Source organism: Streptomyces sp. NPDC001450, assembly GCF_053597295.1.
The window spans coordinates 1-55,251 of sequence record NZ_JBSFHY010000018.1 but is presented as its reverse complement, the minus strand read 5'-3'; the positions used below and the strand labels follow the sequence as shown (position 1 = coordinate 55,251).

Sequence of the window (55,251 nt, the reverse complement as noted above, 5' to 3'; positions counted from 1 at the left end):
CGAGTCGATGAAGTACCACGGCCTGGAGGTCGTGGTGTACGACAAGGTCGAGTCGAACCCCAAGGACTACAACGTCATGGACGCCGTGGCGCTGTACCAGGAGAACAAGTGCGACTCGTTCGTGTCGATCGGCGGCGGCTCGTCGCACGACGCGTGCAAGGGTGCCCGCATCTCCGTCGCCCACGACGGCCGCAACGTCAACGACTTCGAGGGCTTCAACAAGTCCGAGAACCCCAAGAACCCGCCGCACATCGCCGTCTCCACCACGGCCGGCACCGGTTCGGAGACGTCGTGGGCCTATGTCATCACCGACACGACCACGGACCCGGACAACCCCCACAAGTACGTCGCGTTCGACGACGCCTCGGTGGCCACCCTCGCCATCGACGACCCGACGCTGTACTACGACTGCCCGCTGGACTACACGGCGCAGTGCGGCTTCGACGTCCTCGCGCACGCCTCCGAGCCGTACGTCTCCCGGCTCAACTTCCAGCCGTCGCTGGGCAACGCGCTGCACGCGATCCGGCTCACCGCCCGCCATCTGCGCCAGGCGGTGTGGAACGGCCAGGACCTGGCCGGGCGCGAGGGCATGATGTACGCCCAGTACATCGCGGCGCAGGCGTTCAACTCCGGCGGCCTGGGCATCATCCACTCCATCTCGCACGCGGTCAGCGCGTTCTACGACACCCACCACGGTCTCAACAACGCCGTCGCGCTGCCCCGCGTCTGGGCGTTCAACATGCCCTCCCACTACGAGCGGTTCGCGGACATCGCCGAGGCGATGGGTGTGGACACGCACGGGATGACAAAGGTGAAGGCCGCCGAGGCCGCCCTCGCCGCCGGCATCCGGCTGCTGCGCGACGTCGGCATCCCCGAGAAGTTCACGGACGTCCAGCAGGACACCTACTCCAAGAACCGCCTCGGCCAGGGCCCGACGAAGTTCTACGAACAGGCGAAGGTGATCAAGGGCGACGCCGCCGACGTCGACCGGATCACGAACCACGTCCTCGGGGACGCCTGCACGCCGGGCAACGCCAAGGAGTGCACGTTCGACACCGTCCGGCCCGTCGTCGAGCACTGCATGACGGGCGATCTGGACGACCTGCTCGGCTGAGCACCCTGAGCCCGGGAGCGGGGGGAAAGGACTGGGACGCCGCCCCCCGCTCCCGCCCCATCGGACGGAGGAACCGTGCCCGCCACACCCGCAATCCCCGCGTTCGGCTCGGTCGAGGACGTCACCGAGCGGTTCGCCGCCCACGGCTACATCGCCGACCGGCGCCTCGCCACGACGGTGTTCCTGCAGACCAGGCTCGACAAGCCGCTGCTCCTGGAGGGCCCCGCCGGCGTCGGCAAGACCGAGCTGGCCAAGACACTCGCCGCGGCCACCGGGCGCCGGCTGCTGCGCCTGCAGTGCTACGAGGGCCAGGACGAGAGCCGTGCTCTGTACGAATGGGACTACGGCAAGCAGCTGCTGTACACCCAGATGCTCCGGGACAAGATCGGCGACCTCACGGCCGACGCCCCCGACCTGGCCTCCGCGGTCCTCCGGATCGAGGAGCAGGACAGCGTCTTCTTCTCCGACCGCTTCCTCGCGCCCCGCCCGTTGCTGGACGCCGTGCGCGGCGAGCAGCCGGCGGTCCTGCTGATCGACGAGGTCGACCGGGCGGACGAGGCGCTGGAGGCGGTGCTCCTCGAATGCCTGGCCGAGTACCAGGTGTCGGTGCCGGAGATCGGCACTTACACCGCGAAGGTCCCGCCGTACGTCGTCCTGACCTCCAACAACACCCGTGACCTGTCGGCGGCGCTGAAACGCCGCTGCCTGCATCTCTTCCTCGACTACCCCGACGCCGAGCGTGAGCTGGAGATCGTTCGGGCCAAGGACACCGGGCTGCCGGAGGCCGCCGCCCGCCATCTCGTGGACGTGGTGCGGGGCCTGCGCGAGTTGCCGCTGCGCAAGAGCCCCAGTATCTCCGAGACCGTCGACTGGGCCCGCACCCTCGCCGTACTGGGGGTCGACGAACTCGACCCGGCGATCCTCGCCGACACGGCCAACGTGGTCCTCAAGTACGAGCGGGACCTGAACCGCGCGCTGGACGTGCTACCGCGCCTGGTCGACCCCAACCGCACACTGCCCGAACCCAGCCACCACCACCGGCACCACCACGACGGCCACCCTCACCACGGCGACCACCGTCACGGGCACCACCACAGTCCCGGCCATGGACAGCCGGACGAGGCGGACGAGCCCGACGGGCGCGCGGTACGGGCCGCCATGGACCGGCAGGGCCGGCACGACGAGGGCTACTACGGCGCTCCGGGCGCCGGTCCGGCGCACCGCACCACCCCTGGCGCCGGCCAGGGCGCCCGCTCCTTCGCCGCCATCGCGCGGCGCCGAACCGACTGACACGGGAGGCGTGCATGGAAGCCGGCGTGCACCGATTCGTCCGCGTGCTGCGCCTGTTCGGGTTGCGGGTCTCCGTGTCGGAGGCCATGGACGCCATGCGCGCGGCGGCGCAGCCCGGCGTGGTCGGCCACCGGGAGACGCTGCGCGAGGCCCTGCGCATGACGCTGGTGAAGGACCGGCGCGACCACGCGCTGTTCGACGAGTTGTTCACCGCGTTCTTCTCCCTGTGCCCGGTGGACGGCGACACGGACGGCCACGGCCACAGTCACGCGCACGACGACCTGACCGACACGGGCGAACTGGAGTCGTTCACCGTCTCCGACGAGCCCTCCGAGACCCCCCGGCAGGGGCACAGCCACGGCAAGCCGTCCGACATCCGCGACTTCTTCGACCAGCAGGACCTGGCGCAGCAGTACAACCTGCACCAGGAGGCCAACAAGATCGACCTGGCCTCGATGACGGACGAGATCGTCCTCTCCAGGGACGGTGCGGCCGGCGCGGGTGCCGACAGCCCGTCCGTTCAACTGGAGACCGAGCGGCTGCACGGCGCCGGCATCCCCGGCCGGCTCGCGCCGGCGTCCGGGCAGCCCCTCGACACGGCCCTGACCGTCGCCGGGCAGGACGCTCTCCCCGGCCGGCTCGCCGACGCGGACGGCGACCGCGACGATCCGGAACTCGGCAGGCTGCGGCAACGGTTGGCGGGCCTCATCGACAACCTGCCCGAGCTGCTGAAGCAGCATCTGGACCGGCTGGCCGAACTGCGGTCGGTGGCGGTCGAGTCCGCCCGGATCGCCGAACGCGCCCGCCTCGAAGCGGTCGACGAGGACGAACGCGGCCAACTGGAGGAGGCTCTGCGCCGGGTGGGCCGCTGCGTGCAGGGAGCCCTGACCAGCCGAAAGCGGGAGACGTCCGCCGGGCGCGTGCATCCGGGCCGCACCATGCGCCGCAACATGCGCTACGACGGCGTACCGTTCCGGCCGGTCACGGTCACCCGCGCCGAGGACCGGCCGCGCCTGGTGATCCTCGCGGACGTCTCGCTGTCGGTACGGGCCACGGCACGTTTCACCCTCCACCTGGCGCACGGCCTGCAGTCCCTGTTCGGTCAGGTCCGCAGTTACGCCTTCGTCGACGAACCCACCGAGATCACCGAGCTGTTCGCGGAACACCCGCTGGAGCGGGCGCTGGGGCTGGTGTTCGACGGGCTGCCGGCCGGCGGTCTGCTGGACGTGGACGCGACCTCCGACTACGGCCGGACCTTCGAGACGCTGCTGAGCGAGCACACCCAGGCGCTGGGCCGCCGCACCACACTCCTGGTGCTGGGCGACGGCCGCGGCAACGGCAACCCCCCGCGGACCGAGGCGTTCGCGGAGATCACCCGCCGGATACGCCAGACGATCTGGCTGACCCCCGAGCCGCGCTACTCCTGGGGCCTCGGCGCCTGTGACCTGCCCCGCTACGCCGAGTACTGCGACCGCGTACAGGTGGTCGCCGACCTCGCCGGGCTGGAGCGCACCGCCCTGCGCATGGCGGCGGAGGCGACCGGCCGGTGAACACCGCCGCCCACCGTCAGGGGGAGCCGTCGTCATGAGTGTCCCGAGTCTCCGCATCGCCGTCGCGGCGCGCCGGATCGATCCGCTGGCTCCGAGCCCGCCGGGTGTGTACGCCGATCACCTGGTCCGGGTGGTGCGCGCGAGCCCGTGCGGCGACGGCGGACCACCCCGGCCGGTCGTCCGCACCGAGCACTTCACCCTGCGCCGCCGAGGCCGCCGGGTCGAGCTGAGCCACTCGCTGCGCCCCGAGCAACTGGACAACGACCTGGCGGGGCTGCTGGCGGAGGAGCTGTTCGCTCCTGGCTGGCTGTGCGGCAGTGATGTCTTCGAACGCGTCTTCACGGGGGTGGTGCGCTCTTGTGTGGACGAGCCGCTGCCCGCCTGGAGCACGTTCTACGGCAACACGCTGGCACGCATCCGGGAGTCCTGGCAGGCCCCGGAACCGGCCGACCACTCGTCCATCGCCGGCTTCGCCCCCGTGTACCACCACGCCCTTGACCTGGTCACCCCGGGCACGGTACTGGACCTGGGCTCCTGCTTCGGCTTCCTGCCCCTGCTGTTCGCCGAGGAGCCGGGGTACACGGTGATCGCCTCGGATCTCGCCGGGGGCACCATGCGGCTGCTGGGCGCTGTGGCCCGCATGCGGGGTCTGCGGCTGGACACGCTGGTCTGCGACGCCGCACGGGTGCCGCTGCCAGACCGCTCGGTGGACACCGTCACGGTCATCCACGTGCTGGAGCACCTGGACCCCGGGCACGGCGAGGCCGTCGTACGGGAAGCGCTGCGGCTGGCCAGGCAACGGGTGGTGGTGGCGGTGCCGTACGAGGACGAGCCCACCGCCGCGTACGGACACGTGCGGTGCTTCGACGAGGACCAGCTCGCCGAAACGGGCCGCCGTGCCGGCCACCGGTTCTCCGTCGGTTCCCATCACGGCGGCTGGCTGGTCATCGACCCCGGCTGACAAGGGACACGGGCCCTGCCCCCAGGAGCTGAGCCGCGCCGAACAAGTAAGCACTGCGAAGCACAGGAACGTTTCATGTCCCTGCCGGAAAACGACGCGACGAGCACGCCCACCGGGCCGGCGCGCCGACCTCCCGGCCGAACACGGTCGTGTTGCTGACGCTGGGCACGCTGCGTCCGCCTGCGGCACCCGGGGCGGGCGCGATCGGTCCCGGGGCGCCTCGCCTTTCCCGGTGTCAGATCACGCCCATCTTGCTCGCCTCGTACACGACTTCCGCGCGGCTGCTCGCGTCCATCTTGCGCATGATGTTGCGAACGTGGAACTTCACCGTCGTCTCCGAGATGTACAGCTCGGTCCCGATGTCCCGGTTGCTCAGCCCCCGGGCGAGCAACTTCAGTACGCTCAGCTCGCGTTCGGTGAAGCGGGGCTGCTCGGGCTGCACGCGCATGGCACGGACCATCGCGGCGGCGGCGTGCGAGTCGAAGGCGCTCTCGTTGCGGGCCACGGCACGGATGGAGCGCAGCAGTTCGGTGGTGTCGACGTCCTTGACGACGTAGCCGCGGGCGCCGTGCTGAATCGCCTCCACCACCAGGGAGTCGTCGAGAAAGGTCGTGAGGACCAGCACCGCGAGCCCCGGATGCCGCTCGGTCAGCCGGGCGCACAGGTCCAGTCCCTCGGTGTCGGCCCCGGTGGACAGCTTCAGGTCCAGCAGCACGATCGACGGGTTCGTCCGTTCGACGACGGCGGCAGCCTCGGCGACCGTACTGGCCTCTCCGACCACCTCGAGGTCGTTCTCCCGCTCCAGGATGGAGCGTAGCCCGTGACGGACGATCGCGTGGTCGTCCACCAGGACGATCCGCTGGGCGGCCGTAGGGGCCACCGTCTGGCGCTCAGTCGTCATCGGCTCTCTCCTGGATGTTCCGGCAGCGGCAGCGGGATGTCGATGCGCAGCAGGACGCCTCCCATGCCCGAGCGGCGGATGGACAGTCTGCCGCCCAGTTCCTCCGTCGTGGCGACCATGTTGGCCAGCCCACGGTGACGCCCCGACAGATCTGCGGCCCGGGAGATCCGCAGGGCGCGGCGCAGTTGGGCCGGATCTCCGCCGCCGTCGTCCGACACGGTCAGCACGACGGAGTCGGGCAGATACCGCAGCCGTACCAGCGCACGGCCGGCCCGGCCGTGTGTGGCCGAGTTGAAGAGGGCCTCGCCGGTCAGCCGGAGGAGCGACTGCTCGGCCTCGCCCGGAAGCGGCAGCGGACTGCCGTCCACGCGCACCCGCACGTCGAGGTCCGTGGTCAGATGCACCGTGGACAGCCGTTGGAGCATCACGGGGAGCGGACCCGCCGGCTCCTGCGAGGTGCGGTGCAGCGCGTAGATGGCGGCGCGCAGACGTTCCACCGCCTGCCGGTTGAGGTCCTTGGCCCCGGCCAGCCGCTCGGCGATCTCCTTGGGCCGGCCGCCGAGCGCCTCCAGCTCCGCCCGGCACACCTCGACGGTCATGCCCGCGCTGAGCACGTACTGCGTGACACTGTCGTGCAGTTCTCGTGCGATGCGGCGCCGCTCGTCGTCCAGGGCCTGCCGTTGCAGCGCGTCGAGCAGCCGGGCCTGCGTCTCGGCCAGCTCGGCGTTGCGTGCCGCCAGGTCACGGGCCTGACGCTCGGCCGCCTCGGACAGCTCTTCCGTGCGCCCGCGCAGGGCGGCGGCCGCATGGAAGAGGTACGTGTTGTGCACGGCGACGGCGGCCTGGTTGGCCAGGACCCTGAGGATCGCCAGGTCGGTGTCCGCCACCTCGACGCCGACGCCGGGCTGCGCCGCGATCCCGCCGACCGGTTCGCCGTCCAGGGTCATCGGTGCCCGCACCCACTCCTGTCCGCCGTCCGGCGCTCCGGCCTCCCACGGCCGGGTGCGCAGCACGCGCAGATGTTCACGCACCTCTGCGGGCACGCGGGTCTCATCGTCGATCAGTACGTCGTCGGCGTACAGCAGGAAGCGCGGCCGGGCGGCGCGCAGGGCGCCGTCCGCCACCGCCAGCAGCAGCCAGCGCGCCTGCAGGTGCTCGGCCGCGGCCCGTACGACCGCCTCGACCAGGGCACGTGGCCCCTCCGCCGTCCGCACCAGCGCCCGGGAGATGCCGTCGAGCGCCTCCACGGTGCGCTCCAGCCGCTCGGTGGAGCGTACGTATGCCGGGTAGTAGGAGCGCTTGCCCGACCGCAGGCCCGTGAGCACCCCCAGGTCGGCGGCGCGCGGAGGCCGTTCGGGGAAGCTCACCGGTATCGCCTCACAGTGCCGCGCGGAACAGCGCCTCGACGTCCCGCACGTCGACGTCCCTGGGGTTGGTGGCCATGCAGGCGTCCTTCAGCGTGGTGCGGGCCAGCACGGGCACGTCGGCCTCCGCCACGCCGAGGCAGGCAAGGCCCTTCGGGACGCCGACATCGTCCGCGAGCGCGCGCACCCGGTCAGCGAGCTGTGCGGCGACCTCGTGGGGCGGCACGCCCTCGGTCGGGATCCCCGCAGCCGCGCCGAGCGCGACGAACCGCTGCGGCCATGCCTCGGCGTTGAACCGGATCACGTGCGGCAGCAGCACGCCGTTGACCACGCCGTGCGGGGCGTCCAGCAGGCCGCCGACCTGGTGGCTCATCGCGTGCGTCGCCCCGAGGATCGCGTTCGTGAAGGCCATCCCGGCTTCCAGCGCGGCCTGCGCCATGGCCAGCCGGGCGGCGAAGTCCTTCGGCCGCACCTGGGTGCGTACCAGGTTCCGGGTGATCAGCTCTACCGCGTGGAGTGCGTGGATGTCCGTCAGCGGGTTGTGCGCCCGGGACACGAAGGCCTCGATGGCGTGGGTCAGGGCGTCCAGGCCGGTCGCCGCGTTGAGCCAGTCGGGCATGGTGGTCAGCAGGCGCGGGTCGATCACCGAGATCTCCGGCACCAGGGTACGGCTCACGATGGTGATCTTGGTGTGCTCGGCGGTGTCGGTGATGACGGCGAACTGGGACACGTCCGCCCCGGTCCCCGACGTGGAGGGCACCATCACGGTGGGCGGGATGGGCCGGCCGACCCGGTCCACGCCCTCGTAGTCGAGAATGCGCCCGCCGTTGCTCGACAGGATCGCCACGCCCTTGGCCGCGTCGATGACGGAGCCGCCGCCCACCCCCACGATCACGTCGCAGCCGCTGGCCGCGTACCGCTGGAAGCCGGCGTCGACCTCATGGTCCTTGGGATTGGGCGTCACGTCATGCCACACGACGGGCCGCAGGCCGACCCTGCGCAGATGGCCCACCGCCTCGTCCACCCAGCCCGCCTCGATCAGCCCCGGGTCGGTGACGAGGAACGGCCGACGGCCGCCGAGCCTCAGCGCGCAGTGTCCGAGCTCGGTCAGCGAGCCGGGCCCGAAGACGACCTCGGGCACATGGAACTTGGCCATCCTGGCGGACTGCCGGACAGCCTCGGTGCTCGTCTCCTGCGGCCCCAGGAGCTCGCAGTGGTACTCGTCACGGCTCCAGTCGGCACTCGGATCATCGCCGCTGGTCACCATGGCGCCGGACGTGAGCGACATGTGACCTCCAGGAGGGCGTGAAGTCTGCAACCTGTGCGAAATCTTGATTTCACTGCTTCATTCGCCGATAACACTGTCGTCAAACCGCAGACCAAGCTAGGGGTGCGTAGGCGAAGGCGGCACCTGCCCGTTCGGGTAGGGAAGCCTGCCTGACCGGGCAGGTGCGTTCTGCGCGTTAAGGCGGGATAGTACTTGTTGGCCCCCTATCACGACAGGGAAGCACATGTCACAGCGCAGTGACCTTCGGCGGCGCAGGGCCGCGCTGGAAGGCGAGTGGTCTCGGGCGGTGTCGCTGGTGAAATCCACCGGCTCCGCGCCGGGCACCTGCGAGGCGCTGCGCCATGAGGTGGCCGAGTCCTGGGTGCGCTCCCTGACCAGCGTGGACCCGGACCGGGACAGCGCCCCGGTCACCGACGGCGGCGCGGTCCAGCACCGCTGGTCCGACTCGCTGCTGCGCCGGCCGGTCGACTCCCTCTCCGACGAACTGCGCAGCGTCGCCCACGACGCCGGCTTCGTGGCCGCGGTCACGGACGAGTCGGGAACGATCATGTGGACGTGCGCCGGACAGGACATGCGCCGGCGGGCCGAGCGGGTCAACTTCGCCCCCGGCGGTCGCTGGAACGAGCAGGCCATGGGCACCAACGCCCTGTCCCTGGCGTTGCGCACCGGCCGCCCCAGCACCGTCTTCTCGGCCGAACACCTGGTGGCCGCGCTGCACGGCTGGGTCTGTTACTGCGCGCCGATCCACGGACCCGACGGGAGCGTCCTCGGCGTCCTGGATCTGTCCACCACCTGGGACCGTTCGCACCCGCTGGCCATGTCCACGGTGCGCGGTCTGGCGTCCGCCATCGAGGCCCGGCTCCGCGCCGGCCTGCCCCCTCGGCCCGGGGAGGACGCACCCCAGGTGCGGCTGAGCTGCATGGGCGAGCAGAAGGCCGTACGCGAGGGAGCGCTCCTCGCCCTGCGCCCCCGGCAGCTGGAGATCCTGACCCTCCTCGCGCTGGAACCGGACGGCTTCACGTCGGAGCGGCTGCGCGACGCTCTGTACGGTGACCGGCCCGTGACAGCCTCCACGTTCAAGGCGGAGATCTCGCACCTGCGCCGGGCCCTCGGCGGCGGCATCGCCGCCCGCCGTTACGCGCTCACCGCACCCGTCTCCTGCGACGCCGTCGACGTGCTGCGCGCGCTGGAGCGCGGTGACACGGACACGGCCCTGCGCCTCTACCGGGGCCCGCTGCTCCCCCGCTCCGAGGCTCCCGGCATCGAGGAGTGGCGCACGCGTCTGGAGGTGGCCGTACGGGAGGCGGTCCTGGCGAGCGCCCGCCCGGAGCACGCCCTGCGCTACGGCGAGCGGGCACCGTACGACGCGGAGGTGCACGAGCACGCCCTGCGCCTGATCGGTCCCGGCGACGCCCGCCGGGCGATCGCGGCCGGCCGGTTGACCACGGCCCTGCGCTGACCCGACCGACCGCCCCCGGGCACCGGCACCGCCAACCTTGCGCCAACCTCGCGGGCCCACAGTGATGCGCACCACGACGGCGAGGGCCGTCGTAGCACGCACTCACCATCGCCCACCGAGGAGAGCCGCCATGGTGTACGCGCAGCCGGGAACGGACGGCAGCATCGTCAACTTCGCACCCCGATACGACAACTTCATCGGCGGGCAGTGGGTCGCCCCCGTCGAGGGACAGTACTTCGAGGACGTCTCGCCGGTGACCGGCAAGGCCTTCTGCGAGGTGGCCCGCTCCTCCGCGGCCGATATCGAGCTCGCCCTGGACGCCGCGCACGCCGCGGCCGATGCGTGGGGCCGCACCTCGCCCACGGAGCGCGCCAACATCCTGCTCAAGATCGCGGACCGGATCGAGGAGAACCTCGAGAAGATCGCCGTGGCCGAGACCTGGGACAACGGCAAGCCGGTCCGTGAGACCCTGAACGCGGACCTCCCGCTGGCCGTGGACCACTTCCGTTACTTCGCCGGTGTGCTGCGCTCCCAGGAGGGCAGCATCGCCGAGATCGACGAGGACACCGTCGCTTACCACTTCCACGAGCCGCTGGGTGTGGTCGGCCAGATCATCCCCTGGAACTTCCCCATCCTGATGGCCGCGTGGAAGCTCGCGCCGGCGCTGGCCGCCGGCAACTGCGTGGTGCTCAAGCCGGCGGAGCAGACGCCCGTCAGCATCCTGGTCGTGGTCGAGCTGATCGCGGACCTGCTGCCGCCGGGTGTGCTGAACGTCGTCAACGGGTTCGGCGTGGAGGCGGGCAAGCCGCTCGCGACCAGCCCGCGCATCGCGAAGATCGCGTTCACCGGTGAGACCACCACCGGCCGCCTGATCATGCAGTACGCCAGCGAGAACATCATCCCAGTCACGCTGGAGCTCGGCGGCAAGAGCCCCAACATCTTCCTGCCCGACGTGATGGCCGCCGACGACGACTTCCTGGACAAGGCCGTCGAGGGACTGGTGCTCTTCGCTCTCAACCAGGGCGAGGTGTGTACCTGCCCGTCGCGCGCGCTGATCCACTCCTCGATCTACGACGAGTTCATGGCCCGCTGCATCGAGCGAACCAAGGCCATCGTCAGCGGCGACCCGCTGGACCCGACGACCATGATCGGCGCCCAGGCCAGCAACGACCAGTTCGAGAAGATCCTCTCCTACATCGACATCGGCAAGAAGGAGGGTGCCGAGTTGCTCACCGGCGGCGGCTCGCGCACGGTGGCCGGTCTGGAGGGCGGCTACTACATCGAGCCGACGATCTTCCGCGGCACCAACGACATGCGGATCTTCCAGGAGGAGATCTTCGGTCCGGTCCTGTCGGTCACGACGTACGACTCGGTCGACGAGGCCCTGAAGATCGCCAACGACACGATGTTCGGCCTCGGCGCCGGTGTGTGGACCCGCGACATGCACAACGCCTACCGGCTCGGTCGGGAGATCAAGGCTGGTCGCGTCTGGACCAACTGCTACCACGCCTACCCGGCACACGCGGCCTTCGGCGGCTACAAGAAGTCGGGCATCGGCCGCGAGACCCACAAGATGATGCTCGACCACTACCAGCAGACCAAGAACCTCCTGGTCAGCTACTCGCAGAAGAAGCTCGGATTCTTCTGATGAGAACGCGGGTGCCACGAGTCGGACTGAGCGACGCCGCCGAGGAGCTGGTTCGGCAGCTGACGGCACGGCACGGGCCGGTGATGTTCCACCAGTCCGGCGGCTGTTGCGACGGCAGCGCTCCGATGTGCTACCCGCGCGGCGAATTCCGCGTCGGCGCCGCGGACGTCCTGCTCGGCCATGTCGCCGAGGACACGCCGTTCTGGATGAGCGCCGACCAGTACGCGTACTGGCGGCACACCCACCTCACCGTCGACGTGGTCCCGGGGCGGGGCAGCGGCTTCTCCCTGGAGGCCCCGGAGGGCGTGCGGTTCCTGCTCCGTTCCCGGCTGCTCACCGACGAGGAGTGGGAGCGTGTGGAGGCGGAACCGCCCCTGCCGACCGGGGCCGAGGTGACGGGATGACCTGACGTGCCGACGCGCCAGGCCGTCCGGCAGCCACCGCGACGGCGCAGGCGGTGGTGACGGCGGGGCCGGACATCAGGGCGTCCGGCCCCGCCCCTTCCATCACGGAACGCCATGGCACCCCGTGGCGTCACGACACACCAGAGGGCCGCCGAGCACCGCGTTCCTCCTCAAGTCCGGCTCTGGGAACGGCAATGAGCACCAAGGCTCTTCCCGGCACCACACAGCCGAGCACCGTCTGCGACACCCCCGCCCCGCCGCCGAGGGCGGCACGCCCCAGCCCTTGCTCCGACATCACCCGTGCCCGGACGGAGCCGGCCGCTTCACCAGGCGCTCGGACCCGCACAGCCCACCGCGCCGTCCTGGCACTGCCCGCCGAGGTCTGCTGGGTTCCGGTGGCACGCCGCAGAGCCAGAGCGGCCCTGGCTCTCCGGCGTCTGCCGCCCGCCGACCTGGCAGCCGCCGAACTCGTCATCGGTGAACTTGCCGCCAACGCCGCCGAGCACGGCCACCGCGACAGAGAACCCGGCGTACAGCCCGACTCGTCTGCCCCTTCCTCTTGTTCCTCTTGCGCGAGAGGCGAGGCGGGATGGAAGTCCTGGGCGTCGACGCCTGCGGCAGGCAGGGATGGACAGGGATCAGGCTCACGGACGGCGCGTTCGCGGGCAGCCTGGTGGACGTCCGGCTCGATGCGCTGATCGAGCGTGCCGCCGGGGTAGAGGCGATCGCGGTGGACATGCCGCTGGGCCTGATCGAGAAGGGCTGGCGCGCCGCGGATCTCGGGGCGAGGGCACTGCTGAGGGCACGGCGCAACAGCGTCTTCCTCGTGGCACCGCGACCGGCATGGCGGGAGCTGGACCACGTCGCGGCCGGCGACCGCTGCCATGAGCTCACCGGCCATCGACCGAGCCGGCAAGCGTGGGCGCTCGCTCCGAAACTTCTTGAGGCCCGGGCGTGCTGGCTCGCCGACGAACGCATCCACGAGGTCCACCCCGGGGTGTCCTTCTACGCCCTGGCCGGAGGGGTGCCGCCGGACCACGCCAAGAAGTCGTGGCGTGACCAGAACGCGCGTCGCCAACTGCTGGCCGCAGCCGGGCTCGTGCTGCCGGACGAGCTCGGCGAGGCGGATCGCGTTGGGGATCGCGGGCCGGATTCCCGAGGCGCCCGAACTGGACGCGGAAGGGCGCGCGGTCGAGATCTGGTACTGACCATCCCTTCCAGGGTGGCCGAGTTCGAGCCATGGGCGCGCGCTCAGGCAGGAGGAGCCAGCGGGCGCTCACGTACACCCTTCAGGTGTGCTTCGAAGACCTCCCGTGCGTCCGGGGCCAGCGTCCGCAACGCCACCAGCGCCGTGATCGCCACATCGCACAGTTCGGACTGGACGTCCTCCCACGTGTGGGTGACCCCCTTGCGTGGGTTCTGGCCGGTCGCGCCGATCACCGCCTCGGCCACCTCGCCCACCTCCTCCGACAACTTGAGGATGCGGAGCAGTACGCCCTCCGGGCCGGCGTGCCTTCGAGTCGCCTCCAGGCGGTCCCAGAGTTCGTCGATCGTCGGCCAGAGGGCGGGGGAGATGTCCTGATCGCTCATGTCCCTCAGCCTGGCATGCCCCTCAGCCGGGCATGCCCTGCACGGGCTAGTCCTCGAACAGCACCTCCTGCTCCCCCTCCACCTTCATCCGCACCCGCCGGTTCCGTGCCCCCACCACCACCGCCGTAGCCGCCGCCGTCACCCCCAGCGCCACCGGCACCATCCAACCCCGGTCGAACACGTGGCGGAGAGCGTGGTCCAGGGAGAGGCGGCCCGGGCCCGCGACGGCCAGGCCCGCTGCCGCCAGGCCCAGGGTCGCCGCGTACTCGTAGCCACCCTCCTGGGCGAAGAAGCCGTTGGGCTGGTGGACCGCCGCCGCCCCGGCCATCGCGCCGGCCGCTGCCGCGCCTGCCGCCGGGGTTGCCAGGCCCAACGCCAGCAGGGTGCCGCCGCCCGCCTCCGCCAGGCCCGCCGCCGTCGCGCTCGCCTTTCCGGGTGCGTAGCCGACGGACTCCATGAACTGGCCGGTGCCCTCCAGGCCGTGGCCGCCGAACCAGCCGAACAGCTTCTGTGCTCCGTGTGCGGCCAGCACCCCACCCGTCCCCAGCCGGAGCAGCAGCAGACCCAGATCATGTCGGTCGTAACAGGTCACGGTCGTCACTCCTGTCAGCGCCTGAGAAGTCCCTTGCCACCGTCGCATCCCGCGCACCGACGGGCCCGTCGTGGACGGCGTTCGGGTGGCGGGGCCGGGGGAGCGGTGTGAGTCTGGCGCCATGACGATTCAGCCAGCCAAACTCAGCGATCCGTCCGTCCGGGCCTTCGTCAATGCCGTGAACTCGCACGACCGCGAGGGCTTCATGTCCCTCCTCTCGCCCGGCGCGACGATGGCCGACGACGGCTCCGACCGCGACCTCGCCGAGTGGATCGACCGGGAGATCTTCACCTCCCACGGCCACATGGAGGTCGACAACGAGTCCCGGGGCGGCCGCGACCTCATCGCCCGCTACCGCAACGACACCTGGGGCGAGATGCGCACCAAGTGGCACTTCGAGATCGAGGACGACGGCAGGATCTCCCGGTTCGAGACCGGGGAGGCGTAGTCCCCGGTTCGGGACCGGGCAGGCGTAATCCCGCGTAACCCCCTGTGCAACCGCTTGCCCTCGTGTGCGCTCCAACTCCTAGCGTTCTGCGGCATGGAGACCGCCAGCAGGACACTGGGACGCAGCGGGATCGAAGTGAGTGCCCTCGGATTCGGGTGCTGGGCCATCGGTGGTGAGTGGCAGGCACCCGACGGGCAGCCCCTCGGGTGGGGGAAGGCCGACGACGAGGAGTCGGTGCGGGCCGTCCACCGCGCCCTCGATCTCGGCGTCACCTTCTTCGACACCGCCGATGTCTACGGCACCGGGCACAGTGAAGACATCCTCGGTCGTGCGCTGGGGAAGCGGAGGGACCAAGTCGTCGTTGCCACCAAGTGGGGCAACGTCTTCGACCCGGACACCCGCACCCTCACCGGCGCCGACGACTCCCCGGCCTACGCCCGCCGGGCCCTGACCGCTTCCCTGCGCCGCCTCGGCACCGACCACGTCGACCTCTACCAGTTGCACCTCTCCGACGCCGAGCCGGAGCGAGCCGCTCAACTGCGCGACGCCTGCGAGGAGTTCGTCAAGGAGGGGCTCGTCCGGGCCTATGCCTGGAGCACCGACGACCCCGCCCGCGCCGCCGTCTTCGCCGAAGGGCAGCACTGCGCGGCCGTACAGCACGCGCTCAACGTGCTGCAGGACGCGCCCGACATGCTGGCCCTGTGCGAGCGGCTGGACCTCGCCAGCGTCAACCGCAGCCCGCTCGCGATGGGGCTGCTGACCGGGAAGCGGCACACCTCCCTGGAAGCCGGGGACATCCGGAGCAGGCCGCCCGCCTGGCTCCAGGGGTTCGGTGGCGACGGGTCCGGTGCAGACCCCGAGTGGGTGAGTCGGGTCGACGCCCTGCGGGACATCCTCACCAGTGACGGCCGCACCCCCGCCCAGGGCGCCCTGGCCTGGCTGTGGGCGCGCAGCCCGCGCACCGTGCCGATCCCGGGCTTCCGGACCGTCGCCCAGGCCGAGGAGAACGCCGGCGCGATCGCGAAAGGGCCGCTCACCGCAGAGCAGTTGACCGAGATCGATCGCCTGCTCGGGCGATGAGCGGCTCCAACGACCGGCCCCCCAAGGCCTGCGGAGACGTCAGTAGCCGTAACCCCCGTACTGCTGCTGCGCGTACCGCTCCTGCGTGTACTGCTCCTGCGGATACCCGCCGTACCCCTGCTGCAGTCCCGCGCCCCCGCCCTGCTCGGTGAGAGTGATCTGGCCCGCCCTGATGGTGGCCAGGCGCGGGGCGCGGCGGGCGATGGAGGAGTCGTGGGTGACCATGACGAAGGTCAGCCCGTGCTCCCGCCACAGGCCCTCCAGCAGGGCCATGATGTCGTCGCGGGTGCCTTCGTCGAGGTTGCCGGTGGGCTCGTCGGCCAGCAGCACCTTCGGGTTCTTCACCAGGGCGCGGGCGATGGCGACGCGCTGCTGCTGGCCGCCGGACATCTCGGAGGGCACGTGCGTGAGGCGCTCGCCCAGGCCGACCGAGCGCAGTGCCTCGGCTGCGCGCTCGCGCCGTTCCGCCGGGTTGACGCCCAGCGGGACCAGCGCCGTCTCCACGTTCTCCTGTGCGGTCAGCGTCGGGATGAGGTTGAACGCCTGGAAGATGATGCCGATCTTCTCCGCGCGCAGCCGCGTCAGCTTGGCCTCGCTGATCGTGGCGAGGTCGACGCCGTCCAGTTCGACGCTGCCGGACGAGGGGCGGTCGAGGCCGCCGATCATCTGCAGGAGGGTGGACTTGCCGCCGCCCGTCGGGCCCTGGATGACCAGCTGGTCGCCGTCGGCGATGCCGAGGTCGACGCCGCGCAGCGCCTCCACCGTCTCCTTGCCCCGCGTGTACCGCTTGGTGACGCCGGTGAGTGTGTACATGGGTGCTCCGTGAGTGAACAGAAGGGTGGGTCAGGAGACGCTGCGCAGGGCGTCGGCCGGGCGCATCCGGGAGGCGCGCCAGCCGCCCATGGCGCCGGCGATCAGACCGCCGGCGACGGCGAGGCCGACGGCCAGGGCGATGGTGGTCAGGGAGACGGGCGCGGTCAGCGCGATCTCCAGCGTGTTCTTGGCCGCCTGCCGGCCCGGGCCGCCGCCGGGACCCATGCCACCGCCCATGCCGCCACCGCCGCTGCTGCCCAGCTCCGCCTGCAGTTTCGGGCTGATCGCGGTGACCGTGCAGGCGGCCGCGAGGCCCAGGGCGATGCCGAGGACGCCGCCGATCAGGCCGTTGACCATGGACTCGCCGACCACCTGCCGGGTCACCTTGTGGCTCGGCCAGCCGAGTGCCTTCAGGGTGCCGAACTCCCGCACCCGCCGGGACACGGCCGAGGAGGTGAGCAGCGCGGCCACCAGGAAGGCGGCGACCAGGACGGTGATGGAGAGCCACTTGCCGACGCTGCCGGCCAGGTTCGAGGCCGTGGACAGCGAACCGGAGACGGTGGAGGCCAGGTCTGAGGAGGTGGTGACCGTCGTACCGGAGATGTTGCTCTGGATCGTCTTCTTGACGGTGGAGATCTGCTTGGAGTCGGTCGCCTTGACGTAGATCGTGGTGACCTTGTTCTTGGCGTCACCGAGCGACTGGGCCTGCTTCAGCGGCAGGTAGACGTCGGTGGTGGACTCGCCGCTGTCCGGGGTGGCGATGCCGATGACCGTGTACTTGGTGCCGGAGATCTTGAAGGCCGAGCCGACCTTGTACTTCTTCTCCTTGGCGTACGACTTGCTGACGACCGCCACCTTCGCGTCGGTCTGTGCCGAGGTGAAGGTCTTCCCGGAGGTGATCTTCATGGTGGCCAGCGGGCCGAGGGCCTGGCCGGTGACGTCGACGCCGGCCACCGAGTAACTGTTGACGTTGAAGTTGGCGCCGCCGCCCTGCACCTGAGGCTGCCCGCCTCCACCGCCGCTGCTGCCGCCCGGGGCGCCCTGCTGCTGGGAGCCTGACGACGACGTGGACGACTTCGCCTTGCCCTGGGTGAAGGAGCCGTCGACCTTGGTGACATTCAGGGAGAGGGCGCCCACCGCGCTCGCCACGCCCTTCTGCGCGGCGACCTTCTCGACCAGCGAGGACTTCAGGGCCTGACCGCCCTGCGTCATCACCCGGTCCGAGCTCTGCGAGCTCTTGCTGCTGGACTTGGCGTCGAACCTGAAGTTCGGGCCCTGCGAGCTGCCGGCCTTGGGCGCCGACTGCGCCTTGGTGACCGTCATGTCGGTGCCGAGGCCGTAGAGCGACTTCAGGACCTTGTCCTGCGCCTGCGTCATACCGGCCGACACCGAGTTGACGGTGATGACCAGCGCGATACCGAGCGCCAGACCCATCGCGATGACCAGAGCGGCCTTCTTGCGGCGGCTCAGCTCACGCTTGAGATAGATGCCAAACATCCCGTTCCTCGAAGGTTCTTGGCGCCCGCTGTGGGCGCGACCACAAGCTAGGGAGGAACCTTTGAGGCGTGCTGAGTAAAGGATGTGTCAGAGCTGAGAAAGCAGGATGGGGGTGCAAATTTTCATAAGACAGCAAATTCCTATGCAATGGAGGGCCTCCTGCCAGGAAATGCCTGTTGGGTGCGGTGTACGGTCCCCAGGTGCGTGAATGTTCCCGGCTCAGCCGGCGTGCCGCCCTCGGGCTGACGGCCGCCGCCCTCCCCCTGTCCGTGGCCGCCCCCGCCTCCGCCGCGACCGTGATCGGCGGTGAGCGGCTGGCCCGTACCGGAGTCCAGGTGCGCGGCGCCGGCGGCCTGCCCAAGAAGCTCACCGCCCGCTCGTGGCTGGTCGCCGACGGCGAGAGCGGCGAGGTGCTCGCCTCCTTCAACGCGCACCGGCGCCTGGCGCCCGCGTCCACGCTGAAGATGCTGTTCGCGGACACCGTGCTGAAGAAGTTCGAGCGGACCCAGCGGTACAAGGTCACCGACGCCGACCTCGCCGACATTCCGGCCGGCTCCAGCCTCGTCGGCATCAAGCCCGGCATCACCTACTCCGTCGAGCAGCTGTGGCAGGGCGTGTTCCTGCGCTCCGGCAACGACGCGGTGCACGTGCTCGCCCACATGAACGGCGGCGTGGCCAAGACGGTCGCCGAGATGCAGGCCATGGCCGAGGACCTGCAGGCCCTGGACACCCATGTGGTCAGCCCCGACGGCTTCGACCACAAGGGCCAGCTCTCCTCGGCGTACGACCTCACGCTCTTCGCCCGGCACGGCCTCAAGAACGCCGACTTCCGCGGCTACTGCGGCACCAGGACCGCCGACTTCCCGGCCGGCGGCAAGAAGACCTTCCAGATCCAGAACACCGACCGCCTGCTCACGGGGGCCTGGGGGCTGCACACGTACGACGGTCTGATCGGCGTGAAGAACGGCTACACCAGCCACGCCGGCAACACCTTCACCGGCGCGGCCACCCGGGGCGGCCGCACCCTGCTGGTCACCGTGATGCATCCGGTCGAGGGCAGCAACGCCGTCTACGAGCAGACCGCCGCGCTGCTCGACTGGGGCTTCGGGCCCGGGCGTTCGGCGCAGGCGGTGGGCACGCTCGTCGAACCGATCAGCGAGGGCGGGGCGAGCGCGAGCCCGGCGCCCGCGGGGAAGGCGGCCCGGGCCGCGGCCGGCGCTCCCGGCTCTGCGTCGTCCGGACACCCCTCGTCGTGGCGCCTGTTGGAGGGCGCGGCCGGGACGGCGGTACTGCTGGGAGCGGGTGCGTGGGCGCTGCGGCGGCGCGTGGTGCGAGCCAAGGCGGCGCGGGCCGAGGCTGCTCGGGCCAAGACGGCTCGGGCCGAAGAGACTCGGGCCGGGGTGGAGCCGGAGTCCGGGTCGGGGCCACGGCACCGGCGCTGAGCGACCGGGCGCATCGGGCGCGTACAGCGGCAGCCGTTCGACGTACTGCGGCAGCCGTTCCACCGACCGGTGCGCACCCCGCGGTCCCACGCGAGGTCCACCCCCAACTCCGGTCAGGTGGAACGGCTGCCGACTCCCCCCTCGGTGTGGCTACGGAACTCCCGTACTCCAAGTGTGAAGCTCTTGTGGAGGAAAGTTGAGCATATGCGGCTGACGGGCCGCAATAGTGCGGACGTTGAAATTCCGTTTGTGTAACTTGAGGGGGCCGGTTCCGGACCGTCCCGAGCCCTGTCCTCAACCCCCTCCTCAGCCCCGCCCGATGTACGGCATCGCCGTCGCCAACACCGTCGCGAACTGCACGTTCGCCTCCAGCGGCAGCTCGGCCATGTGCCGCACGGTGCGTGCGACGTCGGCCACGTCCATGACCGGTTCCGGGGCCACTTCCCCGTTCGCCTGCAACGCCCCGGTCTGCATCCGGGCCGTCATGTCGGTGGCCGCGTTGCCGATGTCGATCTGCCCGACCGCGATGCGGTACGGCCGCCCGTCCAGCGACAGCGACTTGGTCAGGCCGGTCAGCGCGTGCTTGGTCGCGGTGTAGGCGACCGAGTGCGGGCGGGGTGTGTGGGCGGAGACGGAGCCGTTGTTGATGATCCGGCCGCCCTGCGGGTCCTGCTCCTTCATCCGCCGGTACGCCGCCTGCGCGCACAGGAACGCCCCGTTGAGGTTGGTGTCCACCACGTGCCGCCAGGCGTCATAGGGCAGGTCCTCGACCGGCACCCCGCCCGGGCCGAACGTCCCGGCGTTGTTGAACAGCAGGTCGATCCGCCCGAACCGGTCCACGGCCGCCGCGAACAGCGCCTCCACGTCCTCGGGCCGGGACACGTCGGTGCGCACGGCGAACGAGGGTGCCCCGGGCGCCAGTGCCGCCGTCTCCTCCAGCGTCTCGACGCGCCGGCCGGCCAATGCCACCGACCAGCCGGCGCGCAGCAGCTCCACGGCGACGGCCCGCCCGATGCCGGAGCCGGCGCCGGTCACCACCGCGATCTTCGATCGTCTGTCAGTCATGGTTCCGCAGCGTAGGCGGGAAGTCCGCGATGCGGAATGGAATGTCCGCCATACGGTTACCCGGTGACGGTGGCTTAGCTCGATGGTGTGATGATCCGCCTCAGGCTTGTGATGCCCTCGACCACTCGCGTTAACGTCGCTGTGCGACCCAGGCGCCGGAGACGGTGTCAGCGTGCGGGGCCCCTGTTCCACCAGAGTGATGGTTCAGGGCCTCCCCCTCGCCCAGCCTCGTCCCCCGGTGGACGGGTAGCTCAGGGAACTGGCCTCCCGGGTCCGGATCGCGCACAGGATGCGTGTCGCCGCCTCGGGGTCGAGTACGCCGGGGACCAGTGCGCTCAAGACCGTTCGGGGCGTGCGGCTGATCGGGCTCACTCCTGCTCAGTCCGAAGGAACGGTGGAAGAAGCCGGACGGGACGTCCGACCCGGGGAGCCGGTGGCCGAACTGAGACAGTTGCGCCGCCGGAGTTGGGGGCAGTGCGCCGACGTGGCAGCACTGCTCACCCTGGGAGGTCCGTCGGCTTGCCCAGCAGTGCCCCGCCGCCCAGTGCCGGATTCCGCAGCCGGTGCGCCGGCGGGCTGTATCTGATTGCGCGCCTCCGGCACGACGCCCCGCGAGGCCGAAGTCGGCCTGCACCGTGCGCACCTCGCCGATCGCCCCGTCGGCCACCAGTGCCTTCAGCCACCGCACCAACGGATTGCAGTACATCCACATCGCCTCCATCAGGAAGCGGTCGTGCTCCTTCGCCGGCGCCACGAGTTCCTCGGCTTCGCTCGAGCCGGGGGGACCCCCACGGCGAACGCCTGGGCCGACTCCCGGCTGCGCGAGGCCACGGCCACGATCTCCGCGTCCGGCCCCGCGGCGGAGCCGCTGTTGGATGCAGTCGCCAGGTCCGCCGCGAACGCGGCCGCGATCCCGCCGGTCGCCAGGATCCCCCACCGCACGCTCTGCTCCGCCGTCCCGCCCCGCCCTCGTTCATGTGTGCCACGGCAGTGTGTACGAGCTGCGAGCATAGAGGCCGATCCAGTAGGAGAGGGAGGGACACATGCCCGAGCACGCGGAGGCACCGACACCGGAAACGGAGCGCCAGTCCACCACCGCTACCGTCCCGGTCGCCGCCACCCGCCGCACCGGCCTGCTCGTCACCTTCGTCCTCGGCGGCCTCACCGCCACACCCCCGCTGGCGATGGACATGTACCTCCCGTCCCTGCCGGAGGTCACCCGCTCCCTGCACGCCCCCGCCGCCACCGTCCAGCTCACCCTCACCGCGTGTCTGGCCGGCATGGCGCTCGGGCAGCTGGTCGTGGGCCCGATGAGCGACCGCTGGGGCCGCCGCCGCCCGCTGCTGACCGGCCTCGCCGTCTACCTCGTCGCCACCGCGCTGTGCGCCTTCGCGCCCACGGTCGAGGCGCTGGTCGCCTTCCGCCTCGCCCAGGGTCTCGCGGGCGCGGCCGGCATCGTCATCGCGCGAGCCGTCGTACGCGACCTCTACGACGGTGTGGCCATGGCCCGCTTCTTCTCCACCCTGATGCTGATCTCCGGGGTCGCGCCGATCGTGGCGCCCCTGATCGGCGGGCAGATCCTCCGGGTGACGGACTGGCGGGGCGTGTTCGTCGTCCTCACCGTGGTCGGGGCCGCGCTCGCGGCCCTCGTCTGGCTGCGGCTGCCCGAAACCCTGCAGCCCGCCGCACGACACGGCGGGGGAGTGGGGCAGGCGTTGCGCTCGATGCGCGGCCTGCTCGCCGACCTGCCCTTCACCGGCTACATGCTCGCCGGCGGCTTCGCCTTCGCCGCGCTGTTCGCCTACATATCCGCCTCCCCCTTCGTCGTCCAGGAGATCTACGGCGCCTCCCCGCAGACCTTCAGCGTGCTCTTCGGCGTCAACTCGGTCGGGCTGATGATCGCCGGGCAGGTCAACGGCCGGATCCTGGTGGGCCGGGTCGGCCTGGACAAGGTGCTCGGCACCGGCCTCGCGGTGATCGTGCTCGCCGCGACCGCCCTGCTGCTGATGACCGCGGGCACCTTCGGCGAGGTCGGCCTGGCGCCGATCGCCGTCGCCCTGTTCGTCCTCATGTCCGCGATGGGCATCACCCTGCCCAACGCCCAGTCCCTCGCCCTGCTGCGCACCCGGCACGCCGCGGGCTCCGCCTCCGCCCTCCTCGGCACCACCTCCTTCCTCGTCGGAGCGGTCGCTTCCCCGCTCGTCGGCGTCGCCGGTGAGCACACCGCCGTACCCATGGCGGTCGTCCAACTGGCGGGCGCACTGGTAGCGGCGGCCTGCTTCGTGGGAATGTGCCGTCCCTGGAACACCCGTGCGGGGTCGGAGGGAGAGGACAACTGAGCGCACCCAGACTGCGCGCCGGCACACCCGAACGCGCCGGGCTCGACCCCAGGGAACTCGAGCACCTGGCCGGCGAGGTGCACGCCCTCACCACCGGAGCACGCCCCTGGGCCGCCGGTGCCGTCGTCGTGGCCGGACGCGGGCCCGTGATCGCCGTGGCCGAGGCCGCGGGCTGGGCGGTCCGCTACGCCTCCTACGACCCCGAGACCGACACCGGCGTCGAACTGCCGCCCGCCGCCCGGGTCCCGATGACCGTCGACACCCCCTTCGACCTGGCCTCGCTCACCAAGCTGTGCACGTCCGTCGCCGCCGTGCAGCAGATCGAGCGCGGCACCCTGGGCATGGACGCCCGGATCGGTGCCTACCTGCCCGAGTTCACCGCGGCCGCCGAACACGGCGTCACCGTACGGCAGCTGCTCACCCACACCTCCGGGCTGCGCCCCGAACTCCCGCTGTACGACTGCCCGGACGCCACCGCCCGCCTCGCGCTGCTCCGCGCTGAAGCCCCCACGTCCGAGCCCGGCGAGTACCTCTACTCGGACCTGAACATGATCCTGCTCCAGTTCGTCCTGGAGCGGATCACCGGCCGCCCCCTCGACGTCCTGATCGAGGACGGCATCACCCGCCCGCTCGGGATGACGGCGACCGCCTTCGGCCCCTGCCCCGGCGCGGCGGCCACCGAGGACCAGCGGCGGCCCTGGGCCAAGGCCGACCGCGGAATGCTGCGTGGCGACGTCCACGACGAGAACGCCTGGGCGCTCGGCGGGGTGGCGGGTCACGCCGGCCTCTTCTCCACCGCGCGCGACCTGGCGGTCTTCTGCCGCGCCCTGCTCGCGGGCGGTGCGTACGGCCCCGCGCGCATCCTCGGCCCCGACTTCGTGGAACTCCTGTTCACCCCGCCGGGCCTGGGCTTCGCCCTGGACCAGCCGTGGTTCATGGGCGAGCTGGCGGGCAGGGGAGCGGCGGGGCATACGGGGTTCACGGGGACCTCGTTGGTCCTGGATCCGGCGACGGACACGTTCCTGGTGCTGCTGGCGAACACCGTGCATCCGAGACGCCGTCCGCCGGACAGCAGGCCGCGGGCGATGCTGGGCACGCTTCTGGCCAGGGCGGTGATCTGAGTCTTGGCGCAGCCCCCAGCAGGCGGGCACCAGCACCGCCCAGCCATACAATCGGCGGGTGAACGACCCCGCATCCCCGGCCGAAGCCCTCCGCGCCTCCCTGGCCGCGATCCTGGACGGACTTCCGCCCAAGCAAGCCGCCGGAGCCGTGGAACGGCTGATCGCCAACTACCGCGGGGCCACCCCGACCGACGCCCCGATCCTGCGCGACCGCGCCGACGTGGCCGCGTACGCCGCCTACCGCATGCCGGCCACCTTCGAGGCGGTCCGCTCGGCGCTGGAGGCGTTCGCGGACGCCCTGCCCGACTGGACGCCCGGCAGCCATGTCGACGTCGGCGGTGGCACCGGCGCCGCCACCTGGGCCGTCACCGCGACCTGGCCCGGCGAGCGCAGTGTCACCGTGCTGGACTGGGCCGAGCCCGCGCTCGCCCTCGGCCGGGAGATCGCCGAAGCCAACCCCGCGCTGCGGGACGCCCGCTGGCAGCGGGCCCGGATCGGCACGGCGTTCACCCTCGACAGCGCCGACCTCGTCACGGTGTCGTACGTCCTCAACGAACTCGCCGAGGCCGACCGCACCGCCCTCGTCGACGCGGCCGCGGCCGCGGCGCAGTCCGTCGTGATCGTGGAGGCCGGCACCCCCGCCGGCTACGCCCGGGTCATCGAGGCCCGCGACCGCCTCGTCCGCGCCGGGTTCCGCGTCGCCGCGCCCTGCCCGCACAGCGCCGCCTGCCCCATCGTCCCCGGCACGGACTGGTGCCACTTCTCCGCCCGGGTCAGCCGCTCCTCCCTGCACCGCCAGGTCAAGGGCGGCTCCCTGGCGTACGAGGACGAGAAGTTCAGCTACGTCGCCGCCACCCGGCTGCCCGCCGAGCCGGCCCCCGCCCGGGTGGTCCGGCGCCCGCAGATCCGCAAGGGCCAGGTGCTCCTCGACCTGTGCGAGGCCGACGAGCAGCTGCGCCGCACGACGGTCACCAAGCGCCACGGCGACCTGTACAAGGCGGCCCGGGACGCCGGCTGGGGCGACGCCTGGCCGCCGGAGGACCCGACCGCCTAGTCGGTGCGGCTTGTTAGCGTCACCCCATGGTCAAGAAGCCCGCCCCCGGCATGGTCAAGAAGCCCGCCCCCGACGCCACCCGCCGCAGCGAGAAGTCCCGCAGGGCGATCTACGACGCCGCCCTCGCCCTGGTCGCCGAGGTCGGATATCCGAAGACCACGGTCGAGGGGATCGCCGCCCGGGCCGGGGTCGGCAAGCAGACGATCTACCGGTGGTGGGCGTCGAAGGCGGACGTGCTGCTGGAAGCCTTCCTGGACCTCGGCGAGCAGGCGGCCCGGGAGGCGGGGCAGGAGCCGTACGCCATCCCGGACACCGGCGACCTCGCCGCCGACCTCAAGGCGGTGCTGCGGGCCACCGTCGACCAGCTTTTCGACCCCCGCTTCGAGGCACCCAGCCGCGCGCTGGCCGCCGAGGGCGTGGTCAACGAGCAGCTCGGCCGCGAGTTCGTCACCAAGCTCCTCGAACCCCAGCTCCAGCTGTACGTCGACCGGCTGCGCTCCGCGCAGGACAGCGGCGCGGTGCGCCCCGACGCCGACCCGCGCATCGCCCTGGAGCTGTTCGTCTCACCGCTCGCCCAGCGCTGGCTGCAGCACACCGGGCCGATCTCGTACGCGTACACGGACACCCTGGTCGACTACGCCCTGTACGGCCTCGCCCCCCGCTGAGGTCCTGTGAGGCACGTCTCGTCCCGTTCCTCCGGATCCCCGCTCCGGCCCCCCCGAAGCATCGGAAGCTGGGACGATGAGGCATGCTGTCCGCACACCAGCGAGGCGACCACCAAATCAAGGGGTTAGATGAGCGCGACGTTCGGCGGCCGGACCGGCCGGCACGGCAGACTCTCCCAGTGGCTGCTCGGACGCCGCCCGAAGGAGACCGCCGCCGACGACAGCGGCCGTGAGGCCCTGCTGCTCGCCGCCGCCGCAGCGGGACTGCCCCTGGCTCCCGCCGCGCATCCCACCCCCGACTACCGCTGTTCCTGCGACCGCGTCGGCTGTCCCACCCCGGCCCGGCACCCGGTGTCGTTCGCCTGGCAGACCCAGTCCACGACGGACCGCGCGCAGATCGAGCGCTGGGCCCGGCACCAGCCGCAGGCCAACTTCATCACCGCCACCGGCATGGTGCACGACGTGCTCGACGTACCCCTGGAGGCCGGCCGGGAGGCGCTGGACCGGCTGCTCGGCACCGGTGTGGAGGTCGGTCCGGTCGCCGAGAGCGACGACGGCCGCATGCTGTTCTTCACCCTCACCCGGGGCACCCCCGAGGACGAGGACGAGTGGTGGCCCTGCGAACTGGACTGCCACCCCGAGACCATGGACGAGCACCCGGGGCTGCGCTGGCACTGCCGCGGCTCCTACGTCCTCGTACCGCCCGCCCGGCTGCCCGGCGACGAGCAGCAGGTGCGCTGGGTCCGCGGCCCGGAACAGGCGTTGCCCGACCCGCTGAGCCTGCTGGAGGCGCTCACGGACGCCTGCGCCCGCCACGCCGGCGCGGAGGCCGGCCACACGGGCGCCGCCTGGCCGCTGCGGCACTGAGCGCTCCGCGGGGAGAGGCGGGCGCTTCACGGGGTGCCGCGATAGGCCGTCGGGCGGCGGAGGGTCCGTTGTGGCTGGTCGCGCAGTTCCCCGCGCCCCTTTAGGGCGCTTTACTCGCCCTGTGCCGCCGTCAGGCCCTGCACCCGCCCCAGGACCGACACCGGACCGCTGCCCGCCGGGTCGAGGGCGGCCTCGTTGGAGATGATCTCCAGCGTCAGCGACTGCTTGATCTCGCCCTTGGTCAGGGCCTGCACGTCCTTGTTCGGGGCCGGCACGGAGGTGCCCGCGGCGGCGGTCTGCTTCTCGTAGTGGTGCGTGGTGAAGAACACCAGCGCCCCGCCGTCCGCCGTGCGCAGCGCGAGCGGCGCGTAGTCGCCGTGGGTCAGCGGCTCGTCGATGTACTGCCGGACCAGGCCCGGTTTCTTCCTCTGCTTCCTGCGGTCCGCGCGCAGGCCGCTGGTGTACCGGCCGTCCGCGAACGTCGTGCCGGCGCTCTTCAGATAGGCCGCGTAGTCCTTGCTCAGGTCGGCGGGCGGCACGGCCAGCTGCGTGGAGCCGGCGGGCACGGCCTCGCCCCAGCCGTCCTTGTCCTTCTTGAACTCCGGTACGTCACCGGCCGCGACCAGCGTCAGATAGGCCACCTGCCACGGCTCGCCGAGCCCGTCGCGGGTGAACACCAGCAGCCAACGGGCGTTGCTGCTGCCCAGGTTGCCCTTGGCGTCCGCGACGAACCAGCGCGGCCAGCCGGCCTTCTTGGGGATCGTGAACCTGGCGTCCGTCAGCGTGAGCTGGGTGTGGTTCGCGTTGCCCGACGGGCTGTTGGCGTGCCCGGCCTTCAGCCGGGCGCCGTCGATGTCGGCGAGCGCGCCGGTGACGTGGTCCTCGTCCAGGGAGCGGTCGTAGGCCTTGTCGGCCTTGTTGTACGCGTCCGTGAACTGGGTGAGCGCCTTGGCGGCCTCGGCGCGGGTGGTGGCGGGAAGCATCTCGCGCTCCCCGTGCACCACCACACATCCGCCGGCCGTCAGTGACATGACGGTCAGTGAGACCGCTATGAGTGCGTTCCGGTCACGCCTGCGGAGCCTTCGACGGCTGCGTTCCCTGGTCATGAGGTGCCTTCACCTTCCCCTTCCCGGAGGCGAACCCTACCGGGGCGAGGAAGACCGCGAGTGTCGGGATCAGATAGAGCAGCCACACCGTGACCTGGACCACGGTCGGGTCGGGCTGGAAGTTGAACACGCCCTTCAGCAGCGTGCCGTACCAGCTGTCCGGCTCGATCGTGTCGCTGATGTCGAAGGCCAGGTCCCGGATGCCCGGGATCCAGTTGGCCTCCTGCAGGTCGTGGAAGCCGTACGCGAGCACGCCCGCCGCGACCACGACCAGCATGCCGCCGGTCCAGGTGAAGAACTTGGCCAGGTTGATCTTCAGCGCGCCCCGGTAGAACAGCCAGCCGAGGACGACCGCCGTGGCGAGGCCCAGCGCCACGCCGATCAGCGGGCGCGGGGTGCCGTCGCTCGCCGCGTGCACCGAGGCCCACACGAACAGGGCGGTCTCCAGACCCTCCCGGCCGACGGCCAGGAACGCGGTGGCGACCAGCGCGCCCGTGCCCATGGCGAGGGCCGCGTCCAGCTTGCCGTGCAGCTCGGACTTCAGGTGCCGGGCGGTGCGCCGCATCCAGAACACCATCCAGGTCACCAGGACGACGGCGACGACGGACAGCGAGCCGCCCAGCGCCTCCTGCGCCTCGAACGTCAGCTCCTGCGAGCCGAACTCGAGGGCGCAGCCGAAGCCCATCGCGATGGCGACCGCGATGCCGATGCCGATCCAGATCGGCTTCAGGGCGTCCCTGCGGTCCGTCTTCACCAGGTAGGCGATGAGGATGCAGACGACGAGCGACGCCTCCAGGCCCTCACGCAGGCCGATCAGGTAGTTGGAGAACACGGGTTACGCCTCCTCGGAGAACAGCGTGCGGCCCCACCAGTCGTCCTTGCCCCGGACGCCGGGCGGGACGGCGAAGACGGCCGAACCCACGTGCTGGATGTACTCGTTGAGCGCGTCCTTGGCCGACAGCTGCCGCTGCAGCGGGATGAACCCCTTGCGTACGTCACGCTGGTAGGCCAGGAAGAACAGGCCCGCGTCGAGACGGCCGAGGCCGTCCGTGCCGTCCGTGAAGGAGTAGCCGCGGCGCAGGATGGTGATCCCGTTGTTGGAGTCGGGGTGCGCGAGGCGCACGTGCGCGTCCGGCTTCATCGCCTTCAGGAACGGCTTGTCGTGCTCCTTGGCCTTGCCGACCGGGGCGCCCTCGCCCTTGTCGCGGCCGAAGACGTCCTCCTGCTCCTGCAGCGAGGTCCGGTCCCAGGTCTCGATGTTCATCCGGATGCGCCGGGCGACCAGGTACGACCCACCGGTCATCCACTGGGTGCCGTCGCCCTCGCCGACCCACACGAACTTCTTCAGCCGGTCCGTCTCGGTGCCCGCGATGTTGCGGGTGCCGTCCTTGAACCCCATGAGGTTGCGCGGGGTCTGGGCGTCCGGGGTCGTCGACGAGGTCTTGCCGAAGCCGAGCTGGGACCAGCGGATGGCGACCTTGCCGAAGCCGATGCGGGCCAGGTTGCGGATGGCGTGCACGGCGACCTGCGGGTCGTCCGCGCAGGCCTGCACGCACAGGTCGCCGTCGGTGCGCGTCCTGTCGAGGTTGTCGCCCGGGAACTGGGGCAGGTCGACCAGCGCCTCGGGCCGCTTGCCGGACAGCCCGAACCTGTCGAAGAACGACGGCCCGAAGCCGATGGTGAGCGTCAGCCGCGAGGGCTTCAGACCCAGGGCCTCACCGGTGTCGTCCGGCGGCGCCTCGGCGAGCCCGCCGTACGCGCCCTCGCCGACGGCCTTCCCGGCGGTCATCCGGCGCGCGGCCTCGGTCCAGTCCTTCAGCATCTGCACGAACTCGGCGCGGTCCTCGGTCTTCACGTCGAACGCGGCGAAGTGCAGCCGGTCCTGCACCGGTGTGGCGATGCCGGCCTGGTGGGCGCCGTGGAACTCCACGGCGGCGCCCACCTCGGCGGCGGCCGGTTCCACGTCGTTGCCGGCCTTGGCCGCCGCCACGGCACCGCCGGCCGCGGCGGCACCGAGCGCGAGCCCGGCCCCGCCCCAGCCGATCAGCGCACGGCGCGAGGGGGAGGAGCCGCCCCGGCTTTCCTGGGTCTCGGTCATGACGCGTCTCCCCTTACTTCACAACCGCGGCGGCGAGCTTGGACAGCGGCTCGGCGAGCGCGTTCACCGCGTCCGAGAGCCGCTTGCGGTCGTCCTTGCCGACCTTGTCGTACGAGGTGAAGTCGTACGAGTTCTTGTCCGTGCGGTACTTGTCGAGCAGCGTGTTCAGCGCCGCGAACTGCTTGTCCAGCTCGGTGGCCAGCGCGGCGTCGTTCTTCTGCGCGACCGGCTTCAGCAGCTCGTACGACTTCTGCGCGCCCTCGACGTTGGCCTTGAAGTCGACCAGGTCGGTGTGTGAGTAGCGCTCCTCCTCGCCGGTGACCTTGCCGGTGGCGACCTCGTCGAGCAGCTCCTTGGCGCCGTTGGCCATGGAGGTCGGGGTGATCTCGGCCTTGCCGACCCGCTCCTGCCAGTCCTTCAGGTCGGTCACGAGCTGGTCGGCGAGGGTCTTCTCCTCGGCGCCGATCTTCTTGTCCGCCCAGAGGGCCTTCTCCAGGCGGTGCCAGCCGGTCCACTTCTGACCGTCCTCCAGGCCGTCCTCGCGGACGTCGACCTTCGGGTCGATGTCCCCGAAGGACTCGGCGACCGGCTCGGTGCGCTCCCAGCCGAGGCGGGAGGGGGCGTACGCCTTCTTGGCGGCCTCGACGTCGCCGTCCTTGACCGCCTTCACGAAGGTCTCGACGAGCGGCAGCGTGGTGTCGGCCTGCTCCTGGGCGTAGGCGCGGTAGTCGGCGGCCGCCTTGTCCAGCTGCGGGTCGCGCTTGGCGACCTTGCCGGAGCCGGTGACCGTGAGCTTCTGCCGGACGCCCTTGCCCTTCATGCCCGGGACGCAGGCGATCTCGTACGAGCCCGCCTTGATCTCGGCGGTCAGCGTGTACTTGGTGCCCGGGCCGATGTTCTCCTTCTCGGAGACGATCCGGTCGTCCGGGAAAAGGATCTCGACCTCGGTGGCCTTCGAGCCCTTGTTCTCGATCTTCAGCGTGACCTGCCCGGCCGGGACCGACTTGGCGGAGGTCTCGCACTTCGAGTCGGCGGCGGTCACCTGGATCGCGTCACCGTCCTTGGCGTCGCTCTTCGCCGTGCACGCCGAGAGGGCGGTCAGAGCGGCCACGGTGGCGGCGGCGGTGACGGTGAGTCGGACGGCTCGCATGCAGGCTCCAAGCGGGAACGGTGTGGTGAGGCTTGCCTAACTTACATGAGGCTTACCTCACCCATACCCGCCCGGGTCGTGATTCAGCTCTCACGGATACCTCACAGACACGGCTTGATCTCGACGTCTCAAAAGAGGCCCCAATAAAAGGTAAAGCGCGGGTCAAGTGATGGGAGGGTGGGAGGCATGGACAGCGCGCGCAGGGAGTTGCTGGGGGCCGGTGGTCTCGTGCTGGACGTGCGGGACCGGCCGGGTCCGCCGCCGTTGCGCTTCGAGTGCGCCCCCGGCGGTCGGCTGCTGCTGTGGCAGGGGGAGCGGCCGGTGTTGCTGGGCCGCGAGGAACAGGGCGGCTGCTCGCGCGAGGGGCTCTTCGTGCACCGCCTTGCGGGCTACCGCTCACCGCTGCCGCCGGCCCGCTCGGCGCGGCAGCGTCGGCCGGGCAACTGGGTCCACGAGTACGCGCGCCGGCTGGAGAGGGCGCCGCAGGACGGACCGCTGCACGAGGGGCGCTGGTTCCTCGGGGAGCGCCACCGGTTTCCGGCGTACGTCTGGTGGGGCGACTTCCTGCGGGACTGGCCCGGCGGCCACCTGGACTGGTGCGGTGGCGGCTGGGAGGGCGTCGTACCGCTGCGGCCGCTGTCGTCGCAGGACGACCCGCGGGTGAAGGCGTACCGCAAGCACGTGCGCGAGGGCACGCTCGCGCCGGTTCTCCTGTGGTGGGTCACACTCCTCGACGGCTGGGTGATCCTGGACGGCCACGACCGCGCCGTCGCGTCCCTCGCGGAAGGCCGGACCCCGCCGTGCGTGGTCCTGGACCGGGTGCCGGACGAGGAGGACTGGCGCCGGACCGCCGACGAGGTGACCCAGGGACACGAGCGGAGGATGGAGCGCCTGACCGCCCGCCCCGCCGATCCCGGCGCCGAGCGGCAGCGGGACACGCTGGTACGGGCGTACGGCGACGTCATGTCCTCGCTGCCGTACGAGCCGGCCCCCACGTGCTCCTGGCCGCTCCCCGGCGGCGCCCCCGCCTGGGACGCGCTCGCTCGCGCCGCGATGTTTCAATTCCCAAGTGACTGACTACGACGTACTCCGCGTGTTCTGCGCGCCGAACGGCGGCTACGGCAACGAACTCGGTGTCGTCCGCGACGGTTCGGTGCTGCCCGAGCGGAGCGACCGGCAGGAGTTCGCCGCGAAACTCGGCTTCAGTGAGACCGTGTTCGTGGACGACCCCGAACGCGGGGTGATCGACATCTACACCCCCACCCTGCGCCTGCCCTTCGCCGGACACCCCTGTGTCGGCGCGGCCTGGCTGCTGGACGTGCCCGAACTGGTCACGCCCGCAGGGGTGGTGGGCGCCCGGCTGGACGGCGAGTTCAGCTGGATCGAGGCCCGCGCGGAGTGGGTGCCGCCGCGCACCCTGCGCCAGTACCCCACCGCCGCCGAGGTCGACGCCCTCGACGTGCCGCCGCCGGGTGAGTGGATCTACGCCTGGGCCTGGGAGGACGAGGCGGCCGGCCGGATCCGGGCCCGCGGCTTCCCCGGCCGTGGCGACGGGATCGATGAGGACGAGGCGACGGGGGCGGCGGCGCTGCTCCTCACCGATCAGCTGGGCCGGGCGCTGAACATCACGCAGGGCAAGGGCTCGCAGATCCTGACCGCGCCGCAGCCGCACGGGTGGGTGGAGATCGGGGGGCGGGTCTTCCTGGAGCGTTAGGCGCTCAGCGGGCACTCCTCGCCCAGGGCGCGGAAGACGGCGGTGTTCAGTGCGAACGCCTTCTTGCACTCCGCCACGATGCGCTGCTTCTCCAGGTCGTCCGCGGCGACGCCGTCCAGCAGGTCGCGGTAGTCACGCTTGAAGGCCGCCGGGCTGGGGATTCCCTCGAACACGTAGAAGCGGACCCCGTCGCCCTTCCTGGCGAAGCCCCACGCCTTCTCCGCCCGGTCGCGGATGATCTGCCCGCCGGAGAGGTCGCCGAGGTAGCGGGTGTAGTGATGGGCGAGGTACCCGCCCGGCCAGTGCTCGGCGCACTCCCTCACCCGGTCCGCGTACGCCCGCGTCGCCGGGAGCGCGCTCAGTCCCGCTCGCCACCCGGACCCGCGCAGATGCGCCAGGTCCCGCTCCAGCGCGGCCAGCCGGAACAGCTCGGGGCGTACGAACGGCCCCGCCACCGGATCCGCCGCCAGTCGCTCGGCCGCGCTCTCCAGCGCCTCGTACACGAACCACAGTTGCTCGGTGTAGCGGGCGTACGCGGTCACGCCCAGCCGGCCGCCGAGCAGGTCGCTCATGAACGTCGAGGTCTCCGCCTCCACGTGCTGCTCGTGGGAAGCGGTGCGGATGAGGGTCGAGAACGACTCCACGGGCTCTCCTCGGTTTACCGACGGCCTGTCGGTAAGTTTACCGACAGGCCGTCGGAAAAACATCAGGGCAGAAAAAAGGCCCGCCCCGGGTGTCAGGGCGGGCTGCTGCGGGCTGTGGGAGGGCGGCGGCGGTCTACGGCAGGGTGAGGATCTCCGCACCCGTGTCCGTCACGACCAGCGTGTGCTCGAACTGGGCCGTCCGCCTGCGGTCCTTGGTCACGACCGTCCAGCCGTCGTCCCACATGTCGTACTCGTGCGTGCCCAGCGTCAGCATCGGCTCGATGGTGAAGGTCATGCCGGGCTGCATGACGGTCGTCGCGTGCGGGCTGTCGTAGTGCGGGATGATCAGGCCCGAGTGGAACGACGAGCTGATGCCGTGCCCGGTGAAGTCCCGCACGACCCCGTAGCCGAAGCGCTTGGCGTACGACTCGATGACCCGGCCGATGACGTTGATCTGCCGGCCCGGCCGGACCGCCTTGATCGCCCGGTCGAGCGACTCCCGGGTCCGCTCCACCAGCAGCCGCGACTCCTCGTCCACGTCACCGACGAGGTACGTGGCGTTGTTGTCGCCGTGCACCCCGCCGATGTACGCGGTCACGTCCAGGTTGACGATGTCGCCGTCGTTGAGGACCGTCGAGTCCGGGATGCCGTGGCAGATGACCTCGTTGACCGAGGTGCACAGCGACTTCGGGAAGCCGCGGTAGCCGAGCGTGGACGGGTAGGCGCCGTGGTCGCACATGTACTCGTGGGCGACCTTGTCCAGCTGGTCGGTGGTCACACCCGGCGCGATGATCCGCGCGGCCTCCGCCATCGCCTGCGCGGCGATACGGCCGGCGACACGCATCGCCTCGACGGTCTCGGGGGTCTGCACCTCCGGTCCGGTGTACGGCGTCGGCGCGGGCTTGCCGACGTACTCGGGGCGGCGGATGTTTCCGGGTACCGAACGGGTGGGAGACAGCTCCCCTGGTACGAGCAGCGACTGGCCAGACATGCCAGCGAGTCTAACCAGCGGGCATGGGGGAACATGTCCGTGGTGAGAGGAGCTGTTCATGGCCCTGTTCAAGAAGCGCACGGTCGGCAAGCCGGGCGAGTGGTACTACTGCCTGGAGCACAAGAAGGTCGAGGAGGGCCCGGAGTGCCCGGGCAAGGACCGCTTCGGGCCGTACGCCTCCCCGGAGGAGGCCCGGCACGCGATGGAGACGGCGGCCGAGCGCAACCTGGAGTGGGACACCGACCCCCGCTGGCACGACGCCTCCGCACGCGGTGACCAGGACGCCGACCAGGACTGATCACACCTGCGTGGGCGCGACGGCGGTGCGCTGCTCGCGCACCCGTACCGCGTGCTCGTCGGTCCGGGCGTCGTAGGTCATCAGCCCCGGCAGACACAGGGCCAGCAGCCCCATCGCGCCCACGCACAGCAGTCCGCCCGACCACACGGACGTCCGTACGCCCGCCCACGCGGCGACCCCGCCCGAGCGGACCTGGCCCAGCGTCGGGCCCACCGAGTACGACAGCAGTTCGATGCCGGCGAGACGGCCGCGCAGCTGGTCGGGGATCGTCTGGTTCCACATCGCGGCCCGGAAGACCCCGCTGACCATGTCGCAGCCGCCGGCGACGGTCAGGAGCAGCAGCACCAGCCACACGTTGCCGACGACACCGGCGGCCGCGATCGCCACGCCCCACAGCGCGGCCGACAGCACCACCATGCGTCCGTGCCGGTGCACCCGGGAGGTCCAGCCGCTGGTCAGGCCGACCACCATCGCGCCCAGCGGGACGGTCGCGTACATCAGGCCGAGCGCCCACGCGGCGTGCAGCTCGTCGGCGAGGAACGGCAGGACGGCGAGGGGCATGGCCAGGAACATCGCGGCGAGGTCGACGACGTAGGTGCCGAGGAGTTCCTTGCGGCCCCAGGCGTAGCGGGCGCCCTCGGCGATGGCCCGCAGGTCCGGCTTCGCGGCCTCGTAGGAGGCGGGGGAGGGGGCGATGCGGACGATGAACACCAGGGACACGGCGAACGTCAGCAGGTCGGCGGCGTAGGCCCAGCCGAGGCCCGCGTAGGCGACGACCACGCCCGCGATCGCCGGGCCGGCCACTCCGCCGACGGTCCAGCGCAGGGAGTTCAGGGAGGACGCCGCGGGCAGGTCGTCGTGGGCGACGATCCGGGGGAGCAGGGAGTCCAGGGCGGGGCGCTGTACCGAGACCAGGGCGGAGGAGAGGGCGGCGATGACGTAGAGCGGCCAGACGGCGGGGCTGGGCAGCAGGGCGTTGACCAGCAGAGCGGCGCTGAGGAGGCCCTGGCCGGCCTCCGTCCGCATGATCAGCTGCCGCTTGTCGAGGGCGTCTGCGAGGGCGCCGCCGTACAGGCCGAAGACGATCAGGGGGATCAGTTCCACGGCGCCGATCGCGCCCACGGCTGCCGCCGAGCCGGTGAGGTCCTTCAGCTGGACCGGCAGCGCGACGAAGGTCAGGAAGCTGCCGAAGTTGCTGATCAGACCGGATGCCCAGAGTCTGCGGAAGTCCGCGGAGGCCTTCCAGGGGGCGAGGTCGGGGAGGAGAGCTGAAGCCACGCCGGCATGCTCTGCTCGGGGGAAGCCCGGGGCAACTGCTTTTCCCGGTCACCAAGGGGCAGCCGGCGGTGCCGTCAGAATCTCCGCCAGCCTCGACACGCGGTCCCGGAACCCCCGCCGCGCCCTCGGAGAGCCTCCGTTTTCACCTGCCGCCGCGCTCACCAGGTGCTGCACGCTGTCCAGGTCCAGCTCCGCCCCCTCGGGCACGGCCAGCGTGTCATGGGCCATCGCGGACAGCTCACGCCCACCCGCGCCGAGCGCCAGCACCGTCACCCCGGCCCGCCGCGCCGCGTGCACCCGCTCCAGCAGCTCCGCCGGCTCCTCGGGGGCGACCACGAGCAGGGTCTCGCCGCGCCGCGCCTCCTCGATCCGGCCGGGGCCGACAGCGAGGTGCGCGGGATCGGAGGGGCGCGCGTGGTGCCGTACGAGGGTCGGAGTCAGCTCGGGAGTGCCGGACCAGGCCGCCTCGTCGACCAGATGCGCGGCCAGATGCCAGGGCTCGTACTCGGGTGTGCCCACCAGCAGCAGCCCGCCCCCGTGCGCCACCACGGACCCGCGCAGCACGCCCGCGAACCGCCGGGTGGCCCCCAACCACTCGGTACCGGAGAGTACTTCGCGCAGCAGCGCGACCCGTACGGCGTCCATGCGACCGCATCCTGCCCCAACCGGTCACTCTTGACGTGGTGTTCACCCCGAATTCGCCCAACCTGGGGAGGGTGACGGCCCATCGGTGAACGTTTTCCGTGTGAGGAGCCGCCCCATGACCGACGTGTCCGTCCCCTTCCGCGCCGGCCAGGAGGGCTACGCCGGCTTCCGCATCCCGGCCGTCGTGGCAACCGGCAAAGGCGCGCTGCTCGCCTTCTGCGAGGGTCGCGTCGACTCCGTCGCCGACCACGGGCACATCGACATCGTGCTGAAGCGGTCCACGGACGGCGGCCGCACCTGGGGCCCGCTGCGGGTCGCCGCGAGCAACGGGAGGAACCTCGCCGGCAACCCCGCCCCCGTCGTCCTCGACACCGGCCGGATCCTGCTCGTGCACGTCCGTGCCGCGGCCGCCGCCACCGAGGCCGCCATCCTGCGCGGCCAGGTCAGCGACGCCGACGGCCGCCGGGTGTGGGTGCAGCACAGCGACGACGACGGCGCGACCTGGTCCAAGCCGAACGAGATCACCGCGCAGGTGAAGAAGCCCGGCTGGCGCTGGTACGCCACCACCCCCGGCCACGCCCTCCAGCTCGGCTCCGGCCGCGTGCTCGTCCCCGGCAACCACACCCTGCCGCCCACCGGCACCGACACCGGCGCCGAGGCCAGGTACAACAGCGGCCACTGCCTGCTCAGCGACGACCGCGGCGAGACCTGGTACCTCGGCTACCTGGACGAGAACACCGACGGCTACATCAACGTGAACGAGACCACCGCCGCCGAACTCCCCGACGGCCGCGTCTACTTCAACACCCGCAACGACTCGCCCTCACCCGGCAACCGCGCCGACGCGCACTCCAAGGACGGCGGGAAGACGCTGGTCAAGCCCTTCCGCCCGCAGGCCGGACTCACCACCCCGGTCTGCGAGGCCTCCGTCCTGCAGCTCCGCGACCCCGACCTGCTGCTCTTCTCCGCCCCGGCCGACCCCGCCGCCCGCGCCCTGATGACCATCCGCGTCTCCGGCGACGGCGGTACCACCTGGCGCAAGGCCCTCTCCGTGGACGGACTGCCCGCCGCCTACTCCGACCTGGTCCGCGTCGACCGCGGCACGGTCGGACTCCTGTACGAGACAGGGGACTTCAGTGCCTACGAGACCATCACCTTCCGTCGGGTGCCCGTGACGCGGCTCACCTGACCCGGTGCCGTCCGCCCCACGGACGTAGAGTCGGCCCATGACCTCTACCGACAGCGCACAGACTCCCGCGAAGGCCCCCGCCAAGGACCCCTGGGACCTGCCCGACGTCTCCGGGCTGGTCGTCGGCGTGCTCGGCGGCACCGGCCCGCAGGGCAAGGGCCTCGCCTACCGGCTCGCCCGGGCCGGCCAGAAGGTGATCATCGGCTCGCGCGCCACCGAGCGCGCCCAGGCCGCCGCGGAGGAGCTGGGGTACGGCGTCGAGGGCGCCGACAACGCCGAGACCGCGCGCCGCAGCGACATCGTGATCGTCGCCGTACCGTGGGACGGCCACGGCAAGACGCTGGAGTCCCTGCGCGAGGAACTGGCCGGCAAGCTCGTCGTCGACTGCGTGAACCCGCTGGGCTTCGACAAGCAGGGCGCCTATGCGCTGAAGCCGGAGGAGGGCAGCGCGGCGCAGCAGGCCGCCGCCCTGCTGCCGGACTCCCGGGTCACCGCCGCCTTCCACCATCTGTCGGCCGTGCTGCTCCAGGACCCGGACATCGAGGAGATCGACACCGACGTGATGGTGCTGGGTGAGGCGCGCGCCGACGTGGAGATCGTCCAGGCGCTGGCCGGGCGCATCCCCGGCATGCGCGGCGTCTTCGCGGGCCGGCTGCGGGGCGCCCACCAGGTCGAGTCGCTGGTCGCGAACCTGATCTCCGTCAACCGCCGGTACAAGGCACACGCCGGGCTCCGCGTCACGGACGTGTGAGGGCATGGGGGACACTGGTCGTCGTAGCAGTGTCCCCCGCAAGGAGCCGACCCCATGCCCCGCATCGCCCTCTACACCCTCGTCGTCTGCCTCCTCGCCGTTGCCGCCGCGGTCGTCTCGTTCGTCCAGGGCAGCTGGCTGGGGATCGTCTGGGTGCTGCTGGCGGGCCTGTCGTCCAACATGACCTGGTACTACGTCAAGCGCGGCCGGGCCGCCGCGGCGCAGGGCAAGTCGGTCACGGGCTGACCGCGCAGTAGGGGTCGCTCTCCCGCCAGAAGCGGAACAGGTCGTATCCGCAGTATGTCTGGGTCTCGTCGATCCCGAGGCCGCGCAGGATCGAGTGGATCGCGTCGAAGAACACGCTGTTGACCGACGGCACCCACAGCAGCGCGAACACGAACAGCAGTCCGAACGGCGCGAACGGCTCCACCTGCCGCTTCACCTGGTACGACAGCCACGGCTCGATCACCCCGTACCCGTCCAGGCCCGGCACCGGCAGGAAGTTCAGGATCGCCGCCGTCACCTGGAGCAGGGCGAGGAACGCCAGCGCGTACCGGAAGTCGCGGGGCACCCCGTCCAGCGCGTGCAGCCAGAAGGGCGCCGTGCACACCGCCGCGAACAGTACGTTCGTCAGCGGGCCCGCCGCCGAGATCAGGCTGTGCCGCCAGCGGCCCCGGATACGGCCCCGCTCGATGAAGACCGCGCCGCCCGGCAGGCCGATCCCGCCCATGATCACGAACACCACCGGGAGCACGATGCTCAGCAGCGCGTGCGTGTACTTCAGCGGGTTCAGCGTGAGGTAGCCCTTCGCGCCGACCGTGATGTCCCCGCTGTGCAGGGCGGTGCGCGCGTGCGCGTACTCGTGCAGGCACAGGGAGACGATCCAGGCCGCCGTCACGAACAGGAACACCGCGACACCCGGCTGCTCGGCGAACCCGCTCCAGGTGGCCCAGCCGGTCACCGCCGTGACGGCCAGGATCCCGACGAACACGGGGCTGATCCGGCGCTCGCCGCGGCGGGTGGTGGCGGTCGTCATGAGCGGCTCCTGTGGGCGGGTACGGTCGGGAGGCCGACCGTACCGGCCGGGGACTCATGAGGAAAACGTCTCGCGGTGGCCGTCCGGTTCCAGGAGGGTGGGGGAATGGCAGTGATGAGGGTGTTCTACGAGGACTGGCAGATGGAGTGCTGCGGCAGGCCGTTCAGCGTGGGCCAGGAAGTCGGCTGGCGGCTGGTCGCCGTCGACGAGGAGGAGGCCGGGAACGGCCACTGGCACGGCGCCGAGGCATGGGTGGAGAACCACGGCGGCCCGAAGCACAAGACCGTCGGTCACGTGCGCTCCATCGACCTGGTGCACCAGGAGTACACCGCCCGCCACGACCCGCGCGCCGCGGAACCCGCCGCACTCGCCGACGTGGAGCCCGGCACGGTGATCTTCCGGTCGACCGGGCGCAGTCTGGAGCCGGTGCCCGGCGCACGGACCCTGGAGCCCGTCGACAGCTGTCCGAGGTGGTTCGGCGGCTTCGAGGAGGAGGAACAGCCACCGCGCCGGGTTCCCTACCGCGTCCGGCGCGCCGTCGGCGTCCTCGTCACCCTGGAGGTCCCGGACGACCCAGGAGGTTCCGGGCGGCGCGCCGCCCGAACCCGGTGACCCGTCCCGACCGCTCCGGAGACAATGAACCCCGTGCGCTACCGCCTCCTCGGTCCCACCCAGGCACTCCGCCCCGACGGCACGCCCGTCCCGGTCGGCGGGGCGCGGCTGCGTGCCCTGCTGAGCGTGCTCGCGCTGCGGGCCGGACGGACCGTGCCGACCGATCTGCTGGTGGACGAGGTATGGGGTGCTGATCCGCCCGCCGACGCCACGGGCGCGCTGCAGGCGCTGGTCGGCCGGCTGCGCAGGGCCCTCGGCGCCGACGCGGTCGCCTCCGCCGAGGGCGGCTACCGGCTCGCCGCCGCCCCCGACGACGTCGACCTGGGCCGCTTCGACCGGCTGACCGGCGAGGGCCTCGGCGCCCTGGCCGACGGCGACCCCGCCAAGGCCGCCGCCGTCCTGGACGACGCGCTCGCCCTGTGGCACGGCCCCGCCCTCGCCGACCTGCCCGACCACACCGCCGACGCGGCCCGCTGGGAGACCCGCCGCCTGGACGCCCTGCGCGGCCGGCACACCGCCGCCCTCGCCCTCGGCCACGCCGAGCAGTCCCTGCCCGAGCTGGCCGCGCTGTGCGACAGCCATCCGCTGGACGAGCCGCTTCAGGCGCTGCGGCTGCGCGCGCTGCGCGACGCGGGCCGCCCGGCCCAGGCGCTGGCCGCCTACGAGGACGTACGACAGCTCCTCGCGGACCGGCTCGGCTCCGACCCCGGCCCCGAACTGCGCGCACTGCACACCGAGTTGCTCACCGAGACCGAGCGGGAACCGCAGCCCGCACCGTCCGCCGGCCTCGGCAACCTGCCCGCCCGGCTCACCTCCTTCGTCGGCCGGGAGGCCGACATCGCGGCCATCGGCGCCGACCTCGTGGCGGCCCGCCTCGTCACCCTGCTCGGGCCCGGCGGAGCGGGCAAGACCCGGCTGTCCCAGGAGGCCGCCGAGGCCGTACGGCACACCGCCCGGGACGGGGTGTGGCTGGCCGAACTGGCGCCCGTCGACGACCCGGACGCCGTACCGCAGGCCGTGCTGACCGCGATCGGCGCCCGCGAGACCGTGCTGCACGGCGCCGGCGTCGAGGCCATGCGCGCGATCACCGACGTGGACGACCCGGTCGACCGGCTCGTGGAGTACTGCGCCCGCCGCCGGATGGTGCTGATCCTCGACAACTGCGAGCACGTCGTCGAGGCGGCAGCCCGGCTGGCCGAGCGGCTGCTGGCCCGCTGCCCGCAGCTGACCGTGCTCGCCACCAGCCGTGAACCGCTCGGTGTGCCCGGGGAGTTGGTGCGGCCCGTGGAGCCGCTGCCCGAACCGGTCGCGCTGCGGCTGCTCGCCGACCGGGGTGCGGCGGCCCGGCCCGGATTCCGCCTGGAGGACGACCCCGAGGCCTGTGCCGAGATCTGCCGGCGGCTCGACGGACTGCCCCTCGCCATCGAGCTGGCGGCCGCCCGCCTGCGCATGCTGACCCCGCGCCAGATAGCCGGCCGGCTGGACGACCGCTTCCGGCTGCTCACCAGCGGCAGCCGCACCGTGCTGCCCCGCCAGCAGACCCTGCGCGCCGTCGTGGACTGGTCCTGGGACCTGCTCGACGCGGACGAACGGGACGTCCTCGGCCGCCTGTCGCTCTTCGCGGGCGGCTGCGACCTGGCCGCCGCCGAGGGCGTGTGCGGCCCGCTGAGCGGCCTCGGGGATGTGGAGCACGCCCCACATCCCCGAGGCCGCTCAGCCCTGGACGTGCTCGGCTCCCTGGTCGACAAGTCGCTGGTGGTGGCCGCCCCGTCGGCGGACGGCGGGATGCGCTACCGGCTGCTGGAGACCGTCGCCGAGTACGCGGCCGAACGGCTGGACGAGACCGGGCGCCGGGCCGAGGCCGAGCGCGCCCATCTGACGTACTACCGCGAACTCGCGCGCACCACCGACCCGTTGCTGCGCGGCAGCGAACAGCGCGCGGCCATCGACAGGTTCCAGCTGGAGTACGAGAACCTGCGCACCGCCCTGCGGCACGCCGTCGCCCTCGGCGACGAGCAGGAGGCGCTCAGCCTGGTGCTGTCCCTGGTCTGGTACTGGCAGATGCGCGACCTGCGCATCGAGTGCCGCACCTGGTGCGAGGAGGCCATGGCCCTCGGCCCCGACCCGTTCGCCGAGCCGGCCAGCCCCGCCCGCCCGGTCTGGGAGCGCTGCACCGACACCCCGCCCCCGTTCACCGGCGAACTCCTCGCCGAGGCCCGGCGCGGCGTCCACCTCGCCCATCTCGCCTGCATGGACACCGAGATCAACAGCTGGCAGACCCCCGAGGCCCAGGCCAAGCTGCGGGTCATGGCCCAGGTCTACGAGCCCGGCCTGCCGCAGACCTGCCGAGCCCCGGGCGCGATCTGGTTCTACGCCGTCATCCTCACCGACGGCGCGGACCGGATGCGCACGATCTCCGACGCCACCATTCGGACCTGCCGGGACAACCCCGGCTTCGAGTGGGAGCTGGCCGGCGCCCTGCAGATGCGCGCCAACCTGCTCGCCAACCGCACCGCCTGGGCGGGCGACGCCACCCGCGACGCCGACGAGGCGCTGGTGATCTACCGCCGCCTCGGCGACCAGTGGGGCATCGCCGAGGCGCTGTCCGCACGCGGCGAGGCCAACGAACGCAAGGGCTCCTACCGCGCGGCCGCCGCCGACTACGAGGCAGCCATCGTCCACGCCGAACGCCTCGGCGCCCGCGCCCAGATGGCCGTGCTCCGCGCCCGGCTCGGCAGCGTGCTCCTGGAGGCGGGCGACGCCGAGCGCGGCGAGCGCATGCTGCGGGACGTCATCGCCCGCCAGGAGGGCGCCGTCAACGAGGCGATGCCGGCCGCCCGGCTCTTCCTCGCCGCCCGGCTCGGCCTGACCGGGCGCACCGAGGAGGCACGCGAACAACTCCGGCTGCTGCGCGAGGAGTTCACGATCGCGCACTTCGTCGTCTTCGACGCCATGATCCTCGGCCAGGAGGCCTGGCTGGACGCCCTCGACCGCCGTTCCGAGGAGTCCCTGGACCGCGTCCGCACGGCACTGCGGCGCGCCGACGACCCGCTGTCCCAGGTGATCACCCCGCATCTGGGCTCCATCTGCCTCACCATCGGGGCCATGGCCCTGGCGGGCCTGGACGGCGGCACCCGGGCCGCGGACGCCGCCCGCTGCCTGGCCGCCGCCCAGGCCCTGCTGCCGGCCGAGCACGTCTCCTCCGGTGTGGAGCGCCGGACGTACGAGCTGACCGAGTCCCGGATCCGCGAGACGCTCGACGGCCCCGCCTACGCGGCCGCGTACGCCGAGGGCGGTGGCCTCTCCCTCGCGGAGGCCACCGCCCTGCTGTGAGCCGTCGAACGCCGGCTCTTCGTACGTCCGCTCTTCGCGCGTCCGCTCTTCGTGCGTCAGCTCTTCGTGCGGAACTTGTGGATCGCGACCGGGGCCATCACCGCGGTGAGGCCGGCCGACCAGATCAGGGTCACCCACAGGCCGTGTGCGACCGGTCCGCCGACCATCAGGCCGCGGGCGGCGTCCGCCAGGGCGGACAGCGGGTTGTAGTCGGTGAAGTTCTGCAGCCAGCCCGGCATCGAGGCGGTCGGCGCGAAGATCGACGAGCCGAACTGCAGCGGCATCAGCACCAGGAAGCCCATGGCCTGCACGGACTGCGCGCTCTTCATCACCACGCCGAGGGTGAGGAACACCCACATCAGGGCCGAGCCGAACAGCGCGGACAGGCCCACCGAGGCGAGCAGCCCCGGCCAGTTGGTGATGTCGAAGCCCACGAGCACGCCGACGATCATCAGCACGACGGTCGCGAAGAGCATCCGCATCAGCTCCACCGCGATCTTGGCGAACAGCACGGAGCCGCGCCCGATCGGCAGGGACCGGAAACGGTCCATGACACCGGAGTTGAAGTCCGTGTTGAAGCCGGTTCCCACACCCTGGGCCATGTTCATGCCCATCATGGCCATCAGGCCGGGCACGACGTACTGCACGTACCGGTCCTGACCGCCGCCCAGGGACTGCCCGATGGAGCCGCCGAAGACGTACACGAACAGCAGGGTGAAGATGACAGGGAACAGGATGGCGTCGAACATCGACTCCGGGTCCTGCCGGATCCACAGCAGGTTGCGGCGGATGAGCGCGCCGGTGTGGCGCAGGTGGGCGCGCAGCGGGATGGGCGCATCGCCCTTCGCAGCGGCGGCGGCCGGGGTCAGAGTGACGGCGCTCATACGGCGACCTCCTCGCGGGTGTCGGCGGACGTGGTGGCCTGCGGGGCACCGGCACGGTGGCCGGTGAGGGACAGGAACACCTCGTCCAGGCTGGGCAGTTCGGTGGTGATGGAGGAGATCGTGATGCCGCGCGCGGTGACCGCGCCGACCACGGCGGTCAGCTGCTCGTCGCTGAGGATCGGCACCAGCAGCGACCCTGACTCGGGGTCCACGGTGGTGGCCGCGAGCCCGGTGATGCCCAGCTCGTCCAGCATGGCGGCGAGGGGCCGCAGCTGCAGCGGGTCCAACGGCCGCACCCGCAGCGTGCGCCCGCCGACCCTGGCCTTCAGCTCCTCGATGCCGCCGTTCGCGATGACCTTGCCGCGGTCCACGACGGTCAGCTCGGAGGCGAGCTGCTCGGCCTCCTCCATGTACTGGGTGGTGAGCAGCACGGTGACCCCCTCACCGACCATCGCCCTGACCTCGTCCCACACCTCGTTGCGGGTACGCGGGTCGAGCCCGGTGGTCGGCTCGTCGAGGTACAGGACGGCCGGCCGTCCGATCATCGAGGCGGCCAGGTCCAGCCGCCGCCGCATACCGCCCGAGTAGGTGCTCGCCGGGCGCCTGGCGGCCTCCGTCAGCGAGAACCGCTCCAGCAGCTCGTCGGCGCGGGCGCGGGCGTCCTTGCGGGAGAGGTCGAGCAGCCGCCCGATCATGTAGAGGTTCTCCCAGCCGGGAAGCTTCTCGTCCACCGAGGCGTACTGCCCGGTCAGGCCGATCACCCGGCGCAGCTGCCGGGGCTGCCGTACGACGTCGTAGCCCGCCACGGTGGCCTGCCCGGCGTCCGGCGTGATCAGGGTGGAGAGGATCCGTACGAGGGTGGTCTTCCCGGCACCGTTCGGCCCGAGCACCCCCATCACGGTGCCCTCCCGCACATCCAGGTCGACCCCGTCCAGCGCCTTGGTCTCGCCGTAGTGCTTGACCAGTCCCCGTACCGTCACTGCGGGGCTTCCGCCGACGGGGTTGTGTTCGATTCGCGTCATGCGGAAGACAGTGTCAGGCCCCACCGACAAACCACCGACAGGGCGCCTACAGCCACCGACAACCTGCCGACGGCCACCGCAACCATCACGACGACCACCGCAACCATCAATTGAGCAACCACGACGGCGAGCAACCAACTCCGCGAGAGCGGCGCCGGTTCAGGCGCAAAAAGGGGGACGGCCCGCCGACGGGGGAAGATCGGCGGGCCGTCCGTGGTGCGGCGATGGCTCAGCGGCAGCGATCAGTGGACGGAGTGCTCCTCCAGCGGGAACGTCCCGCCGACGACGTCCTCGGCGAACTCCTTCACCGCGTTGCCCATGACCTCACGCAGGTTCGCGTACTTCTTGACGAACTTCGGGACGCGACCGGACGTCAGCCCGAGCATGTCGGTCCACACCAGCACCTGCGCGTCCGTCTCCGGCCCGGCGCCGATGCCCACGGTCGGGATGTGCAGCACCCGCGTCACCTCGGCCGCCAGCTCCGCCGGAACCAGCTCCAGCACCACCGCGAACGCGCCCGCGTCCTGCACGGCCTTCGCGTCGCGCAGCAGCTGCGCCGCCGCCTCCTCGCCCCGGCCCTGTACGCGGTAGCCCATCGCGTTGACGGACTGCGGGGTCAGCCCGATGTGCGCCATCACCGGGATGCCGGACTCGACGAGGAGCCGGATCTGTTCGTGCGAGCGCTCGCCGCCCTCCAGCTTGACCGCGCCGACGCCCGCCTCCTTCACCAGCCGGGTCGCCGAGCGCAGCGCCTGCACCGGGCCCTCCTGGTACGAGCCGAAGGGCAGGTCGCCGACGATCAGGGAGCGCTGGGTGCCGCGTACGACGGCCGCCGACAGCATGGTCATCTCGTCGAGGGTGACGGGCACGGTGGTCTCGTACCCGAGGTGACAGTTGCCCGCCGAGTCGCCGACCAGGATCACCGGGATCCCTGCCTCGTCGAAGACGGACGCGGTCATCGCGTCGTAGGCGGTGAGCATGGGCCATTTCTCGCCGCGTTCCTTGGCGAGGGCGATGTCGCGGACGGTGATGCGGCGGGTGCCCTTCCCCCCGTACAGCGTCTTGCTGCCGTCGGAGGGCTTGTTCTGGGCAGCCGAAAGCTGCGTCATGGCAACGGCTCCTTCAGTCATCTCGAGGCGCCCTGACGGCGTCCCCGGATCGCCTCCATGGTGGCACCTCGTGCCAGGGAGGGCCAGAGGAGCCCCCTGTGATCCCTTCGGCGCGTCACCGCTGTGCGCCCGCTGTGTAAGGCCTCGGTAAAGGAATAAGATACGAGACGGTTCCGTATTGAAATGGTCGTAGGCTCGAACGCATGACAACCTCCGTCCCTGCCTCCCGGATACCGGAAGCAGTGCACCGGCGCCGATGGGCGATCCTCGGCGTGCTCATGCTGAGCCTGCTCATCGTGGTGCTCGACAACTCGATCCTGAACGTCGCGATCAAGACCATCTCCACCCCGGCGCCCACCGGCCTCGGCGCCACCCAGAGCGAGATCGAGTGGGCGATCAACGCCTACACCCTCGTCTTCGCCGGCCTGCTGTTCACCGCCGGCCTCATCGGCGACCGCCTCGGCCGCAAGAAGGTCCTGCTCGGCGGCCTCGTCGTGTTCGGCATCGGCTCGGCCCTGGCCGCCGAGTCCGGCTCCCCGGGACAGCTGATCGCCTACCGCGCCCTGATGGCGCTCGGTGCCGCCTTCGTGATGCCGTCCACCCTCGCCGTGCTCATGAACGTCTTCGAGCGCGAGGAGCAGCCCAAGGCCATCGGCATCTGGGCGGGCGGTGTCGGCCTCGCCATCGCCATCGGCCCGATCACCGGCGGCGCCCTCCTCGACCACTTCTGGTGGGGCTCGGTCTTCCTGATCAACGTACCGATCGTGATCACCGCGCTCGCCCTGATGGTGTGGCTCGTGCCCGACTCGCGCGACCCCCGGCCGGGCCGGCTCGACCCCGTCGGCGTGGTGCTGTCCGTCGTCGGCCTGGTCCTGCTGGTCTACGGCATCATCAAGGGCGGCGAGCTGGCCGACTTCACCGACGCCAAGGTGCTGGCGACCATCCTTGCCGGTCTCGCCGTCCTCACCGGCTTCGTCATCTTCGAGAAGCGCAGCGACCACCCGTCGCTGGACGTCACCTACTTCAAGAACAAGGTGTTCTCGTCCGCCATGGCGGCCATCGCGCTCGTCTTCTTCGCGCTGATGGGCGTGACGTTCTTCTCGGTCTTCTACACCCAGAGCGTGCGCGGCTACTCGCCGCTGCAGTCCGGTCTGCTGCTGCTCCCGCTGGCCGCCGCCCAGCTGATCTTCGCGCCGCGGGCCCGGCTGCTGGTCGACCGGTTCGGCAACAAGGCCACGACCACCGCGGGCCTGGTGCTGATCGCGGCGACGCTGGCCGCGTTCTCCTCGTTCGAGGCCGACACGCCGATCTGGGTGCTTGAAGTCGTCTTCTTCCTCATGGGTACCGGCATGGCGCACATCATGACGCCGACCTCCGTCGTCATCATGCAGGCCCTGCCCCGCGAGAAGGCCGGCTCGGCCTCCGCGCTCAGCAACACCTTCCGCCAGGTCGGCGGCGCCCTCGGTATCGCCGTGCTCGGCTCGGTGCTCTCCACCTCCTACCGCAACGGCGTCGAGGGCAAGCTCGGCCTGCTGCCGCCCGGCCTCAGGGACACGGCCGGCGAGTCCATCGAGGCCACGCTCGGCGTCGCCGAGAAGCTCGGCGCGTCGGGCAGGGCCCTCGTCACCCCCGCCAACGACGCCTTCCTGCACGCCATGCACGTCACCGCCCTGTGCGGTACGGGGGTGGCGCTCATCGGCGCCGTGGTGACGGCCCTCTTCCTGCCCGGCAAGCCGCCGGTCGGTCAGGAAGGCGAGAAGGAACAGGAGTTGGTCGCAGCCGCGGACTGAGCGAAACCCGTAGGGTCCACGGGGGAAGGAGGCTGCTGCGGGAGAATTCCCGCAGCACAGTGAAAGGACGGACGAGTGAGCCTTGCCGAGAGCCGGCCGCGGCCGGACGGGCCCACGCGGGGACGACCCCGCAGTGAGGCCGTGGAACGCGCCATCCTGGAGGGCGTGGTGCAGCTCCTGGAGGACGGCGTACCCCTTGCCGAACTCTCCATCGAGCGCGTCGCGCGCACGGCCGGGGTCGGCAAGGCCACCATCTACCGCCGCTGGAGCGGCAAGGAGGAACTGTTCGTCGACGTCGTACGCGCCGCCGAACCCCCCGACCCCGTACTCCCCGGCACCTCCCTGCGCGACGACCTGGTCGTGTTGCTGGAGTCCCTGCGCCAACGCGGTCTCGCCAGCCGCTCGTCGGCGATCCTGCACAACGTGTACGCCCAGATGAAGAGCAGCCCCAAGATCTGGGCGGCGTACCACGCCGGCGTCATAGCGCCCCGGCGTGCCCTCTCCCTGGAAGTGCTGCGCCGCGCGCGGCAGAGCGGCGAACTCCGGGCGGACGTCGACCTGGAGCTGGCCAACGACATGTTCATGGGCCCCATGCTGGTGCGCTCCGTCATGCGCCCGGACGACGACCTGCCCGAGGGGCTCGCGGAACAGATCGTCGACACGGTCCTGGAAGGCCTACGACCCGTCAGCTCGACAGCCTCGTAGCACGTATGTGCACGTTTCGTCACAGACCATGCCGGTCCCGGGGGTAACCGGAACCCAGGGCGCCGCCTCGTTCGTCCTCGTCTTCCGTACGGCCGTCATGGGACGGCGGGAACGGGACCCCTCATCCCCTAGGGTCGGATGAACACAGGGGAACGACGGTGTGCACGGCAGGCAGTGAGGCAGACGGTATGGCGCAGCAGGCGTACATGACGGAGACGGACAACGGCGGCTCGGGGCCCGAGCGACCGGGATCCCGGCTTCGGCGTCTGATGCACCGCCTGTTCGGCGGCTGGCGCGGCGATCCACGCATCTGGCGCCGGGGCATCGTCCTCGCCGTCCTCGCGCTGCTGCTCGCGCTGGTGATGCTGCTGCACTCGCGCATCCCCAACCGGGTGGGCAACCTGGGCAGCCTCACGGAGACCTTCCTGCCCTGGCTGGGCCTGGCCATCCCGGTCCTGCTGGTCCTCGGCGTGCTCCGGAAGTCGGCGACCGCCCTGCTCACGATCCTCCTCCCGGCGATCGTGTGGCTGAACCTCTTCGGCGGACTGCTCACCGACAGGACGGCCGTCGGCGGCGACCTGACGGTGGCCACCCACAACGTGAACGCCGACAACCCCGACCCGGCCGCGACCGCCCGGGACGTCGCCTCCTCCGGCGCGGACGTGCTGGCGCTGGAGGAGCTGCCCGCGTCCGCCGTCCCGGTGTACGAGAAGGCGCTCGCGTCGACGTACAAGTACCACGCGGTCGTCGGCACGGTCGGCCTGTGGAGCAGGTACCCGATGGCCGGCGTCGAGGACGTCGACATCAAGCTCGGCTGGAAGCGCGCGATGCGCGCGACCGTGACGACCCCCAAGGGCCCGCTCGCCGTCTACGTCGCGCATCTCCCCTCGGTGCGGGTGAAGGTGGAGGCCGGTTTCACCGCCCGGCAGCGGGACAAGAGCGCCGACGCGCTCGGCGAGGCCATCGCCCATGAGCCCCTGCGGCGGGTCGTGCTGCTCGGCGACCTGAACGGCACGATGAACGACCGCTCGCTCAACGCCGTCACCTCGCAGATGCGCTCCACGCAGGGCGCGGCCGGCAGCGGCTTCGGGTTCAGCTGGCCGGCGTCGTTCCCCATGGCGCGGATCGACCAGATCATGGTCAAGGGCGTCGAGCCGGAGAGCTCCTGGACGCTGCCGCGCACGAACAGCGACCACCTCCCGGTGGCTGCTCGTGTGAAGGTGGACACGTCCTCGTAACCGGCTGGAATACTGGGCCTGAGAGACTTTGTTCCGTAGCTGAACATAAGCTGGTGACGGAACTCCGCTCTCTTACTTCGAAAGGCACAGGCCCTTCATGCCCCTGGCCCTGCTCGCTCTGGCCGTCGGCGCTTTCGGTATCGGTACCACCGAGTTCGTGATGATGGGCCTGCTGCCCGACGTCGCGGACGACCTGCACACCTCGATCCCCACCGCCGGGCACCTGGTCTCGGCGTACGCGCTGGGCGTCGTCATCGGCGCCCCGCTGCTGGCCGCGCTCACCGCCCGGATGTCCCGGCGCACGGTGCTCATCGGTCTGATGGCCCTGTTCGTGGCGGGCAACGCGCTCTCCGCGCTCGCCCCCGGCTACGACTCGCTGCTCGCCGCCCGCTTCCTCAGCGGCCTGCCGCACGGCGCCTTCTTCGGCGTGGGCGCGGTCGTCGCCACGAACATGGTCGCGCCGGAGCGCAAGGCCCGCTCCGTGTCCCTGATGTTCCTCGGCCTGACCGTCGCCAACATCGTGGGCGTCCCCGTCGCCACGCTGATGGGCCAGCACCTGGGCTGGCGGGCGACCTTCCTCGGGGTGAGCGCGATCGGCCTCGCGGCGATAGCGTCGCTGGCCCTCCTGATCCCGCACGACCGCGTCGCCGCCCCCACGACGGGCCTGCGCGGCGAACTGGCCGCCCTGCGGTCCCTGCCGGTCTGGCTGGCCCTCGGTACGACGGTGGCGGGCTTCGGCGCGCTCTTCGCCGCGTACAGCTACGTCACCCCGATGCTGACGGACTCCGCCGGGTTCGCCGAGGGCAGCGTGACGGTGCTGCTGGCGCTGTTCGGCGTGGGCGCGACGGCGGGCAACCTGCTGGGGGGCCGGCTGGCGGACCAGTCGATGCGGGGGACGCTGTTCGGTGGGCTGGCCTCGATGGTGGCTGTGCTGCTCCTGTTCCCCGTACTGATGCGGGCGGAGTGGAGCGCGGCGCCGGCCGTGGCGCTGCTCGGTATGGCGGCGTTCGTCACCGGCTCCCCGCTCCAGCTGATGGTCATGGAGAAGGCCGCCGCGGCTCCCTCGCTTGCCTCCTCGGCCAACCAGGCGGCGTTCAACCTGGCGAATGCCGGCGGCGCCTGGATCGGGGGGCTGGCGTTGGCGGCCGGCTTTGGAGTCACGTCGCCTGCGGTGGCCGGGGCGGCGCTGGCTGTCCTTGGACTGGGTGTGGCGGGTGTGGCCCACCTGGTGGACCGGCGTCGGGAGGTTGCCTCAGTGGGCCGTGTCGTCGCTGCTCACGTGCCCGAGCAGTCGGGGGCGCTGCAGCACTGAGTCTGCCCACCCACCCGTCCCGGTCGCTCAACAACCTCCCAGGAAACCCCCGACCGTCGCCGCGAACCGGTCCCCGTCGTCCAGCCACGGGAAGTGCGCGGCCGCGGGCTGGATCACCAGTCGGCCCTGCGGGAAGAGCGCGGCCACCTCGGCCATCGCGCGGGGCGGGCCCGCCACGTCGGCCTCCCCGGCGAGGACCAGCACCGGGGAGCGGAAGCGTGCCAGAGCCGTACGCGTGGTGTCCGGGGTGAAGGCGCCGGGGGCCGCGTAGACGGCCGCTGCCTCGGCGTTGCGCTGCTCGTCCTGCACGGCCTGGTGGGCGCGTGCCGTGTCGTCCCAGCGGCCGTACCAGAAGGGGGCGACGGCCTGCCAGGAGGCAGCCGTACCCCGCCCGGCGACGACCGCCTCAAGGGCCCCGAACGCCTCCGGAAACCACGGCTCGTCCCCGCGCAGCCGTGCGGCCCGAAGCCGGTCCTCTCCGTCGATCGTGACGCCGACGGCCAGGACGCTGGGCGTGACCAGCGCGAGCCTGCCGACCCGCTCCGGGTGGCGGCTCACGTACGACACGGCCAGGTTCGCGCCGGCACAGTGCGCGAGCAGATCGATCCGGTCGAGGCCGAGATGACGGCGCAGGGCCTCCACGTCGCCGACGAGCCGGTCGCAGCGGTAGGTGGCGGAGTCCTCGGGCCGTGCCGACCGCCCGGTGCCGCGCAGGTCCAGCCGGATCAGCCGACGGTGGGCGGTGAGACCGTCGAGGTCGCCGAGGTCGCCGAGATAGGCGGAGTCCTGCATCGGCCCGCCGGGCAGGCAGATGAGGGCGGGGCCGTCGCCGGTCGCGTGGCAGGCGAGCTGCGTGCCGTCGTACGAGGTGAAGAAGTCCATGCCGGGCAGCCTGGGGGTGGCGATGGGCGCCCGACTATCGTTTAGCTCCGGCTACATGATGGGGATGTCGGGGCAGCGGGCGGCACGGATGGCGGTATGGCGGTAGAGATCCGGTTCACCGCGGCCTCGGTCGCGAAGGTGCGGTTCGCCCTCTCGCCGCTGGGTGAGACGGTGCTGGCGCTGCGGATCCTGCTCGGCACGGGTGGCCACGCGGTGCACGAGCCGTGGGTGCGCGGGGCGCGGCCGCTGCTGGCGGACGAGCGTGAACTGCCGCTGCTGCGGGCGCTGATCGCCGGGCCGCTGCCGTCGTTCCTGTTCCCGGTGCCGCAGGAGCGGCTGCCGTCGATGGCGGCGGAGCTGGAGGTGCTGCGGGCCACGGAGGACGCCTTCTTCCGGCGCGAGTACGCGGCGGTCCTGGGCGTCCCGCAGGAGGAGGCTCCCGAGCCGGAGGCGGTACTGCCGCGGCTCGCCGCAGCGCTGCACCGCTGCCACGAACTGGTCGTTGCACCGCACTGGGGGCGGATGCGGGCGGTTCTGGAGGCCGACATCGGCAGGCGCGCGCTCACCCTGGTGGACGGCGGGGTCCAGGCGCTCTTCGCCGAACTGCACCGGGACATCGCGTGGGACGGCGGCCAGTTGGTGGTGCACGGCCGGCGCACCCCGCACTCCGTCTGGACGGTGGACACGGGCGGGCACGGCCTGGTCCTGCTGCCCAGCGTCTTCAACTGGCCGCACGTGGGCGTCGACAAGTCACCGCTCACCGCCGCGTCGATCCGCTACCCGGCCGTGGGCGTCGGCCTGCTCTGGGAACCGCCCCCACCGGCCCTGGCGGGCCTCGTCCCGGTCCTGGGCCGCACCAGGACGGCCCTGCTCACGGCCCTCGCCGAACCCCTGACGACAGCGACCCTGGCCGACCGCCTGGGCATCACCCCGAGCGCGGTGTCCCAGCACCTGGGGGCCTTGCGGGGGGCGGGGCTGGTGACGACGCAGCGGAGGGGGCGTACGGCGCTGCATCTGCGTACGGGACGGGCGACGCGCTTGCTGACGCCGCACGACTAGAGATCTTCAATGGCTGAGCTTACGGCGGTTGTAGGTCGAGGCCGGTCTTGGCGATGAGGCCGGGTCGGTGCTGCATCCGTTTCGCCGCGTCATCACCAACGCGGTGAGCTGGTCGAGGCTGTGTTTGGTGAGGTTGACCAGCGACCGTTTCAGGTGCGACCACACACCCTCGACTGGGTTGAACTCGGGAGCGTACGGCGGCAGCTGGTAGACGGTCAGCCATAATCGGGCGTCGATCAGCTCGCGCATGGTGCGGCTGACGTGTGAGTTCAGATTGTCCCAGACCAGCACGATCGGGCCGCCCGCCTGCTGGTGTGCGGCATCCAGCAGGCGGCCGTAGTCAGTCTTGGTGCAGCCCTCCCGCCGACCTTTGGTGGGACCGCGGTCGAGGTGCATGCGGTAGATCAGCCGCGGCCGGCGGCCGGGCTTGGCGTAGATCAGCGTCGCCATCCAGACCCGTTTGGTGCCCGCGGCGGTGACCCGCACGATGGGTGTGTGGCCTCGTCGGCCCAGGTGCGGCCCTTGGGCCGCCTCAAGCCCTGGCCGGTTTCGTCCTCGAAGCACAGCCAGGCGCCCAGGTCTGCTCGACGGGCGCCTTCTGGGCGGGCTCTCAAGCCTGGTCGGCGCCGGCGGCTCGAGAGATCCGGTTGGGGCGGCGTCAGCGAGGGCGGTCAACGACGGCGATAGGGTCCCGATGGACTTCGTGGCGGGGCCGTCCGCATTTCAACCTCGATCGTGAATGGCTGCGCGAACGGCTCTCCCGCTCCGCGTGATGGGACCGCTGAGGGCCGGCCCCCACCTGACAAGGTAAGGAACGGCCCTCAGTGACGCTCAGCCTTCACCGAGACGTCAGATTTTTGATCAATCCTCTGACACGAGACCGATCGCTTCGGGGAAGTCGGCGGCAAGTTCCCTGTGTGTCGGATCGTCCTCGTCTTGGGCTACTTCGCGAAACAGCGGGACGAGGTCTTGGCGCACTTCTTCCGGCACTACGTGAGCCAAGTATCCACTGACCGCCTCCATGATCTTGATCGCGGTGTCCGGGTCAAAGTCTTCGTCGTCCGCAAGTTCGACGGAGTTCATGAGCCTCATGAAGGATTTGGCGAGGATGCGGTCGGTAGCGCTCGACGTGGACGAGTTGTCACCGGGACTTATGCCGCCGATCGTGTCGGCAAGGTCGAACGCAGCTTGTCTCCGTGCGAGAATTCCCTCGTCCTCCGCCACCGCGCGGAACAACTGGCCAAGGTCGCTGCGCACCTCTAGCGAAGTGCCGCCCAGCAACTCCTTGACCGGTTCTGTAATGCCGGCAGCAACGTCATGGGGAAGGTCTTCTCCGACCGTGAGCTCAATCGAAATGATCAAGTCCACAACGGCTTTTGCGAGTGCGTACTTCGTGGTGATCACGGTGAGACGATCCTCACTCTGATGTTGATGATGTTCTGGCTTGCGAGCATCTTCCGAGCCTGTCGGGCGACGCTCTCATTCGGGACTTCCCAGACTCCGGTCATGCCGTTCTGCTCCAGTGCGAGCGACTGGTTCTGTGCTTGGAGGTAGCTCTTGGCGCGTCGGCTGATGTTCCACTTCCGGTCGATCATGATCTTGTTGGCGGCGTCAACGCCGTCGAACTTGATCTGGCTGAGCCTGATGGCACCCGCCTTGAAGTACTGGAGGGCGGGGGCGAAGCCAGACCGGGAGCCCATCGCACCGGCATCGTACTTTGCCGCGTCCGAGCCCGCGCTCAGCGATTCCGTGAGAGATGGGTCTGATGCACGATCGGGTGACATCTGAACTGGCTTGCCCTGTGGGGCGGGTGGGAAGGATGTCGCTGTGCCCAAGTCTTATCCGGAAGAGTT

The 55,251-nt window shown here is 71.3% G+C and carries 52 protein-coding genes and 3 pseudogenes (1 of these 55 only partly in view); 30 read left to right on the top strand and 25 right to left on the bottom strand.

Features of this window, described 5'->3' with window-relative positions:
* From mdo to mftM, 4 genes are all read left to right on the top strand, one after another.
* Nucleotides 1–1,114 carry the 3' portion of an NDMA-dependent methanol dehydrogenase gene (mdo, locus tag ACWC5O_RS21165; protein WP_450589031.1) on the top strand. The gene continues 179 nt to the left of window position 1, outside the view, so only the last 1,114 of its 1,293 coding nucleotides appear in the window; its start codon lies off the left edge, out of view; the stop codon is at nucleotides 1,112–1,114.
* Between the two features lie 75 nt (nucleotides 1,115–1,189).
* The gene (locus ACWC5O_RS21160) at nucleotides 1,190–2,404 is read left to right on the top strand and encodes an AAA family ATPase (RefSeq protein WP_450589033.1); all 1,215 of its coding nucleotides are present in this window, start codon (nucleotides 1,190–1,192) and stop codon (nucleotides 2,402–2,404) included.
* Nucleotides 2,405–2,418: 14 nt separating this feature from the next.
* Complete coding sequence (locus ACWC5O_RS21155) at nucleotides 2,419–3,954, top strand: VWA domain-containing protein (RefSeq protein WP_450781041.1); 1,536 nt, start codon at nucleotides 2,419–2,421, stop codon at nucleotides 3,952–3,954.
* 34 nt (nucleotides 3,955–3,988) lie between these two features.
* Nucleotides 3,989–4,915, top strand: coding sequence for a mycofactocin oligosaccharide methyltransferase MftM (gene mftM / locus ACWC5O_RS21150; RefSeq protein WP_450589036.1), 927 nt, complete (start codon nucleotides 3,989–3,991; stop codon nucleotides 4,913–4,915).
* Between the two features lie 235 nt (nucleotides 4,916–5,150).
* Here mftM and ACWC5O_RS21145 read toward each other — a convergent pair whose 3' ends face one another.
* Genes ACWC5O_RS21145 through ACWC5O_RS21135 form a run of 3 tightly spaced genes read right to left on the bottom strand, consistent with a single transcriptional unit; the run spans nucleotide 5,151 to nucleotide 8,468 of the window.
* Complete coding sequence (locus ACWC5O_RS21145; RefSeq protein WP_450589038.1) at nucleotides 5,151–5,816, bottom strand: MadR family response regulator transcription factor; 666 nt, start codon at nucleotides 5,814–5,816, stop codon at nucleotides 5,151–5,153.
* A complete protein-coding gene (locus ACWC5O_RS21140) occupies nucleotides 5,813–7,183 on the bottom strand; it encodes a MadS family sensor histidine kinase (protein ID WP_450589040.1) in 1,371 nt (456 codons plus the stop codon). The genes ACWC5O_RS21145 and ACWC5O_RS21140 overlap by 4 nt, the downstream gene beginning before the upstream one ends.
* 10 nt (nucleotides 7,184–7,193) lie before the next feature.
* Nucleotides 7,194–8,468, bottom strand: coding sequence for an iron-containing alcohol dehydrogenase (locus tag ACWC5O_RS21135; protein WP_450589042.1), 1,275 nt, complete (start codon nucleotides 8,466–8,468; stop codon nucleotides 7,194–7,196).
* Nucleotides 8,469–8,691: 223 nt separating this feature from the next.
* Between ACWC5O_RS21135 and ACWC5O_RS21130 the strand changes: the two genes are divergently transcribed.
* The 5 genes and pseudogenes from ACWC5O_RS21130 (at nucleotide 8,692) to ACWC5O_RS21110 (ending at nucleotide 13,187) form a co-directional block, all read left to right on the top strand.
* Entirely contained in the window at nucleotides 8,692–9,927 is a 1,236-nt protein-coding gene (locus ACWC5O_RS21130) for a GAF domain-containing protein (RefSeq protein WP_450589044.1), read from the top strand.
* A 130-nt stretch (nucleotides 9,928–10,057) separates the two neighbouring features.
* On the top strand, nucleotides 10,058–11,575 hold the full coding sequence (gene adh, locus ACWC5O_RS21125) for an aldehyde dehydrogenase (RefSeq protein ID WP_450589046.1): 1,518 nt from the start codon (nucleotides 10,058–10,060) through the stop codon (nucleotides 11,573–11,575).
* Nucleotides 11,575–11,979, top strand: coding sequence for a DUF779 domain-containing protein (locus tag ACWC5O_RS21120; RefSeq protein WP_450589047.1), 405 nt, complete (start codon nucleotides 11,575–11,577; stop codon nucleotides 11,977–11,979). Before adh ends, ACWC5O_RS21120 begins: the two co-directional genes overlap by 1 nt.
* A 589-nt stretch (nucleotides 11,980–12,568) precedes the next feature.
* Nucleotides 12,569–13,060: pseudogene (locus tag ACWC5O_RS21115) on the top strand (DUF429 domain-containing protein); the annotation flags it as partial.
* Entirely contained in the window at nucleotides 13,035–13,187 is a 153-nt protein-coding gene (locus ACWC5O_RS21110) for a hypothetical protein (protein WP_450589049.1), read from the top strand. The pseudogene ACWC5O_RS21115 and the gene ACWC5O_RS21110, both read left to right, overlap by 26 nt.
* A 43-nt stretch (nucleotides 13,188–13,230) precedes the next feature.
* Here the strand turns inward: ACWC5O_RS21110 and ACWC5O_RS21105 are convergent, their stop codons facing one another.
* Together ACWC5O_RS21105 and ACWC5O_RS21100 are read right to left on the bottom strand one after the other, a co-directional pair.
* Nucleotides 13,231–13,569 carry a MazG-like family protein gene (locus ACWC5O_RS21105; protein ID WP_450589050.1) on the bottom strand — a complete coding sequence of 113 codons (339 nt, stop codon included), beginning with the start codon at nucleotides 13,567–13,569 and terminating at the stop codon, nucleotides 13,231–13,233.
* Nucleotides 13,570–13,615: 46 nt separating this feature from the next.
* On the bottom strand, nucleotides 13,616–14,161 hold the full coding sequence (locus tag ACWC5O_RS21100) for a DoxX family membrane protein (RefSeq protein WP_450589051.1): 546 nt from the start codon (nucleotides 14,159–14,161) through the stop codon (nucleotides 13,616–13,618).
* A 121-nt stretch (nucleotides 14,162–14,282) separates the two neighbouring features.
* On the opposite strand from ACWC5O_RS21100, the gene ACWC5O_RS21095 reads away from it, so the two are divergent.
* Nucleotides 14,283–14,609, top strand: a complete 327-nt coding sequence (locus tag ACWC5O_RS21095; RefSeq protein ID WP_450589052.1) for a nuclear transport factor 2 family protein — start codon at nucleotides 14,283–14,285, stop codon at nucleotides 14,607–14,609.
* A gap of 93 nt (nucleotides 14,610–14,702) precedes the next feature.
* Nucleotides 14,703–15,689, top strand: coding sequence for an aldo/keto reductase (locus tag ACWC5O_RS21090; protein WP_450589054.1), 987 nt, complete (start codon nucleotides 14,703–14,705; stop codon nucleotides 15,687–15,689).
* 39 nt (nucleotides 15,690–15,728) lie between these two features.
* On the opposite strand, the gene ACWC5O_RS21085 is transcribed toward ACWC5O_RS21090, so the two are convergent.
* Together ACWC5O_RS21085 and ACWC5O_RS21080 are read right to left on the bottom strand one after the other, a co-directional pair.
* On the bottom strand, nucleotides 15,729–16,502 hold the full coding sequence (locus tag ACWC5O_RS21085) for an ABC transporter ATP-binding protein (RefSeq protein ID WP_450589056.1): 774 nt from the start codon (nucleotides 16,500–16,502) through the stop codon (nucleotides 15,729–15,731).
* Between the two features lie 30 nt (nucleotides 16,503–16,532).
* Nucleotides 16,533–17,999, bottom strand: a complete 1,467-nt coding sequence (locus ACWC5O_RS21080; RefSeq protein WP_450589058.1) for an ABC transporter permease — start codon at nucleotides 17,997–17,999, stop codon at nucleotides 16,533–16,535.
* Nucleotides 18,000–18,199: 200 nt separating this feature from the next.
* On the opposite strand from ACWC5O_RS21080, the gene ACWC5O_RS21075 reads away from it, so the two are divergent.
* Complete coding sequence (locus ACWC5O_RS21075; protein WP_450589060.1) at nucleotides 18,200–19,441, top strand: D-alanyl-D-alanine carboxypeptidase family protein; 1,242 nt, start codon at nucleotides 18,200–18,202, stop codon at nucleotides 19,439–19,441.
* Between the two features lie 306 nt (nucleotides 19,442–19,747).
* Here ACWC5O_RS21075 and ACWC5O_RS21070 read toward each other — a convergent pair whose 3' ends face one another.
* Together ACWC5O_RS21070 and ACWC5O_RS21065 are read right to left on the bottom strand one after the other, a co-directional pair.
* Nucleotides 19,748–20,506: an SDR family oxidoreductase gene (locus ACWC5O_RS21070; RefSeq protein ID WP_450589062.1), complete on the bottom strand. Its 759-nt coding sequence runs from the start codon at nucleotides 20,504–20,506 to the stop codon at nucleotides 19,748–19,750.
* A 524-nt stretch (nucleotides 20,507–21,030) separates the two neighbouring features.
* A pseudogene (locus ACWC5O_RS21065) lies at nucleotides 21,031–21,517 on the bottom strand (hypothetical protein); the annotation flags it as partial.
* 32 nt (nucleotides 21,518–21,549) lie between these two features.
* Here ACWC5O_RS21065 and ACWC5O_RS21060 point away from each other — a divergent pair.
* The 5 genes from ACWC5O_RS21060 to ACWC5O_RS21040 all read left to right on the top strand — a co-directional run bounded on the left by ACWC5O_RS21060 (nucleotide 21,550) and on the right by ACWC5O_RS21040 (nucleotide 26,552).
* On the top strand, nucleotides 21,550–22,845 hold the full coding sequence (locus ACWC5O_RS21060; RefSeq protein WP_450589064.1) for a multidrug effflux MFS transporter: 1,296 nt from the start codon (nucleotides 21,550–21,552) through the stop codon (nucleotides 22,843–22,845).
* Nucleotides 22,797–23,966 carry a serine hydrolase domain-containing protein gene (locus ACWC5O_RS21055; protein ID WP_450589066.1) on the top strand — a complete coding sequence of 390 codons (1,170 nt, stop codon included), beginning with the start codon at nucleotides 22,797–22,799 and terminating at the stop codon, nucleotides 23,964–23,966. The genes ACWC5O_RS21060 and ACWC5O_RS21055 overlap by 49 nt, the downstream gene beginning before the upstream one ends.
* Nucleotides 23,967–24,024: 58 nt before the next feature.
* Nucleotides 24,025–25,020, top strand: coding sequence for a small ribosomal subunit Rsm22 family protein (locus ACWC5O_RS21050; protein WP_450589068.1), 996 nt, complete (start codon nucleotides 24,025–24,027; stop codon nucleotides 25,018–25,020).
* A 50-nt stretch (nucleotides 25,021–25,070) separates the two neighbouring features.
* Nucleotides 25,071–25,685, top strand: a complete 615-nt coding sequence (locus ACWC5O_RS21045) for a TetR/AcrR family transcriptional regulator (protein ID WP_450589134.1) — start codon at nucleotides 25,071–25,073, stop codon at nucleotides 25,683–25,685.
* Between the two features lie 129 nt (nucleotides 25,686–25,814).
* Entirely contained in the window at nucleotides 25,815–26,552 is a 738-nt protein-coding gene (locus tag ACWC5O_RS21040) for a bifunctional DNA primase/polymerase (protein ID WP_450589070.1), read from the top strand.
* Between the two features lie 110 nt (nucleotides 26,553–26,662).
* Here ACWC5O_RS21040 and ACWC5O_RS21035 read toward each other — a convergent pair whose 3' ends face one another.
* The 4 genes from ACWC5O_RS21035 to efeO are packed head-to-tail and all read right to left on the bottom strand — an operon-like array spanning nucleotide 26,663 to nucleotide 30,906.
* On the bottom strand, nucleotides 26,663–27,658 hold the full coding sequence (locus ACWC5O_RS21035; RefSeq protein WP_450589072.1) for a hypothetical protein: 996 nt from the start codon (nucleotides 27,656–27,658) through the stop codon (nucleotides 26,663–26,665).
* Nucleotides 27,618–28,490: an iron uptake transporter permease EfeU gene (gene efeU / locus ACWC5O_RS21030; RefSeq protein ID WP_450589074.1), complete on the bottom strand. Its 873-nt coding sequence runs from the start codon at nucleotides 28,488–28,490 to the stop codon at nucleotides 27,618–27,620. Before efeU ends, ACWC5O_RS21035 begins: the two co-directional genes overlap by 41 nt.
* Nucleotides 28,491–28,493: 3 nt before the next feature.
* The gene (efeB, locus tag ACWC5O_RS21025) at nucleotides 28,494–29,756 is read right to left on the bottom strand and encodes an iron uptake transporter deferrochelatase/peroxidase subunit (RefSeq protein ID WP_450589076.1); all 1,263 of its coding nucleotides are present in this window, start codon (nucleotides 29,754–29,756) and stop codon (nucleotides 28,494–28,496) included.
* A gap of 13 nt (nucleotides 29,757–29,769) precedes the next feature.
* Nucleotides 29,770–30,906 (bottom strand): iron uptake system protein EfeO, encoded by a 1,137-nt coding sequence (gene efeO, locus ACWC5O_RS21020; protein WP_450589078.1) that lies wholly within the window; start codon nucleotides 30,904–30,906, stop codon nucleotides 29,770–29,772.
* Between the two features lie 186 nt (nucleotides 30,907–31,092).
* On the opposite strand from efeO, the gene ACWC5O_RS21015 reads away from it, so the two are divergent.
* Nucleotides 31,093–31,983 carry a hypothetical protein gene (locus ACWC5O_RS21015; RefSeq protein WP_450589080.1) on the top strand — a complete coding sequence of 297 codons (891 nt, stop codon included), beginning with the start codon at nucleotides 31,093–31,095 and terminating at the stop codon, nucleotides 31,981–31,983.
* Nucleotides 31,976–32,620, top strand: coding sequence for a PhzF family phenazine biosynthesis protein (locus ACWC5O_RS21010; protein ID WP_450589082.1), 645 nt, complete (start codon nucleotides 31,976–31,978; stop codon nucleotides 32,618–32,620). The genes ACWC5O_RS21015 and ACWC5O_RS21010 overlap by 8 nt, the downstream gene beginning before the upstream one ends.
* Here ACWC5O_RS21010 and ACWC5O_RS21005 read toward each other — a convergent pair.
* Together ACWC5O_RS21005 and map are read right to left on the bottom strand one after the other, a co-directional pair.
* Entirely contained in the window at nucleotides 32,617–33,264 is a 648-nt protein-coding gene (locus ACWC5O_RS21005) for a biliverdin-producing heme oxygenase (protein WP_450589083.1), read from the bottom strand. The genes ACWC5O_RS21010 and ACWC5O_RS21005 overlap by 4 nt on opposite strands.
* Before the next feature lie 133 nt (nucleotides 33,265–33,397).
* Entirely contained in the window at nucleotides 33,398–34,255 is an 858-nt protein-coding gene (map, locus tag ACWC5O_RS21000) for a type I methionyl aminopeptidase (protein ID WP_450589085.1), read from the bottom strand.
* Between the two features lie 58 nt (nucleotides 34,256–34,313).
* On the opposite strand from map, the gene ACWC5O_RS20995 reads away from it, so the two are divergent.
* A complete protein-coding gene (locus ACWC5O_RS20995; RefSeq protein WP_450589086.1) occupies nucleotides 34,314–34,553 on the top strand; it encodes a hypothetical protein in 240 nt (79 codons plus the stop codon).
* Here the strand turns inward: ACWC5O_RS20995 and ACWC5O_RS20990 are convergent, their stop codons facing one another.
* Nucleotides 34,554–35,831: an MFS transporter gene (locus ACWC5O_RS20990; protein ID WP_450589088.1), complete on the bottom strand. Its 1,278-nt coding sequence runs from the start codon at nucleotides 35,829–35,831 to the stop codon at nucleotides 34,554–34,556.
* 48 nt (nucleotides 35,832–35,879) lie between these two features.
* On the bottom strand, nucleotides 35,880–36,476 hold the full coding sequence (locus ACWC5O_RS20985) for a hypothetical protein (RefSeq protein WP_450589090.1): 597 nt from the start codon (nucleotides 36,474–36,476) through the stop codon (nucleotides 35,880–35,882).
* A 115-nt stretch (nucleotides 36,477–36,591) separates the two neighbouring features.
* On the opposite strand from ACWC5O_RS20985, the gene ACWC5O_RS20980 reads away from it, so the two are divergent.
* From ACWC5O_RS20980 to ACWC5O_RS20970, 3 genes are read left to right on the top strand one after another with little or no spacing between them, the layout of a single operon-like run.
* Nucleotides 36,592–37,665 (top strand): sialidase family protein, encoded by a 1,074-nt coding sequence (locus ACWC5O_RS20980; protein ID WP_450589091.1) that lies wholly within the window; start codon nucleotides 36,592–36,594, stop codon nucleotides 37,663–37,665.
* A 37-nt stretch (nucleotides 37,666–37,702) separates the two neighbouring features.
* Nucleotides 37,703–38,416 (top strand): NADPH-dependent F420 reductase, encoded by a 714-nt coding sequence (npdG, locus tag ACWC5O_RS20975; protein WP_450589093.1) that lies wholly within the window; start codon nucleotides 37,703–37,705, stop codon nucleotides 38,414–38,416.
* A 54-nt stretch (nucleotides 38,417–38,470) separates the two neighbouring features.
* Entirely contained in the window at nucleotides 38,471–38,662 is a 192-nt protein-coding gene (locus tag ACWC5O_RS20970) for a hypothetical protein (protein ID WP_450589095.1), read from the top strand.
* Here the strand turns inward: ACWC5O_RS20970 and ACWC5O_RS20965 are convergent.
* Entirely contained in the window at nucleotides 38,652–39,452 is an 801-nt protein-coding gene (locus ACWC5O_RS20965) for a site-2 protease family protein (RefSeq protein ID WP_450589096.1), read from the bottom strand. The genes ACWC5O_RS20970 and ACWC5O_RS20965 overlap by 11 nt on opposite strands.
* Before the next feature lie 105 nt (nucleotides 39,453–39,557).
* Here ACWC5O_RS20965 and ACWC5O_RS20960 point away from each other — a divergent pair, with 105 nt between their 5' ends.
* Both ACWC5O_RS20960 and ACWC5O_RS20955 read left to right on the top strand, forming a co-directional pair.
* A complete protein-coding gene (locus ACWC5O_RS20960) occupies nucleotides 39,558–40,064 on the top strand; it encodes a DUF6578 domain-containing protein (protein WP_450589098.1) in 507 nt (168 codons plus the stop codon).
* A 24-nt stretch (nucleotides 40,065–40,088) separates the two neighbouring features.
* Nucleotides 40,089–43,397 (top strand): BTAD domain-containing putative transcriptional regulator, encoded by a 3,309-nt coding sequence (locus ACWC5O_RS20955; protein ID WP_450589099.1) that lies wholly within the window; start codon nucleotides 40,089–40,091, stop codon nucleotides 43,395–43,397.
* Nucleotides 43,398–43,453: 56 nt separating this feature from the next.
* Here the strand turns inward: ACWC5O_RS20955 and ACWC5O_RS20950 are convergent, their stop codons facing one another.
* From ACWC5O_RS20950 to panB, 3 genes are all read right to left on the bottom strand, one after another.
* Complete coding sequence (locus tag ACWC5O_RS20950; protein ID WP_450589101.1) at nucleotides 43,454–44,281, bottom strand: ABC transporter permease; 828 nt, start codon at nucleotides 44,279–44,281, stop codon at nucleotides 43,454–43,456.
* Complete coding sequence (locus ACWC5O_RS20945) at nucleotides 44,278–45,303, bottom strand: ATP-binding cassette domain-containing protein (RefSeq protein WP_450589102.1); 1,026 nt, start codon at nucleotides 45,301–45,303, stop codon at nucleotides 44,278–44,280. Before ACWC5O_RS20945 ends, ACWC5O_RS20950 begins: the two co-directional genes overlap by 4 nt.
* A gap of 242 nt (nucleotides 45,304–45,545) precedes the next feature.
* Entirely contained in the window at nucleotides 45,546–46,412 is an 867-nt protein-coding gene (gene panB, locus ACWC5O_RS20940) for a 3-methyl-2-oxobutanoate hydroxymethyltransferase (protein WP_450589104.1), read from the bottom strand.
* Between the two features lie 203 nt (nucleotides 46,413–46,615).
* On the opposite strand from panB, the gene ACWC5O_RS20935 reads away from it, so the two are divergent.
* The 4 genes from ACWC5O_RS20935 to ACWC5O_RS20920 all read left to right on the top strand — a co-directional run bounded on the left by ACWC5O_RS20935 (nucleotide 46,616) and on the right by ACWC5O_RS20920 (nucleotide 51,457).
* Nucleotides 46,616–48,202 carry an MFS transporter gene (locus ACWC5O_RS20935; RefSeq protein ID WP_450589106.1) on the top strand — a complete coding sequence of 529 codons (1,587 nt, stop codon included), beginning with the start codon at nucleotides 46,616–46,618 and terminating at the stop codon, nucleotides 48,200–48,202.
* A gap of 75 nt (nucleotides 48,203–48,277) precedes the next feature.
* Nucleotides 48,278–48,907, top strand: a complete 630-nt coding sequence (locus ACWC5O_RS20930; protein ID WP_450589107.1) for a TetR/AcrR family transcriptional regulator — start codon at nucleotides 48,278–48,280, stop codon at nucleotides 48,905–48,907.
* A gap of 269 nt (nucleotides 48,908–49,176) precedes the next feature.
* A complete protein-coding gene (locus ACWC5O_RS20925) occupies nucleotides 49,177–50,145 on the top strand; it encodes an endonuclease/exonuclease/phosphatase family protein (protein WP_450589136.1) in 969 nt (322 codons plus the stop codon).
* A 97-nt stretch (nucleotides 50,146–50,242) separates the two neighbouring features.
* Nucleotides 50,243–51,457: an MFS transporter gene (locus tag ACWC5O_RS20920; protein WP_450589108.1), complete on the top strand. Its 1,215-nt coding sequence runs from the start codon at nucleotides 50,243–50,245 to the stop codon at nucleotides 51,455–51,457.
* A 27-nt stretch (nucleotides 51,458–51,484) separates the two neighbouring features.
* Here ACWC5O_RS20920 and ACWC5O_RS20915 read toward each other — a convergent pair whose 3' ends face one another.
* Nucleotides 51,485–52,339: an alpha/beta fold hydrolase gene (locus tag ACWC5O_RS20915; protein WP_450589109.1), complete on the bottom strand. Its 855-nt coding sequence runs from the start codon at nucleotides 52,337–52,339 to the stop codon at nucleotides 51,485–51,487.
* Between the two features lie 96 nt (nucleotides 52,340–52,435).
* Here ACWC5O_RS20915 and ACWC5O_RS20910 point away from each other — a divergent pair, with 96 nt between their 5' ends.
* Entirely contained in the window at nucleotides 52,436–53,398 is a 963-nt protein-coding gene (locus tag ACWC5O_RS20910; RefSeq protein WP_450589111.1) for a DUF5937 family protein, read from the top strand.
* Between the two features lie 19 nt (nucleotides 53,399–53,417).
* Here the strand turns inward: ACWC5O_RS20910 and ACWC5O_RS20905 are convergent.
* From ACWC5O_RS20905 to ACWC5O_RS20895, 3 genes and pseudogenes are all read right to left on the bottom strand, one after another.
* Nucleotides 53,418–53,982 (bottom strand): annotated as a pseudogene (locus ACWC5O_RS20905) (transposase); the annotation flags it as partial.
* 277 nt (nucleotides 53,983–54,259) lie between these two features.
* Nucleotides 54,260–54,802 (bottom strand): hypothetical protein, encoded by a 543-nt coding sequence (locus ACWC5O_RS20900; protein ID WP_450589113.1) that lies wholly within the window; start codon nucleotides 54,800–54,802, stop codon nucleotides 54,260–54,262.
* Entirely contained in the window at nucleotides 54,799–55,182 is a 384-nt protein-coding gene (locus tag ACWC5O_RS20895; protein WP_450781039.1) for a hypothetical protein, read from the bottom strand. Before ACWC5O_RS20895 ends, ACWC5O_RS20900 begins: the two co-directional genes overlap by 4 nt.
* Nucleotides 55,183–55,251: the final 69 nt, after the last annotated feature.

Coding starts and splice junctions, on each gene's coding strand:
- ACWC5O_RS21155 (WP_450781041.1), top strand. CDS start 2,419: ATGGAAGCCGGCGTGCACCGATTCGTCCGCGTGCTGCGCCTGTTCGGG.
- mftM (WP_450589036.1), top strand. CDS start 3,989: ATGAGTGTCCCGAGTCTCCGCATCGCCGTCGCGGCGCGCCGGATCGAT.
- ACWC5O_RS21145 (WP_450589038.1), bottom strand. CDS start 5,816: ATGACGACTGAGCGCCAGACGGTGGCCCCTACGGCCGCCCAGCGGATC.
- ACWC5O_RS21135 (WP_450589042.1), bottom strand. CDS start 8,468: ATGTCGCTCACGTCCGGCGCCATGGTGACCAGCGGCGATGATCCGAGT.
- ACWC5O_RS21130 (WP_450589044.1), top strand. CDS start 8,692: ATGTCACAGCGCAGTGACCTTCGGCGGCGCAGGGCCGCGCTGGAAGGC.
- adh (WP_450589046.1), top strand. CDS start 10,058: ATGGTGTACGCGCAGCCGGGAACGGACGGCAGCATCGTCAACTTCGCA.
- ACWC5O_RS21120 (WP_450589047.1), top strand. CDS start 11,575: ATGAGAACGCGGGTGCCACGAGTCGGACTGAGCGACGCCGCCGAGGAG.
- ACWC5O_RS21105 (WP_450589050.1), bottom strand. CDS start 13,569: ATGAGCGATCAGGACATCTCCCCCGCCCTCTGGCCGACGATCGACGAA.
- ACWC5O_RS21095 (WP_450589052.1), top strand. CDS start 14,283: ATGACGATTCAGCCAGCCAAACTCAGCGATCCGTCCGTCCGGGCCTTC.
- ACWC5O_RS21090 (WP_450589054.1), top strand. CDS start 14,703: ATGGAGACCGCCAGCAGGACACTGGGACGCAGCGGGATCGAAGTGAGT.
- ACWC5O_RS21085 (WP_450589056.1), bottom strand. CDS start 16,502: ATGTACACACTCACCGGCGTCACCAAGCGGTACACGCGGGGCAAGGAG.
- ACWC5O_RS21080 (WP_450589058.1), bottom strand. CDS start 17,999: ATGTTTGGCATCTATCTCAAGCGTGAGCTGAGCCGCCGCAAGAAGGCC.
- ACWC5O_RS21070 (WP_450589062.1), bottom strand. CDS start 20,506: ATGACTGACAGACGATCGAAGATCGCGGTGGTGACCGGCGCCGGCTCC.
- ACWC5O_RS21060 (WP_450589064.1), top strand. CDS start 21,550: ATGCCCGAGCACGCGGAGGCACCGACACCGGAAACGGAGCGCCAGTCC.
- ACWC5O_RS21045 (WP_450589134.1), top strand. CDS start 25,071: ATGGTCAAGAAGCCCGCCCCCGACGCCACCCGCCGCAGCGAGAAGTCC.
- ACWC5O_RS21040 (WP_450589070.1), top strand. CDS start 25,815: ATGAGCGCGACGTTCGGCGGCCGGACCGGCCGGCACGGCAGACTCTCC.
- ACWC5O_RS21035 (WP_450589072.1), bottom strand. CDS start 27,658: ATGACCAGGGAACGCAGCCGTCGAAGGCTCCGCAGGCGTGACCGGAAC.
- efeB (WP_450589076.1), bottom strand. CDS start 29,756: ATGACCGAGACCCAGGAAAGCCGGGGCGGCTCCTCCCCCTCGCGCCGT.
- efeO (WP_450589078.1), bottom strand. CDS start 30,906: ATGCGAGCCGTCCGACTCACCGTCACCGCCGCCGCCACCGTGGCCGCT.
- ACWC5O_RS21015 (WP_450589080.1), top strand. CDS start 31,093: ATGGACAGCGCGCGCAGGGAGTTGCTGGGGGCCGGTGGTCTCGTGCTG.
- map (WP_450589085.1), bottom strand. CDS start 34,255: ATGTCTGGCCAGTCGCTGCTCGTACCAGGGGAGCTGTCTCCCACCCGT.
- ACWC5O_RS20995 (WP_450589086.1), top strand. CDS start 34,314: ATGGCCCTGTTCAAGAAGCGCACGGTCGGCAAGCCGGGCGAGTGGTAC.
- ACWC5O_RS20985 (WP_450589090.1), bottom strand. CDS start 36,476: ATGGACGCCGTACGGGTCGCGCTGCTGCGCGAAGTACTCTCCGGTACC.
- ACWC5O_RS20980 (WP_450589091.1), top strand. CDS start 36,592: ATGACCGACGTGTCCGTCCCCTTCCGCGCCGGCCAGGAGGGCTACGCC.
- npdG (WP_450589093.1), top strand. CDS start 37,703: ATGACCTCTACCGACAGCGCACAGACTCCCGCGAAGGCCCCCGCCAAG.
- ACWC5O_RS20970 (WP_450589095.1), top strand. CDS start 38,471: ATGCCCCGCATCGCCCTCTACACCCTCGTCGTCTGCCTCCTCGCCGTT.
- ACWC5O_RS20965 (WP_450589096.1), bottom strand. CDS start 39,452: ATGACGACCGCCACCACCCGCCGCGGCGAGCGCCGGATCAGCCCCGTG.
- ACWC5O_RS20960 (WP_450589098.1), top strand. CDS start 39,558: ATGGCAGTGATGAGGGTGTTCTACGAGGACTGGCAGATGGAGTGCTGC.
- ACWC5O_RS20955 (WP_450589099.1), top strand. CDS start 40,089: ATGAACCCCGTGCGCTACCGCCTCCTCGGTCCCACCCAGGCACTCCGC.
- ACWC5O_RS20950 (WP_450589101.1), bottom strand. CDS start 44,281: ATGAGCGCCGTCACTCTGACCCCGGCCGCCGCCGCTGCGAAGGGCGAT.
- ACWC5O_RS20945 (WP_450589102.1), bottom strand. CDS start 45,303: ATGACGCGAATCGAACACAACCCCGTCGGCGGAAGCCCCGCAGTGACG.
- panB (WP_450589104.1), bottom strand. CDS start 46,412: ATGACGCAGCTTTCGGCTGCCCAGAACAAGCCCTCCGACGGCAGCAAG.
- ACWC5O_RS20935 (WP_450589106.1), top strand. CDS start 46,616: ATGACAACCTCCGTCCCTGCCTCCCGGATACCGGAAGCAGTGCACCGG.
- ACWC5O_RS20925 (WP_450589136.1), top strand. CDS start 49,177: ATGCACCGCCTGTTCGGCGGCTGGCGCGGCGATCCACGCATCTGGCGC.
- ACWC5O_RS20920 (WP_450589108.1), top strand. CDS start 50,243: ATGCCCCTGGCCCTGCTCGCTCTGGCCGTCGGCGCTTTCGGTATCGGT.
- ACWC5O_RS20915 (WP_450589109.1), bottom strand. CDS start 52,339: ATGGACTTCTTCACCTCGTACGACGGCACGCAGCTCGCCTGCCACGCG.
- ACWC5O_RS20910 (WP_450589111.1), top strand. CDS start 52,436: ATGGCGGTAGAGATCCGGTTCACCGCGGCCTCGGTCGCGAAGGTGCGG.
- ACWC5O_RS20895 (WP_450781039.1), bottom strand. CDS start 55,182: ATGTCACCCGATCGTGCATCAGACCCATCTCTCACGGAATCGCTGAGC.